This is a genomic window from Pseudomonas sp. SWRI22, assembly GCF_014268395.2.
GTDB lineage: Bacteria > Pseudomonadota > Gammaproteobacteria > Pseudomonadales > Pseudomonadaceae > Aquipseudomonas > Aquipseudomonas paracarnis.
The window spans coordinates 922,745-980,142 of the sequence record NZ_JABWQK020000001.1 but is presented as its reverse complement, the minus strand read 5'-3'; the positions used below and the strand labels follow the sequence as shown (position 1 = coordinate 980,142).

Here is a 57,398-nt window from a genome sequence, read left to right as displayed (position 1 = left end):
ACCCTCGAAGGCCGAATCGGCGACAACAGCCCGGCAGATGCCTTCTGGGCGGCAACCACCGCGCAGGCAGGGCCTGCATTGTTGGAACTTGGGTTACTCACCCAGGCAGAGCTGGATGCCATGGCCATGCTGCGTGCCGATCCAACGTTCACCGACGCCGCCTTGACGTTAGTCAGTGCCTGGGGACGCGTCCTCTAGCTTGATACTGTGCGGGGGCGCACATCATTGCACTTAGGAACATACACAATGACCCATGATGTAGTGTTAGTTGATGCGCAAGATAGACCGATCGGAGTGTGTGGCAAACGCGATGCACACCTGGGGAACGGACGGCTTCATCGCGCTTTTTCAGTGCATTTGATCGACAGCAGTGGCCGTCATCTGGTTCAGCGTCGTGCGGCAGGTAAAATGCTTTGGCCTGGTTTTTGGTCGAATGCTTGCTGCAGTCATCCTGCACCTGGCGAGACTATTCTGGAGGCGGCGTCCCGTCGTCTACACGAAGAGTTAGGCGTCTGGGCTTCCTGCCGCTCTCTGTACAGCTTTGAGTACCACGCGCGCTTCGGATCTGTCGGTGCGGAGCACGAACTCTGCCATGTGCTGGTTGCTCAAACGGACGCTGAAGTTTCTCCCGCTGCCGACGAAGTCAGCGAGGTCAAGTGGCAGACCCGAGCCGACATATCCGCCCAACTTGCACAGAGTCAGGCGTTATTTACGCCCTGGTTTGCAATGCAATGGCCGCGTCTTCTAGCAGAACATCCCGAGTTCGACATACCGTCCAAGCACGTATAGACCTGTTGTTTATGACAGTAGACGACGCGCATCCCACAGCCGTTAATAGGTGGGCCAAGCCTGCGTGTTGCAGCCTTGGCCCACTTGGATGACGAGGGTTGCCAAATGTCAAATGCATACGAGTTTCTTAGCTTCGATGATTTGCCAGCTGCTGAAATTACCGAGAACGAAAACACGATCACCCTTACCGCGCCAGCGATTCCTGACGTTGATGCAGGACAAGAAGTCGTGTTCTTCGTGCGTACGCCTCTGGGCAAGGGCATTGCCGTCTACCTGACCTTGCAACAAGACCGCCTGAATGAACCCATGGAGGTGAAGTTGGATAAGAGCCAACTACCCAAGTCGAAGGAGTGGCACGTCGATTACGGCGCCTACGTTAACAAGCGCGCGGTTCATCGTTCAGCCGTGTCATATTTTCCAGCGACGACGGCGGCCAATCAGAGCTAGAACAGACGACAATAACCTGCGGCGAGGGAGGCGACCTCCTTCGCCATCTCTGGCGTTAATAAGGTGCTATACCTACCACTCACTCTTACGATAGTGGTCGCCAGGGAGTTTAATTGATGAAACTAAGGCTAATGGTCAGCACACTGTGTGTTGCCTCGCTAGGCATGGCCGGTTGCGCCAGCAAGGTGGTGCAGCCGGATGAGTATTCAGGGTTTCTTTCCAACTACAGTCAGCTCAAGGAAGCCAAGTCACCGTCGGGGGCTGAGGTGATGCGCTGGGTTGATCCACAGCTGGACCTGAGCCGCTACACCGCGGTCTACATCGAGCCTACCCAGTTTTACCCCAAGCCCCAGGCCACTTCCCGAATTCCCGAGAGCACGTTGCGGGGCATCAATGACTATTACAACCAGGCGCTCAAGCGCGAGCTGGGTCAGTCACTGCCCGTGGCCAATGCCCCAGGCCCAGGGGTAATTGTTGTGAGAGCGGCGATTACCGCCGTGAGCAGCAAGACCGAGAGTCTCAAGCCATATGAGTTTATTCCCGTCGCCCTGGTGGCTGCGGCAGTGAGCACGGGCACCGGCATTCGCGACCAGGAAACCACCCTGGGCACCGAGGCGCAGCTCCTCGATGGCGCCACTCATAAAGTGCTGGCCCAAGTGGTGCGCAAAGGCACCGGCAAGCCGCTGGCTAATGACTCCCGAGTGATGAAGGCCGACGATGTAAAAAGCGTCATCGACGGTTGGGCGTCAGACCTGCACCAGTCCTACGTGAAACTGAAAAAACACTGAGTCAAAAAAAAGCGCGGCGGGTCATCGCCCGTCGCGCTTTTTTTATTCGCCGAGCTTATTTAAGCGGCGTCAACGCTGGTAGCTTCCACTGGCCGCTAGCGACTTCAGGCTTGGGCAGGTAAATGCGCAAGACCGCATAGAACGGGCCGGGAGGGGCTGGCAACCAGTTGCTCTGCTCAGCCTTGGGTGGCTCGTGGTGTTGCAATGCCAGGGTCAAGCCACCCTCTGCGTCGAGCTTGAGGCTCGGCAACATCTGCGAGTTGATCAGGTAGCGCTTCTTGTGGTTTGGCACCAGCAGTTTGGTCTTGGCGTCGTACATCGTCAGCGACCAGAACGCATCAGCCGGCGGCAACTGGTCCTTGGCAAAATGCACGGTGTAGCTGTGGCGTGCACCATTGGCCGGTTTGCCCTCGCTGTCGATGACGTAGCTCAAGTGCGCGGCTTCATCACTGGAGTTGCCGAACATCCCCAGCTCGGCACCGGCGTAGCGGTACAGGTAGTTGTTTTGCAGGTGATCGCGGCTGCCGTACAGGTCTGCGCCGGTTACTTGGTGGGTGTCGACCTTGGCCTTCTTGAACGCGGCGAATTCAGCGCGGCCATCGGCGATGCCGTCTTCCAGAGCCTTGCGCTGCTCGGCGGTCAACTGGTTGATTTTGAACGGCGCGCCCGGGGCAATACCGATCCTGGCAAAGCGCGCCAGCAGATCTTTTTCATTGTCCTGGGGCGCGGCGAAGGCCAGCATGAAGTTCAGGTAGCGAAACAGCTGCGGGCCTTCGGTCATCGTCGACATCGGCTTGGGCCATTGGATCTTCGGCACGTTGGCGGGGGCGGGTTGCTTCACATAGCTGCTCAGCGCCTGCACCTTGTAGCCGCTCTGGATCTGCTTGACCTTGCTCAGGTCTTTGTCGTCAAACAGTTGAGTGCGGTAAAGGGCGTAGGCGATGTTGCTTTCGCTGTAGACCACACGGTCGATGTCCACCGGCTGCTGACCTTTCCAGTCTGGCCCGGCGATCATGTAGTGCCCGCCGTTATTGCCGGTACTGCGGGTGCCCAGGTAGGCGAAATTCTGCGTATAGAGATCGATCAATTGCACCGAGTAATAGCGGTTGTCTTCAATCTTGGGCAGGGTCAGCACCAGCGGCTCTTTGCGCAAGTCCATCCACACGAACGAGTAGGGTGTGTCGACGTTCGGGGTGGTAACTGCGTTGTCCTTGGGGGTGAGCACCTGGGCGCTGTTTTCGATACGGTTGAACGGCGCCTTGAAGTGGGCACCGCCTTTATCAACGGCCTGGGTGTAGAGCGTCTTGTACATCTGCACCACCGGGAAGCCGTACAAGTAGGCTTCCTTGGCAATGGCCCTGGCTTCGCTGGGGCTTGCGGTGAAGTCAGCCCAGGCGCCGGAGCTCATGAGTATCGAGAGGCTCGCCAACAGCAGGCGCGTCGGTTTTCCAATCATGTTGTTGCGTCCTTCCTGAGTGCTATCTGAGAGCGTGGCGTGAAGGCGCTGAGTTTCCTGTTTTATTGGCCGGTCGTCACGTTAATCTCTGCAAAGGACCATGAGGAAGGGGCGTTAGAGCATGGATTTGACTTTGTCACGCAACTGATCGATCGAAAACGGCTTGCCAATCACCTGCATGCCGTCGGGCACATCAATGTTTTCGGCATAGCCGCTGGCAAACAGGATAGGCAGGGTAGCGCGCAGTTCGCGGACCTTGGTTGCCAGTTGTTTGCCGTCCATGTCGGGCAGGCCAACGTCGGTCATCATCAGGTCGATGATCTGGTCGGTATTTTGCACCTGCGCCAGTGCTTCCCCAGCATCCGCGGCTTCGAGCACCTTGAACTCCAACTCTTCGAGGACATCGACGATCAGCATGCGCACGATGGCGTCGTCTTCGACTACAAGGATGGTGGAGGTGTGGGACATAGTGAACTTTCCTGAACAGTGAGAGCGCTGGGCTTAAAGGCAACTAGATTGTGAGTAATAACAATGCCAGCAAGTTCCGAAGCAATTGCTGGCATTGTGACCTTAGCGGCGCAAAAAGTCCCGTCCGCTTGCGTGCTGACTCACCAAGGTGCAGGCGCCATGAGCTAGACCGCATTCGCTGCCAATCAACGCACAAACATAGCGTTGAGCGATGTTATTCGGGCAAACTTGCGGTTTTCCCGCATTTGGCCAAGGCATGCCCATGACACCCGCGTCGTCCGTCGATGAAAAAAGCTTTCGTACCTTGCTGAGCCGAAACGTGGCCCTGCCCTTGGGCGTGGGCGTGCTCAGCGCGGTGTTTTTCGTCTGCCTGATTACCTATTTGCTCTCGGTGATCCAGTGGGTGGAGCACACCGACCGCGTCATTAACAACCTCAATGAGACGTCCAAACTGACGGTTGACCTGGAAACGGGTATGCGCGGGTTCCTGATCACCGGTGACGAGCACTTCCTTGATCCGTACGAAGTGGCCAAGCCGCGGATCATTGCCGACCTGCGCAATTTGCAGGATCTTGTGGCCGACAACCCGCAGCAGGTCGACCGACTCAAGCGCTTGGAAACCTTGCAAACCGAATGGAACAACTACGCACAGTCGATGATTGAGCTGCAGCGCAACAGCGGTGATTACCGGGGCGCGGTCAAGGCGGGCCGGGGCAAGCGGCTCACCGATGAAATTCGCAAGGAATATGAGGACGCGGTGGCGATGGAACAACAGTTCCGTATCACCCGTAACGCAGAGGTTACCCGCACGACGGTGATCAGTGTCACGTTGTACCTGGCGTTTGTACTGGGGCTGAGTGGTTTTCTGGCCTACATCGGCAGGAAGAATTTAATTTCACTTTCAAAGAGTTACAGCGCAAACCTCGCGTCACAACAGAAGATTGCACGGCGCCTGGAGCAAACCGCCTGGCTGCGCAATGGCCAGACCGAGCTGGCCGAGCAAGTGCTGGGCCAACTGACCCTGAACATGCTGGGACGCAATATCCTGCAGTTCTTCGCCCAGTACATGGGCTCGGCCGTCGCGGCGCTGTACGTGCGCGAAGAACACGGCGGCCTCAAGCGTGTGGCCACGTATGGCTTCTCCCGCGAGCAGGAACAACAGGAACAGTCGATCTACAACGACGAAGGCATCGTCGGGCAGGCCGCCCAGCGCGATCGCCTGATTCGCCTGGACGATGTGCCGGTGGATTACTTCAAGGTCAGCTCGGGACTGGGCGAGGGCGCGACCCGTAGTGTGTTGGTGGTGCCCACCAGCGATGACGACCGCGTCAACGGTGTGGTCGAGCTGGGTTTCCTGCGCCCGCTGGATGAGCGTGATATCGAACTGCTGGAACTGATCGCCGGCAATATCGGCACCTCCATCGAAGCCGCGCGCTATCGCCAGCGCTTGCAGGAAGTGCTGGCCGAGACCCAGCAGCTCAACGAAGAACTGCAAGTGCAACAGGAAGAGCTCAAGACCGCCAACGAAGAGCTGGAAGAACAGTCGCGCATTCTCAAGGAATCCCAGGCCCACCTGGAAACCCAGCAGGCTGAGCTGGAGCAGACCAACGAGCAACTCGCCGAACAGACCCAGACCCTGGCCGAACAGCGCGACGCCATGGACCGCAAGAACATCGAGCTGAACCAGGCCCAACTGGAGCTGGAAGACCGCGCCGATGAGCTGCAGCGCTCCAGCAAGTACAAGTCCGAATTCCTGGCCAACATGTCTCACGAGCTGCGCACACCGCTGAACAGCTCGCTGATCCTGGCCAAACTGCTGGCAGATAACCCCCAGGAAAACCTCAGCGCCGAGCAGGTCAAGTTTGCCGAATCGATCTATTCAGCCGGCAACGACTTGCTCAACCTGATCAACGACATCCTGGATATTTCCAAGGTCGAAGCCGGCAAGCTGGAAGTGCGCCCGGAAAACGCTAGCGTCGAACGCCTGGTGGATGGCCTGCGCGGCATGTTCGAGCCGCTGGCAATGGACCGCAAACTGGGCTTCCAGGTGGACGTGCAGCAAGGCTCGCCAACCCTGCTGTTTACTGATCGCCAACGCCTGGAGCAGATCCTCAAGAACCTGTTGTCCAACGCCATCAAGTTCACCGAACAGGGCGAGGTCAGCCTGTCGGTGTCCCGCGCGCCGGGGGAAGGCATTGCCTTTACCGTGCGCGATTCCGGCATAGGTATCGCCCCGGATCAACAGGAAAGCATCTTCGAAGCCTTCCGCCAGGCCGACGGCACCACCAATCGCCGTTACGGCGGTACTGGCCTGGGCTTGTCGATTTCCCGTGACCTGGCCACCTTGCTGGGCGGCTATATCAGTGTGACCAGCGAACCGGGAAAAGGCAGTATTTTCACGCTAGTACTGCCTGAACAGTATGTCGAACGCGACGAGGACGCAGCGCCGATCGAGCCACCGCGCCAAGTGGTGGTCGCGCCGGCACCGGCGCCCGTCAAGGTGTCGCCATTGCCGGTGGCCGACGCCAAGCTGATCCCACGCTTTGCCGACGACCGAGAAAAAGCACCGTTCAGCACCCGCTGCATCCTGGTGGTGGAAGACGAGCCGAATTTTGCGCGAATCCTGTTCGACCTCGCTCACGAACTGGGTTACCACTGCCTGGTAGCCCACGGTGCCGACGAGGGCTATAGCCTTGCCGAGCAGTACATCCCCGACGCGATCCTGCTGGACATGCGCCTGCCAGACCATTCCGGGCTGACCGTGCTGCAACGCCTCAAGGAACACGCCAACACGCGCCATATCCCCGTGCATGTGATTTCCGTGGAAGACCGCGTCGAAGCCGCCATGCACATGGGCGCCATCGGTTATGCCGTCAAGCCCACTACCCGCGAAGAGCTCAAGGACGTGTTTGCGCGCCTGGAAGCCAAGTTGACCCAGAAGGTCAAGCGCATCCTGCTGGTGGAAGACGATGACCTGCAGCGCGACAGCATTGCCCGCCTGATCGGCGACGATGACATCGAGATCACCGCCGTAGGCTTTGCCCAGGAAGCCCTCGACCTGCTGCGCACCACTATCTACGACTGCATGATCATCGACCTCAAGCTGCCGGACATGCTCGGCAACGAGCTGCTCAAGCGCATGGCCACCGAGGACATCTGCTCGTTCCCGCCAGTAATCGTCTACACCGGGCGTAACCTGACCCGGGATGAAGAGGCCGAGCTGCGCAAGTATTCACGCTCGATCATCATCAAGGGCGCGCGCTCGCCCGAGCGTCTACTGGATGAAGTCACGCTTTTTCTGCACAAAGTCGAATCCCAGTTGTCCCATGACCGTCAGAAGATGCTCAAGACTGCCCGCAGCCGCGATAAGGTCTTCGAGGGGCGCAAGATCCTGCTGGTGGACGACGACGTACGCAATATCTTCGCCCTGACCAGCGCCCTGGAGCACAAAGGCGCTGTGGTGGTGATCGGGCGTAACGGCCAGGAAGCCATCGACAAGCTCAATGAAGTGGACGATGTCGACCTGGTGCTGATGGACGTGATGATGCCGGAGATGGACGGTTACGAGGCCACCGCCTTGATCCGCCAGGACCCACGCTGGAAAAAACTGCCAATCATTGCCGTGACGGCCAAGGCCATGAAGGACGATCAGGAACGTTGCCTGGCAGCAGGCTCAAACGATTACCTGGCCAAGCCGATTGACCTGGACCGCCTGTTCTCACTGATTCGCGTATGGCTACCGAAGATGGAACGCATTTAAGTGGAGCAGTGTTTCTTGGATAAGAGCAGCGATATTGAGCTGCGCCTGTTGATCGAGGCGATTTACCTCAAGTACAGCTATGACTTTCGCGACTACTCGGGCGCGTCGGTCAAACGCCGTGTGGCCCATGCCTTGCGTCAGTTCGACTGCGCGACCATTTCCGCACTGCAAGAGCGCGTGTTGCACGACCCGGCCGCGTTCATGCAGTTGCTGCAATTCTTGACCATTCCGGTGAGCGAGATGTTTCGCGACCCGTCGCACTTCCTCGCGATTCGCCAGGAAGTCGTGCCGCTGCTCAAGACCTACCCGTCGATCAAGATCTGGATTGCCGGCTGCAGCACGGGCGAGGAGGTGTACTCCATGGCCATCCTGCTGCGTGAAGAAGGCTTGCTGGAACGCACCATCATCTACGCCACGGACATCAACCCCGCGTCGCTGGATAAAGCCAAGCAGGGCATCTTTTCCCTGGAGAACGTGCGCGCCTACACCGCCAATTATCAGCAGGCCGGCGGGCAACGTTCATTTGCCGACTACTACACAGCGGCTTACGATTACGCGATCTTCGACAAGACATTGCGCGAGAACGTGACCTTTGCCGACCACAGCCTGGCAACCGACAGCGTATTCTCAGAAACTCAATTAATTTCATGTCGTAACGTATTGATTTATTTCAATAAAAAATTGCAAGATCGAGCGTTTGGCTTGTTTCATGAGTCGCTGTGTCATCGCGGCTTTTTGGTGCTGGGCAGCAAGGAAACCCTGGATTTTTCCGCCTACAGCAAGCAATTCGAGCCCTTGGTCAAGCAGGAACGGATTTACCGGAAATCATGAGCGACGCGCCAGACACCCCGATTTCGGGGATCGAAGCCATCGTCGTCGGCGCGTCCGCCGGCGGCGTTGAGGCGTTGCTGAGTATTTTCGGCCAGTTGCCGAGCACCTTCGCGCTGCCGATCATTGCCGTGCTGCACCTGCCGGACGAGCGCCGCAGCCAACTGGCAGAAGTCTTTGCCCGGCGCCTGAACATCCCGGTCAAGGAGGCGAGGGACAAAGAAGCGCTGGAGGCGGGCACCTTGTACTTTGCCGGGCCAGGTTATCACCTGTCGGTAGAGCAGGACCGTAGCCTGTCCCTGAGCCAGGAAGACCGGGTGCACCATTCCAGACCCGCCATCGACTACCTGTTTTCCTCGGCGGCCGATGTGTATGGGCCGCGCCTGCTCGCCATTTTGTTGACTGGCGCCAACCAGGACGGCGCAAGCGGGCTGGCCCACGTCAAGCAATCGGGTGGCATTACCATCGTGCAGGACCCACAAGAGGCACGCATTGCCGTCATGCCCCTGGCGGCTCTGGCCTTGCATACACCTGACCATATTCTTTCCTTGAGCCGAATCGGCTCATTGCTGGCTTCCCTGGAACCCTTCCCATGTTAAGTACTGTCCAGGCCAAACTGCTGATCGTCGACGATCTGCCGGAAAACCTGCTGGCCCTCGAGGCGCTGATCAAGCGTGAGGATCGCCAGGTCTTCAAGGCATTGAGTGCCGACGAGGCGTTGTCCCTGTTGCTGGAACATGAATTCGCCATGGCGATCCTCGACGTGCAGATGCCTGGCATGAACGGTTTCGAACTGGCCGAACTGATGCGCGGCACCGAAAAGACCAAGAACATCCCCATCGTGTTCGTCAGCGCCGCTGGCCGCGAACTCAACTACGCCTTCAAGGGCTATGAAAGCGGCGCGGTGGACTTCCTGCACAAGCCGCTGGATATCCATGCGGTCAAGAGCAAGGTCAATGTGTTCGTCGACCTGTATCGCCAAAGCAAGGCGATGAAGCTGCAAGTTGAAGAGCTGGAGCGCAGCCGCCGTGAGCAGGAGCTGTTGCTCACGCGCCTGCAGGCCACCCAGGCCGAGCTGGAACAGGCGGTGCGCATGCGTGACGACTTCATGTCGATTGTTGCCCACGAAGTGCGTACGCCCCTCAACGGGCTGATCCTGGAGACCCAACTGCGCAAGATGCACCTGGCCCGGGACAACGCCGCGGCGTTTACCCTGGACAAGATGCGCGCCATGGTTGACCGCGATGAGCGCCAGATCCAGAGCTTGATCCGCCTGATCGAGGACATGCTCGACGTGTCGCGTATCCGTACCGGCAAGCTGTCGATTCGCCCGGCACGCATCGACCTTGCGCAACTGGTACGCAACCTGGTGGATAACTTCGCGCCGCAAGTGGCAGCCGCCGAGTCGTCCATGCAATTGCAGGCCGAAAGCCCGGTGCAAGGCTGCTGGGATGAGTTCCGTATCGAGCAGGTTATCACCAACCTGCTGACCAACGCCCTGCGCTACGGAGCCAAGAGCCCGGTGCAGGTGCGGGTGTATACCGAGCATGGCGAAGCGCGGGTAGAGGTACGCGACCATGGCATTGGTATCAGCGAGGAGAACCAGAAGCGTATTTTCCAACAGTTCGAACGGGTTTCGGCCAACCATTCCGCAGCCGGCCTGGGCCTGGGCTTGTTTATTTCCGAGCAGATCGTGGCGGCCCATGGCGGCACGATTGAGGTCGAGAGTCAGATAGGTGAGGGCGCCCTGTTCCGGGTATGCCTGCCTTTGGAAGTGGCCGAGTGAAATCAATCGTCACCCCGACGCAACCTCTGCGTGACCCCATGGTCGTAACTGCAGCAATTGACCGGACAAAGGCTTCCCATGAGTGAAGATGCACAAGATGTCGTACTGATCGTCGAGGACGACGAATCCATTATGTTTGTGCTGGGCGAGTACCTGGCAGGCTTGGGCTACCGGGTCTTGAAGGCGATCGACGGGGAGCAGGCCTTCGAAATCCTTGCGACCAAACCGCACCTGGACTTGATGGTCACCGATTACCGCCTGCCGGGTGGGATCTCGGGCGTGCAGATTGCCGAGCCGGCAATCAAATTGCGTCCGGAGCTGAAGGTGATCTTTATCAGCGGGTACCCGCAGGAAATCCTGGACTGCCACAGCCCCATCACGCGCAATGCGCCGATCCTGGCCAAGCCGTTCGATCTGGATACGCTGCAGGAGCATATCCAGCGGTTATTGGCGTAATACCGCACAACTTGAGACTCTGCGCATCTCGACGCTCTTCTTTTTAGGTGGCGTGACCGCCTCAGGCCCTGATCATTTCTCGGACCTTGGCGGTCAATAAATCGAAGGTAAACGGCTTGGTGATCAACTGCATGCCAGGATCCAGGAATCCCCCTCGCACGGCGGCATGCTCGGCATAGCCGGTGATGAACAATACCTTGAGTTGAGGACGAATCTGCCGGCCGATTTCCGCCAGTTGCCGGCCGTTCATACCGGGTAGGCCGACATCGCTGATCATCAGGTCGATGCGCTGTTCGGATTCAATGATCGGTACCGCCGTATTCGCGTCCCCAGCCTCGATAAACCCATACCCCAGTTCTTTGAGCACAGCGCTGACCAGCACCCGAACCGCGGGGTCATCCTCGACAATCAATACCGTTTCCCCAGCATTGGCAAACGGCAGCAGCGTCGGGTTGAGCGGCGCTTGTGCCTGGGGCTCACCAATGAAACGCGGCAGAAACAGGCTGACCGTCGTGCCTTGGTTGACTTCGCTGTGGATGGTCACATGCCCACGAGACTGACGAGCGAAGCCGTAGATCATCGACAACCCAAGACCGGTGCCTTGGCCGATGGGTTTGGTGGTAAAAAACGGATCGAACACCCGGCCCATCAGATGTTGCGGTATGCCGCAACCGTTGTCGCTGACACTCAGCTCTACGTAGTCGCCCGGGGTCAAGGTGCCGTAGGCGGCGGTAAAGACACTGTCGAGGTGGCGATTGGTGGTCTCCACGGTTAGCGTGCCACCCGTGGGCATGGCGTCGCGCGCGTTGATCACCAGGTTGAGCAAGGCGCTTTCGAGCTGGTTCGGGTCGGCTTCGGCGGTCCACAGGGCATCGCTCAGACGCATGTCCAGGCTGATGCTTTCGTTGATGCTGCGTTGCAGCAACTCGCCCATGGCTGCCACCAGTTGATTGATCTGCACGGGCTTGGAGTCAAGCGACTGTCGGCGCGAAAACGCCAGCAACCGGTGTGTGAGGCTGGCCGCGCGATTGGCGGAGGTCACACCCAGGTCGATCAGGCTGTCCAGGTCATCCAGCTTGCCTCGGGATACCCGCCTGCGCAGCAGTTCCAGGCTGCCGATAATGCCCGTGAGCATATTGTTGAAGTCATGGGCAATGCCGCCGGTCAACTGGCCGACGGCTTCCATTTTCTGCGACTGGCGCAAGGCCTCTTCGTTGTGGCGCAGTTGAGCCGTGCGTTCTTCCACTTGCTGCTCAAGCGTTTCCAGGGTGCGCTGCAGCCGCAGTTCACTCTCGCTCAAGTCAATCAACCGGTCCCGTGCTTCGTATTGGCGACGCCGACCGCGCAGCGCGGCGCTCACCAGGCTGATCAGGGTAATGGGGTGGAAAGGCCGCTCCAGAAACGTCACGTTGCCCAGCAAGCCACTGAGCCGGGTGGAGCCGTTCTGCTCTTTGCCGCCATGATGGGTCATCAGTACGATCGGCAGGTCGGACCACGCCGGCTGCTGGTGCAATTGCTCGAGCAGTGGTTCAAGATCTACGCCACGCAGCGCCTCGGCGGCAATGATGAGCAGGCCGGCGCCTTGCGCCAGTTCTTCGCACACTTGCCCTAGGTTGCTGGCGACGATCCCGCTGTAGCCGGCTTCGTTAAGCATCATCAGCGCCAATGAACCATCGCGGCCCATGGGCGCCAGCACGATGGCGCGCTCGGAGATGGGGGAGAGGGCCGGCACTAGCCCTCATCCTTGAGCAGAGGGGAGCCGGCGCCCATATAGGTTGGAATGCCGCGCAGCACACCCTGGAAGTTATCCAGGGGAACACCCACGGTCATGCCACGGCTGCCGATGCGATATTCGCGGATAGTCGACTCATGGGAGCCAGTCCTTTTCTTGATGATCGAAATGGCCCGGCGAACTTTGCCCAGAGCCTCGAAGTAACGCAGCAGGATCACGGTGTCAGCCAGGTAGGTGATGTCGACCGGGGTCTGCATGTCGCCCACCAGGCCGTGCTGGGCCACCGTCATGAAGGTCGCGGCACCGCGGCGGTTGAGGTACAGCAACAGTTCATGCATATGCAGGATCAACGCGTTTTCTTCAGGCATGGCGGCCTGGTAGCCGTTGATACTGTCGATGACCACAGTCTTGATGCCGCGCTCATCCACGCAGCGACGAACCCGGTGCGAAAATTCGCCGGGTGAGAGTTCAGCGGCGTCTACCTGTTCGATCAGCAGGTTGCCGGTGTCCCGTAGCGCGGCGAGATCAATGCCCATGTTTTTCATGCGCTCGAACAGCAGGCCCAGTTCTTCATCGAAGATAAACAGCGCAGCCTTTTCGCCTCGCGCCACGGCGGCGGCGGCGAAGATCATCGAGATCAGCGACTTGCCGGTGCCCGCCGGGCCGAGAATCAGGCTGCTGGAGCCGGTCTCGATACCACCGCCGAGCAAAGAGTCCAACTCCTCGATGCCACTGCTCAACGTTTGACGGTTATAACCACCGCGATGCTCGGCCGCTACGAGGCGCGGGAACACGTGAATGCCGTCGCCCATGATGGTGAAATCATGAAAGCCGCCACGGTATTTCTGGCCACGGTATTTCACTACGCGGATACGCCGACGCTCGGCACCGTAGGTGGGGGTCAGTTCTTCCAGGCGAATCACGCCGTGGGCCACGCTGTGCACGGTTTTATCCAGTGACTCGGTGGTCAGGTCGTCCAGCAGCAGTACGGTGGCGTCATAGCGTACGAAGTAGTGCTTGATCGCCAGGATCTGCCGGCGATAGCGCAAGGAGCTTTGCGCCAGAAGGCGGATCTCAGACAGGCTGTCGACCACCACGCGGGTCGGCTTGACCCGTTCTACCACTTCAAAGATCTGGCGGGTGGCTTCACCCAGTTCCAGGTCGGAGGAATACAGCAGACTTTGCTGGTGATCGGCGTTGAGCAGGCTTTCCGGAGGGGTCAGCTCGAAGATATGAATATGCTCATCCAAGTCCCAGCCGTGGGATTTGGCACCCTGGCGCAGTTCGTGCTCGGTTTCGGACAGGGTGATATATAAGCAACGTTCGCCGTTCTGAGCACCGGCCCGCAGAAAATGCAAGGCCACGGTGGTTTTACCGGTGCCGGGTTCGCCTTCGAGCAAAAACACGTGGCTTCGCGATAGCCCCCCGGCAAGAATGTCATCAAGACCTTCGACGCCGGTGGCCGCCTTTTCACTCAACAGCTGTTTGGATGTACTCAAGAAGTGCCCTCAGGTCACGTACAAGTAGAGGGGCACGCCGAATGGGACGCGCCATATTCACTTGACCGTAGTGGCCACTGGCGGTTCAACGTTTTGAATGATTTGGACGAAGAGAGGCTGCTTTTACAAGTTTTTGCAGTGCTGAACTGATCGCAGATCAGAGGCCCTGCTGTAGCGCCGGATCATCCGGGTTCTGTTGCTCCAGTTGAGCGAGCAGCACTTGGACGTTCTGCAACTGGCCGGTCTCTTTCCAGTAGTTGACCAGCAGCACGCGGGCTTTGCGGTTGGCGGGGTGACGCTGGACGATTTCTTCCAACTGGCGCTGGGCCGCCTCTACTTCGTCCTGGGCGTGCAGGGTCGTGGCCAGGTCGTAGCGATAATCCGGGTTGTCCGGCGCAAGCTCCACCGCCTTGGACAAGCCGAGCAGGGCGTAGGGCCGCTCGCCATGGTGCAGCAGCCACATGCCCAGAGCATGTTGCAGGTAGGCCGATTCGGGGTGCGCAGCCAATTGTCGGGCCAGCAGTTGACGCGACTCGTCAGTCTTTCCTTGCTTGTCCAGCAGTTCGATTTGCGATACCACCGCTTGCAGGTTGTCCGGCTGCAAGCGCATTGCCTGCTCCAGGGCGTTTTGCGCCTCCGGCAGCAGGGCGCTGTGGATGTACAGGCGCGCCAATTGAATCCAGCCTTCAGCCGTTTCGGGCTGGGCCTTCAGCGTTGTCACGAATTCGTCGAGTACCTGCTGCAGTGGGCCAAAGTACAAACCCAGGGTATCGGGCGACAGGCCGAGCAAGGCGTTGGCGGCGGCAAAGCGCACCGATTGTTCCGGATCGTCCAGCACCGGGCCGAGCAGTAAGGTACGTTGGCCGGTTGGCACCAGGCCGACGATGCTGTGAATCGCGGCTTCGCGCACCAGCGCCGACTTATCGGCGAGGTCTTTATCGGCCAGCTTCAGCGCCTGGGGGCTGGGGTAATTGGGCAGCTCAGCATGCAAGGCGGCGCGGCGCTCGGGCGACAGGTCCGGCCGGCCCAACTGTTGGTACAACACACGTGCGGCGCCGGGCTCGCCGTTATGCGCCTGCTTCAAGGCCTTGGAATAGCCATGGGCGATGGCCGGTGGGACGGCCACGGCCGGGGTACGGGAGAAAAACCAGGTGATCAGTACGATCAACAACAGGGCGCACAGGCCGATGATGGAGTAACGGCGTGACTTTGACATGCAGGCGTCCGAAAGCTTGGGCAGCTAAAAGTGGACAGCTTCGGCCAGCGCAAGGCGAGTGTCAAACCGGTGGTTCAGTGACTGAGGTGGTAACTGACACACCGCCTTCGCGGGCAAGCCCGCTCCCGCAGAGATTTGCGCTTGGTGCTGATTCCGTGGGCGATAGATAACCCTGTGGGAGCTGGCTTGCCTGCGAAAGCGGCGGTGCAGTGACAGATGGGGTGACTGATCCACCGTCTTCGCGGGCAAGCCCGCTCCCACAGAAAAGCGAAAAAGCCCCCCGTGTTCACTACGGACTGGCCAAACCAGTCAGCCAAGTTGAAGGCTTTGACCATTGCCGCTGCGCCGCTCTGGAGCGACTATTTCAGCGGTTTATCGAGTTGTAAACGTCCTGAAAATAAAAACACAGAAGGATAGGAAGCGATGCGTGAGTATTTGGCTGCCACTACCGAGTTTGATTACCAGCATACCGCCGACGCCGCACTGGCCGGCAATCTGCAGGCGCTCAATGCCTGTGTTGAATGCTGTGACCGTCACGCGCTGCCGGGGCGCATCGCGTTGTTCTGGGAAGGCAAGGACGGGCGCAGCGCCACCTCTACCTTTACCGAACTGCAGGAGCAGGCCGCACGTTTCGCCAACTTCCTGCTGGCCCAGGGCGTCAAGCGCGGTGACAAAGTGGCGGGCCTGTTGCCTCGCACTGCCGAATTGCTGGTGGTCGTGCTGGCAACGTGGCGCATCGGCGCGGTCTATCAGCCGCTGTTTACCGCGTTCGGACCCAAGGCGATTGAACATCGCTTGAACAGCTCTGGCGCAGCGCTGGTAGTCACCGATGCAGTGAACCGTCCCAAGCTGGCGGAGGTCGCCGACTGCCCGACCATCGTCACAGTCGCCGGGGCCAAAGGCGAAGGTATCGTGCGGGGCGACTACAGCTTCTGGGCCGAACTGCCCAATTACTCTTCTCACTGCGAGCCGGTGCTGCTGGGCGCAGAGGAGCCGTTTCTGCTGATGTTCACCTCCGGCACCACCGGCCCGTCCAAGGCGCTGTCGGTACCGCTCAAGGCCATCGTCGCGTTCCAGGGCTATATGCGCGACGCCGTGGACTTGCGCCCCGAGGACGCGTTCTGGAACGTTGCCGACCCTGGGTGGGCCTATGGCATCTATTTCGGCGTGACCGGGCCGTTGTCCATGGGGCACCCGATTACCTTCTACGATGGCCCGTTCACTCTGGAAAGCACCTGCCGGGTCATCAATAAATACGCGATCACCAACCTGACCGGTTCGCCCACGGCGTATCGGCTGTTGATTGCCGGTGGCGAACAGTTCGCCCGTTCGATCAAGGGCAAGCTGCGCATCGTCAGCAGCGCCGGCGAGCCATTGAACCCGGAGGTGATCCGCTGGTTCGCCGACAACCTTGGCGTGACCATCCACGACCATTACGGCCAGACCGAGCTGGGCATGGTGCTGTGCAATCACCATGGTTTGGCGCATCCGGTGCATGTCGGCTCGGCGGGTTTTGCCTCGCCAGGGCATCGCATCGTGGTGCTGGATGACAACCATCAGGAGCTGCCAGCCGGCCAACCCGGCATCCTTGCCATCGACCGCGAGCAATCGCCTATGTGCTGGTTTGCCGGGTACGACGGCGTGAAAACCAAGGCGTTCGTCGGCAAGTACTACCTCAGCGGCGACACCGTGGAGCTGAACCCGGACGGCAGCATCAGCTTTGTCGGGCGCAGCGACGACGTGATCACTACATCCGGCTACCGCGTGGGCCCTTTCGATGTGGAAAGCGCGTTGGTGGAACACCCTGCGGTGGTCGAGGCTGCCGTGGTCGGCAAGCCTTGCCCGGAGCGCACCGAGCTGGTCAAAGCCTTTGTGGTGATCAGTGAGCAATACCGTGCCACCCCGGAGCTGGCTGAAGAGTTGCGCCTGCATGTGCGTCAGCGCCTGGCCGCCCATGCGTACCCGCGGGAAATCGAATTTGTCAGCGACTTGCCCAAGACCCCGAGCGGCAAGCTGCAACGCTTTATTTTGCGCAATCAGGAAATAGCCAAGGCCCAGGCGGCCGTGGCTTGATCCCTTTAAAAGGAAACAACGATGCAGATTGAAAACAAGGTATTCCTGGTCAGCGGTGGCGCGTCGGGCCTCGGCGCGGCCACGGCTGAAATGCTGGTCGCCGCAGGTGCCAAGGTGATGCTGGTGGACTTGAACGCTGACGCCGTGGCCGCCAAGGCCGAGCAACTGGGCGACAACGCCCGCAGTGCCGTAGCAGACATCAGCCAGGAAGCCGCTGCAGAAGCGGCGGTGAAGGCGGCGGTCGAGGCCTTTGGTGGCTTGCATGGCCTGGTCAACTGCGCGGGTGTGGTGCGCGGCGAGAAGATCCTCGGCAAGAATGGCCCGCACGGCCTGGCAAGCTTTGCCCAGGTGATCAACGTCAACCTGGTCGGCAGCTTCAACCTGTTGCGCCTGGCCGCTGCGGCTATCGCTGAAACCGAGGCGAATGCCGACGGCGAGCGCGGCGTTATCATCAATACCGCCTCGGTGGCGGCATTCGATGGGCAGATCGGCCAGGCTGCGTACGCCGCCTCCAAGGGCGCGATCGCCAGCCTCACCTTGCCTGCCGCACGGGAACTGGCGCGCTTTGGTATCCGCGTGATGACCATTGCACCGGGCATTTTCGAAACCCCGATGATGGCCGGCATGACCGACGAAGTCCGCAACTCCCTGGCTGCCGGCGTGCCGTTCCCGCCACGCCTGGGCAAGCCCGCCGAATATGCCGCGCTGGTACGCCACATCATTGAAAACAGCATGCTCAATGGCGAGGTGATCCGTCTCGACGGTGCCTTGCGCATGGCCGCCAAATAAGGAGCAATTGCCATGAACGACCCTATTGTTATTGTCAGCGCCGTGCGCACGCCCATGGGCGGTTTCCAGGGCGACCTCAAAAGCCTGACCGCACCGCAGCTGGGCGCAGCCGCCATTCGTGCGGCGGTCGAGCGTGCCGGTATCGCCACCGATGCCGTCGACGAAGTGCTGTTTGGCTGTGTGCTGCCCGCCGGGCTTGGACAGGCGCCTGCCCGCCAGGCTGCCCTGGGCGCCGGGTTGGACAAGGGCACGCGCTGCACCACCCTCAATAAAATGTGCGGTTCCGGTATGGAAGCGACGATTCTGGCCCACGACTCGCTGCGCGCTGGCAGCGTGGATGTGGTGATCGCAGGCGGCATGGAAAGCATGTCCAACGCCCCGTACCTGCTGGATCGTGCGCGCAGTGGCTACCGCATGGGCCACGGCAAGGTGCTGGACCATATGTTCCTCGACGGCCTCGAAGATGCTTACGACAAGGGGCGCCTGATGGGCACCTTTGCCGAGGACTGCGCCGAGCACAATGGTTTTACCCGGGAAGCCCAGGACGCGTTTGCCATCGCTTCCCTGACCCGCGCACAAGAGGCCATCACCCACGGCAGCTTTGCCAGTGAAATCGTCCCGGTGCAGGTCACCGTGGGTAAAGAACAAAAAACCATTCTGCACGATGAGCAACCGCCGAAAGCCAGGCTGGACAAGATTGCCAGCCTTAAACCGGCGTTCCGTGACGGCGGTACAGTGACGGCAGCCAACTCCAGCTCGATCTCCGATGGCGCCGCGGCGTTGTTGCTGATGCGTGAGTCCGAGGCACTCAAGCGCGGCCTCAAGCCGTTGGCAGTGATCCACGGGCACGCCGCGTTTGCCGATGAGCCTGGGCTGTTTCCGGTGGCGCCGGTGGGGGCGATTCGCAAACTGATGAGCAAGACCGGCTGGAGCCTCGACGAGGTGGACCTGTTCGAAATCAACGAGGCCTTCGCCGTGGTCAGCCTGGTGACCATGAGCAAGCTGGAGATTCCCCACGACAAGGTCAACGTGCATGGTGGTGCCTGTGCATTGGGCCACCCCATTGGTGCCTCCGGCGCACGCATCCTGGTGACGTTGCTCGCGGCCCTGCGCCAGAAGGGCCTCAAGCGTGGCGTCGCCGCTATCTGCATTGGCGGCGGTGAAGCCACGGCCATGGCCGTTGAATGCCTGTATTGAGGATGACCTATGTTGCCCAATGACGAACAACTGCAAATCAGCGACGCCGCCCGGCAATTTGCCCAGGAGCGTTTGAAACCCTTCGCCGCCGAATGGGACCGCGAGCATCGTTTTCCCAAGGAGGCCATTGGGGAAATGGCCGAACTGGGATTTTTCGGCATGCTGGTCCCGGAGCAGTGGGGCGGTTGCGACACCGGCTACCTTGCCTACGCCATGGCCCTGGAAGAAATCGCCGCGGGCGACGGTGCCTGCTCCACGATCATGAGCGTGCACAACTCGGTGGGTTGCGTACCGATCCTCAAGTTTGGCAATGACCAGCAGAAAGAGCAGTTCCTCACGCCCCTGGCCAGCGGCGCCATGCTCGGTGCCTTCGCGCTGACCGAACCCCAGGCCGGCTCCGACGCCAGCAGCCTGAAAACCCGTGCGCGCCTTGAAGGCGACCACTATGTACTCAACGGCTGCAAACAGTTCATCACCTCCGGGCAAAACGCCGGGATCGTGATTGTGTTTGCGGTCACTGACCCCGCCGCAGGCAAGCGTGGAATCAGCGCGTTTATCGTGCCCACCGATTCGCCCGGTTATACCGTGGCACGGGTGGAAGACAAGCTGGGGCAGCATGCCTCGGACACTTGTCAGATCCTGTTTGAAGACGTGAAAGTACCGGTGGCCAGCCGTCTGGGCGAGGAGGGCGAGGGCTACAAAATCGCCTTGGCCAACCTGGAAGGTGGCCGCGTGGGCATCGCCTCCCAGTCGGTGGGCATGGCCCGCGCCGCCTTCGAAGCGGCCCGCGACTATGCCCGTGAGCGTGAAAGCTTTGGCAAGCCGTTGATCGAACACCAGGCCGTGGCCTTTCGTTTGGCCGACATGGCCACCCAGATCGCCGTCGCCCGGCAGATGGTGCATTACGCCGCCGCCCTGCGTGACAGTGGCAAGCCGGCGCTGGTGGAAGCGTCCATGGCCAAGCTGTTTGCGTCCGAAATGGCCGAGAAAGTCTGCTCGGCCGCCTTGCAAACCTTGGGCGGTTACGGTTACCTGAACGACTTCCCCCTTGAGCGGATCTACCGCGATGTGCGGGTCTGCCAGATTTACGAAGGCACCAGCGATATTCAACGCATGGTCATCTCACGCAATCTTTAAGGAGCCGATACATGAGTTACGAAACCATCCTGCTTGACGTCCAGGGCCGTGTCGGGCTGATCACGCTCAACCGTCCCAGCGCACTGAACGCCTTGAATGCACAACTGGTCAGTGAGCTGAACCAGGCGCTGGACAGCCTGGAAGCCAACCCTGAAATTGGCTGCATCGTGCTGACTGGCTCGAAAAAAGCCTTCGCGGCCGGTGCCGACATCAAGGAAATGGCCGAGCTGACCTACCCGCAGATCTACATGGACGACTTGTTCAGCGACAGCGATCGCGTGGCCAATCGCCGCAAGCCGATCATCGCCGCCGTGAATGGCTTCGCTCTGGGCGGTGGCTGCGAACTGGCCCTGATGTGTGACTTTATCCTTGCCGGCGACACCGCCAAATTCGGTCAGCCGGAAATCAATCTGGGCGTGCTGCCGGGCATGGGCGGCACCCAGCGCCTGACCCGTGCAGTGGGCAAGGCCAAGGCCATGGAAATGTGCCTGACCGGGCGTTTTATTGACGCGGTAGAGGCCGAGCGCTGCGGGATTGTCGCGCGTATTGTGCCCGCCGATGAGTTGCTGGAAGAAGCGCTGAAAGTGGCCACCCTGATCGCGGGTAAATCCGTACCGATCAGCATGATGGTCAAGGAAAGCGTGAATCGTGCGTTTGAAGTCAGCCTGTCCGAAGGCGTGCGCTTTGAGCGCCGGGTGTTTCATGCGGCGTTCGCGACCCAGGATCAGAAGGAAGGCATGGCCGCATTCGTGGCCAAGCGGGCGCCGGAATTCAAGGATAAATAACCCTGCCAAACCCCGCATAGCCAAGGTGGGAGCTGGCTTGCCTGCGATGGCATCGCCTCGGTTAGCTGATGGACCGAGGTTTCTGCATCGCAGGCAAGCCATAATGCCAGACGGTCAAGGCATTTTTGTAGGAGCGAGCTTGCTCGCGAGAAGCTCACAGACGCCGCGGTCAGTCAGCAAGCACGCGTTATCGTTGACGTTTTTCGCGAGCAAGCTCGCTCCTACAGAAGGCGATGGTGTCATGTCCGTTAGAGCTGGTAGTTTTTCAACTCCCTGGCAATCACCATCCGCTGAATCTCGCTGGTGCCTTCGTAAATCTGCGTGATCCGTGCATCCCGGTAGTAGCGCTCCACCGGGTAATCCTCCAGATACCCATACCCTCCATGAATCTGCATTGCCTTGGAGCAGACCCGCTCGGCCATTTCCGAGGCGAACAGCTTGGCCTGGGAGGCTTCGGACAAGCATGGTTTGCCTGCAGTGCGCAGGCGTGCGGCGTGGAGGATCAGCAGGCGCGCAGCGTTGAGCTGGGTTTGCATGTCGGCCAGCAGGTTGGCCACGCTCTGGTGTTCGATGATTGCCTTGTCGAACTGCACCCGATCACGGGCGTAGGCCAGCGCGGCTTCAAACGCGGCGCGGGCGATGCCCAGGGCCTGGGCGGCGATACCAATGCGGCCGCCTTCCAGGTTGGAGAGGGCGATGGCCAGCCCCTTCCCGCGCTCACCCAACAGATTGGCTTCGGGAACCTTGCATTGGCTGAGGGTGACGGCGCAGGTGTCTGACGCACGAATGCCCATCTTGTGCTCGGTGCGGTCGACCACGAAACCTGGGGTATCGGTGGGCACCAGGAACGCCGAAATGCCTTTCTTGCCCAGGTCCGGATCGGTCACGGCGAACACGATGGCCAACTTGGCCCGCTTGCCGTTGCTGACAAACTGCTTGGCGCCATTGATGACCCATTGGCCATCACGCAGCTCGGCACGGGTGCGCAGGTTATGGGCTTCGGAACCGGCCTGGGGTTCGGTCAGGCAGAAGCAACCGATGGCCTGGCCACTGGCGAGTTCGGCCAGCCAGGTGTGTTTCTGTTCGGTTGTGCCGTAGTTGAGGATCGGCCCGCAACCCACTGAATTATGGATGCTCATCAACGCGCCCGTCGCAGCGTCACCGGCGGATATTTCCTCCACGGCCAGGGCATAGGCGACGTAATCGACATAGGTGCCACCCCATTCTTCCGGGACGACCATGCCTAGCAGGCCCAGCTCGCCCATCTTCGCCACCAGGGCGTCGTCGATCCAGCCGGCTTTTTCCCAGGCTTGGGCATGGGGGGCGATTTCGCCTCGGGCAAAATCCCGCGCCATGTCGCGGATCATCACTTGTTCTTCAGTGTATTCAAGATCTTGCATGGCTTATTTCCCAATCTGCACGAAGTCGCGGAAGAAGCTGTCCACATGGCTGGCATCCAGCGCATGGAGGGTGGGCGGGTTCCACTTCGGAGTCTTGTCCTTGTCGATGATCAGTGCGCGAACCCCTTCGATCAGGTCGCCGCGCTCGAACCATTGGCGATCCAGATGCAGTTCGAGGGCAAAGCACTGTTCCAGTGGCAAGTGGCGGCCACGGCGCAGCATCTCCAGGGTCACGGCCATGGCCAGGGGCGAGCGGGTCTGCATGAGGTTGGCGGTGGTCAGCGCCCAGTCATGGCTATCGGCCACGGTGACTTGTTGCAGCTGCTCGACGATGCTGGGCACGTCCGGCAACCCGAAAAAGTGGTCAATGGCCGGGCGCAAGGCCGCCAAGGGGGCGTCGGGCAATTGCTGCACGGCGAGCTTGGCGAGTGCGCCTTGCAGGTCCTTGAGCGGCGAGTCATGCCATTGCAGGCCGTCGAGTTTCTGATCCAGCTCAACCCACTTGGCGCTGTCGATGTACCAGTCTGCCAACCCGCAGTACAAGGCATCGGCCGCACGGATCTGCACGCCAGTCACCCCAAGGTAAGTACCCAACTCACCCGGAATGCGTGAGAGGAAATAGCTGCCGCCGACATCCGGGAAGTAGCCGATGGCCACTTCCGGCATCGCCAGGCGGCTGCGTTCGGTGACTACCCGCAGGTCCGCGCCTTGCACCAGGCCCATGCCACCGCCGAGGACGAAGCCGTCCATCAACGCCAGTACGGGTTTGCGGTAGTGGTGAATGGCCAGGTCGAGGGCATATTCCTCGACGAAGAAGTCCTGGTGCAGAGTGTCGCCTTGCTTGAAGCTGTCGTACAGCGAGCGGATGTCGCCGCCGGCGCAAAAGGCTTTCTCACCGGCGCCGCGCAGTACCACGGCGTAGACCTCGGTGTCGTCGGCCCAGGCCTGCAAATGCGCGGTTAACTGGCGGACCATGTCCAGGGTGATGGCGTTCAAGCCAGCGGGACGATTGAGGGTGAGGTGGCCGATATGGTTGCGCACGCTTGCCAGGACAGCGTCCTGCTGGACCTCGGCGCGGCTTGCTTGGGATGAAACCTGAGCAGTCATCTCTAACTCCCTGCTTTTATTGTCTTTATCAAGATGTTCGCGGGTGAACTCTCTCGTGATCGTACCAGTGCAAATTTGCCCAGTACAACCCGGAATCCTGCAGGTCGTTGTTGCATTTATGCAGTGCCGGTCAAACCACCCGGCTGGCCAGTACCTCACCGATACTGCGACGTCGGGCATGGCCCTCGGCGGCGTGGATCAGTTGCTCCAACTCTGTCGGTTCGACATCGTAGAACTGCTCCATCTCGGCCAACGCGAGCTTGAGGTCGGCTGCCGTGATGCTCGGCTCGCTCACGGCAGAGCCCAGGATAACCGGGGCTGGCTCGGCAAGGCCCTTGGGATAACGCGTGCGCGTGGCATTGTTATAGGCCAGCGCGCAGGCGAGCAGGGCGCCGGCGCCGAGCATCACCGGCGCAAGCTCGTACCAGCCGAGGCCGACCGATGCCGGATCGGCCAGCACCAGGGTCATGGCCAGGCCGCCAGCCGGTGGGTGCAGACAGCGCAGCCAGCAGATGAGAATCACGGTCATGCCCGCCGCCAGGCAGGCGCTGCCCAAGGTCCGGCCCAAGACTCTGGCGACCAGCAACGCGACGACGCCTGCACACAGGTAACTGCCCATGATTGACCAGGGTTGGGCCAGCGCCCCCGACGACACGGCAAACAGCAGTACGGCCGATGCGCCAAGAGGGCCGAGCAGGTGCAGGGCCACCTCCATGCCGAACACCTGGGCGCAGGCCCAGACACTGAACATCGTGCCCAGGGCCATGCCGATGGCTGCACGGCTCCATTCGGCGGGACGGGTGTTGATTGCAGCGGGTAACCAGCGAGCGAGCATTGAGAGACGGTCCATAAACAGCGGGCGAAAAAAAAGGCCTGCCTGGTTTCCCGGAACAGCCCTTTGAAGGTTCCAACATTTGGGGGAAGGAACCTGTGCAGTGTGCAGTGCTTGATAACGCGGCGCCAATGCATATTAATGAGGGTTAAATGCAAAATAAATGCAGCTAAAAGGCTTCGCCGTAGGTAATCGGCCCGGAGTCTGCGGGTGTAGACGGATTGATCTTGCCCAGCACGCGACTATGGTTTTCTTCATTGAACAGGCGCGCTTGCAGGTCTTCGCGCAGCCTTGGATCGTCGGCCAGCGGCCCTTTCAACGCCACCAGTGCGTCACGCAACGCCATCAAACGATCCAGCCTGGGTAAAGGGAGGGTTAACAGGTTTTCTCGCACGGCATTGTCCTCTCGATGAAGTAAGCCATCGCGCGCGGGCAGCCTACAACGTCCTTGTTGTCATGAAGTGCCCTGGCCCAAGCGTTTCAGGGCAGTCCTGGCGGTCGGGTGGTAGATAGTAAGTGCACGTGGCAGCGAGTCTACAGTTGGGCTCCGAGCACCGGAAGGGAAAGTGCACCAGCCATTACGCAAACAAATGTAGGTGTTTTCTTGGTACCTATGATGAAAGTCGCCCATTCGTGGAGGAGTGGGCGTTCTTTCTTACAGTGCAGCGGGCAAAGCACTCAAGGCGTCGTGGCTTTTGCCAAGTGCAGCAACACATACGGATTTTTGTCGAACGCTGCGGTGAGCGTCGGCGTGATTGAGCGCAGGCGCGGATCGTCCAGTGCCTGGAAGTCAGCCTGGCTCATGACCAACCATGCCGGCGCCTGGACCGGTTTCAATTCGGCAGGCAGTTGGGTAAACAGCGGCACCTTGTCGCAATCGAAGTTGACCATGAACTTGATAGCTTTCGCGTCTTTGCCCAGTGCATGCAACACCAGCGGCGCCGGTTGCTGCTGAACGTGCGCCTTGACGGCAAGGCTGAAGGTGCGGGTGTCGTACACCTGACGTTCCAGGGGTTCAACCACCATGATGTAGGTGGTCCAGAGGGCGAGCACGGCGGCCAAGGCGGGGCCGTAGGTGCGCAGCCGCGAGCGGAGCAATGCCAGCAGGGCCAGCACCTGTAGCGTGCCGAGCACGACGAAGATCAGCTCAAGGTCGGCCAGCGGTTCCGGGTAGCGCCGCCGCGCCACCATCAAGCCAATGGCCAACAGCGTTGGCAACAGCGTCCAGATGCCCAGCATCAAGGCGCGTAGCCACGCAAACTGTCGCCCTTGCGTGACCGCGAAGGGGTACGCGGCGATGATCGCGGCCATCGGCAGCATCGGCAGGATGTAGCGCGCTTTCTTGGCTTGAGGTACCGACAGGCCCAGCATCACCAGCACAGCCGCTGCCGCACAGTAGAGCACCAGCTTCAAGGCCGGGGCCGGTGCGCGTCGACCGTCCGTCAGCACCGCCAGCAGCACTAACAATGCCAGTGGATAGGCCAGGGCGTAGTTGCCCAGGGAGCTGGTGAAGTAATACAGGACGCCGCCGGAGCCTTCGCTGCCATCCATTCGCCCCAGGAACTGCATGCGAATCACGTCATGCATGAAGTCTTCGCCGCCGCTGAGCTTGGCCAGCAGCAGCAACAGACCGACGCACGCCGCCAGCAGCGCCAGTGCCAGCAGGCCGAAGCTGAACAGCTGGCGCCACTGGCGGTTGATCAGGTAGTAGCTGCACAACACGCCCGTAGGGATCACCAGGCCGATCGGGCCACGGATGGCAAACCCCAGCAGCAACAGCAAAAACACCCAATGCAGGCGCTTGGCGGCAGCGAAATGATCATGGGCATAGCCTAGGTAGAACACCGCCAACGCCACGGCGGCGAGCATCTGGTCGAGGGAGACTGCACGGGTTTCGCTGATGAACGTACTGCTGAGCAGCAGCATCGCAATACTCAGCAGGCCCCAACGTGGCGAGTAGGGTGCCGTGAGGCGATAGACCAGCACCACGATCAGCGCCGAAGCGACCGCCGTGGGCAGCCACGCCGTCAGGCTGGTGACCTGGCCCAGGGGCAACGACAGCAGCCACGTCAGCAGGGTCGAGGTCGCCAGGTAATCGGCATACGGCTGACCATAGGTGGTGGGAAAGAAACTCGGGCCATGGCGCAGCATTTCCTGGGCAAACAGCACAAAGCGCGAATCAAAGCCGATGATCGCCTGGTGCCAGTTGCCGACGATAAACAGCAGCAGCGCCAAGAGACCAAGCCCCAGGGACTGGCGGCGTATCGTTGCACGCTGCCCGGACGGTAAGGCGATGTTCACTTAGCAAGCGTCCTTGACCTGTTCCACCCAGTTTTGCTGGGGGATCGGTAACTCGCAGGAGTCGCCGCGGCCGATTGGGAAGTACTTGAAGCCTTTGCGCGTCAGGCGCTCGCCGTCGTACAGGTTACGGCCGTCGAAGATCACCGGGGTTTTCAGGCGTTGGTGAATCAGGTCAAAGTCCGGTGCCTTGAATTGCTGCCATTCGGTGCACACGATCAACGCATCGGCGCCGCCCAAGGTGGATTCCGGAGTGCCCATCAGCATCAGGCGCGGGTCATCGCCGTAGATCCGCTGGGTTTCCTGCATGGCTTCAGGGTCGAAGGCGCGCACATTGGCCCCGGCAGCCCACAGGGCTTCCATTAGCACGCGGCTGGGGGCGTCACGCATGTCATCGGTGTTGGGCTTGAAGGCCAGGCCCCACAAAGCAAACGTCTTGCCCTTGAGGTTGCCCTGGAAGAACGCGTTGATGCGCTCGAACAGCTTGCTCTTCTGGCGCTGGTTGATGGCTTCCACGGCTTCGAGCAGGTCGCTGGAGCAGTTGGCCTGCTTGGCGCTGTGGATCAGGGCGCGCATGTCTTTGGGGAAGCACGAGCCGCCATAACCGCAGCCAGGGTAGATAAAGTGGTAGCCGATGCGTGAGTCGGCACCGATGCCCAGGCGCACCGACTCAATGTCGGCACCCAGGTGTTCAGCCAACTCGGCGATCTGGTTGATGAAGCTGATCTTGGTGGCCAGCATGCAGTTGGCGGCGTACTTGGTCAGTTCGGCGCTGCGTAGGTCCATGAAGATGATGCGATCGTGGTTGCGGTTGAAGGGCGCGTACAGGTCGCGCATCACGTCGCGCACCTCTTCACGCTCGCAGCCGATGATGATCCGGTCCGGGCGGCGGCAGTCGGCAACGGCTGAGCCTTCCTTGAGGAATTCCGGGTTGGAGACGATATCGAACTGCAGCTCACGGCCGGCGGCGCGCAGGTTATTGAGGATGTGGTCGCGCAATGTGTCGCCAGTGCCGACCGGTACAGTGGATTTTTCCACCAGGATCACCGGCGCCACGCGATGGCGGGCTACCGCATCACCTACCGACAGCACGTATTTCAGGTCGGCCGAGCCGTCTTCATCCGACGGCGTGCCCACGGCAATAAACAACACTTCACCGTGCTCGACGGCGAGTTTTTCGTCGTGGGTAAAGCGCAGGCGCCCGCTTTCCAGGTTGTCCTTGACCATGGCTGCCAGGCCCGGCTCGAAGATGGTCACATGCCCCTTCTGCAGCGATTCGACCTTGTGCTTGTCAACGTCCATGCAAATGACATCGTGACCGACTTCGGCTAATACAGTGGCCTGGACCAGACCAACGTAACCACTACCAAATACACTGATTTTCATGGGGTATTCCTGGGACTTGAGGTGCTAGCACGACGAGAGTTGATAACCAGTACGCCGAGGATGACCAAGGCCACCCCCAGGGTTTTTGAACGCGAAAAATCTTCGTTGAACACCGGCAGGCAGGCGGCCAGCAAATACACCAGCGCGTAGCTGATACTGAGCAGCGAATAGGCGCGGCCCAGGGGTAAGTGCTTCAGTGCGCCGAGCCAGCACAGCATCGACAGCGCATAGGCGATGATCGCCAGGATCACCACGCCCAGGGCGCCCAGGTCGATGCTGTTATCCGTGAAGGCAGCCAGCCATTGGGTGGGAAGCGGCAGGCGCGTCATGCTCCAGCGCATGCCCAGTTGGGCACCACTCACCAGGCCGACACTGCCCAAAGCCAGGGCGAAACCCCACACGCGACTCATACCTGGCGCCCCAGCAAGACCACGCCGGCAATCACCAGCCCCACGCCCAGCCAGTGACGGCCATCAATGGGTTCGTGAAACACAAAGCGCGCCATCAGCGTGACCAGCACAAAATTCAGGCTGAGCATGGGGTAGGCAATGCCGACTTCCAGGCGCTGCAACACCAGCAGCCACACCAGCAAGCCCAGGCCCAGGCACACCAGCGCCGACCACAACCACGGTGAGCGCAGTTTCGGTGCCCAGCCGTCCGGCACGTCGCGCCAGCTTTCCACGGCGAATTTTTGCGAGACTTGGCCCATGCAGGTCAGCAGGCAGGCCGTGAGCAGTAGCAGCAGGGTGATCATGGCGCGACCTGCGGGAAAATCAGGATCACGATCTTGCCTTGCGCATAACGCTTGCCGTCAGTGGGCAGCAGTGCGAGTTCTTCTTTTTCGCCGGTGCTATTGACGCGCATCACCACGCCCACCGCGCCGGTACGCCGGGTTTCGGCCATCCACGCCTGGATGCGGTTACGGTCGACCAGACGCGGGGCCGTATCCTCGTAAGCCAGGCCGTACTTGACCTCACCCGAGGTGTTGTACAGCGTGATATCGGGACGCTTGAGGCGCCAGGACAGCGCCGAGGCGGCGCCCAGGTCGTTGCTCAGCAGGGCAACGCTGGGTTGCAATTCGTCGATGTGATCAATGATGAACTGGTCCGGGGTCTTGTTGTAAACCACCGAATGGGGCAACGCCGCAGGCACCAGCAGCACCAGTAATCCACTGCCGATCAGCGGCGCGGCCCACAATGCCAAAGGGCGCGCCGCTTGCAGCAGATTGACCACGATCCAACCGAACAAAAAGATGAACACCAGCACCAGGCTGAGGGTTTCTTCACCCGGTTCGTATACCGGCTTCTTCAACTGGAACCAGCTGAGGGCCAGCAATGCCAGCACACCGATCACCAGGTTCAACCAACCATTGATGCGCAACACACGCCCGCGCCCTTGAGCCAGTTTGTCGCTCAGGGCCGAGCCCATCAGCAAGGCCAGTGGGAGCATGCACGGCATGATGTAGGAGGGCAGCTTGCCTTTGGCCAGGCTGAAAAAGGCCAGGGGCATCAACAGCCACAGTAGCAGGAACGCGGTTTTCGGCACACGCCGTTGCAGCCAGGCCTGCTTGAACGCGGACGGCAATAGCGCAACCCACGGCAGCGCGAACCCTACCAGCAGCGGCAAGTAATACCAGAAAGGTTCGGCGTGCTGGGCGTCTTCACCGGCAAAGCGTTGGATGTGCTCGTGCCAGAAAAAGAAATGCCAGTAGTCCGGCTCTTGCAAGTGCACGGCCAACGCCCACGGCACGCTGACAGCAATCGCCACCACCACGGCAACAGGGCCAAATTTGCACAACTCGCCAAAACGTTTTTGCCAGACGGCGTAGGGCAGGGCGACCAGCACCGGCAGCAACCAGGCCAGGAAGCCCTTGGTCATGAAGCCCATGCCGCACGCCAGGCCCAGCAAGGCCCAGGACCACAAGCGCGCACGCCGCGTGGTGCTGTCGAAACAGAACCACAAGGCCACGCCTGTCAGGTTGACCCAGAAGGTGAACTGCGGGTCCAGGTTGGCATAGCCGCCCAGCGCGGCCACGCTGACGAAGCTCATGTAGAGCAGCGTGCTGACCAGGCTTTTTTGCGGGTCGTTCCACAACCGGCGAGAGACCAGATACACCAGCAGAATGCTCAAACCGGTGCTCAATGCCGAGGCAAACCGCACGCCGAACAGGTTCTGCCCGAAGATCGCCTGGCCCAGCGCGATCATCCAATAGCCTGCGGCGGGCTTTTCGAAGTAGCGAATGCCCATGAAGTGCGGCGCGGCCCACTTGCCGGTCAGCAGCATTTCCTGGCTGATTTGCGCATAGCGGGTTTCATCTGGAATCCACAGGCCATGGGTGGCCAATGGCAGCAGGTAGAACACGGCAAACGCCAGCAGGAGCAGGGGCAAAGCCCAGCGGCGGATCATGCCTGCTGCACTCCCAGCCAACCCTCGCGGCCGCTCAATGCGCCGCGCACCAACTGTTGCTGGGGCAGGGTGGTCACATCCGTGGGCAACAGCTCGCCCAAGGGTTTGAAATCAATGCCGCGCTGCCCGGCCTGGGCGAGCAACTGGCGAAAATCATTGGCCATCAGAATCCCTTCTACTTCTGCGTGGATCGTGTAGACGTTCAGCTTTGACGCGTTGAAGCGATCAAGAATGAAGCGGTTGAAATCGTTGGCAGCCACCACCGGCCCGACGACTTCGTCGAAGGTCGGCAGGTCTACCGGAATTTGTGGGGTGCCTGCGCTGCCATCGGCCAGGGTTGGTCGAAACAGGCTGGAGCCCCGGCAATCGCTGTTGTAGCGAAAGTTGAAGCCTTGCTTGGCTTGCACCACACGCTCATCGGCACGCCAGCCAGCGGCCGCTGAACAGTCGATGCGCTCGCCGAGAATGTCGCTCAAGGTGTCTACGCCGCGTCGAATTTGCTCGACCAGTTGTGCCTCGCTCCAACGCCCGGTGTTGGCCTGCCAACCATGGTGGTCCCAGGCGTGCAGGCCGACTTCATGCCCGGCCGCCTTGGCCTGGCGCATCAAATGCCCCAGGTCTCGGCCAATCGGCTTGCCTGGCCAGGCAGTGCCGGCCAACAAGATGTCCCAGCCATACAGGCCGGCCGCGTTGGAGCGCAGCATCTTCCACAGGAACTGCGGGCGGATCAGGCGCCACAAGTGACGCCCCATGTTGTCCGGCCCGACACTGAAGAAGAACGTCGCTTTGACCCCGGCTTCGGCCAGGGAGTCGAGCAACCGTGGCACACCTTCACGGGTGCCGCGGTAGGTGTCGACGTCGATGCGAAGACCTGCCTGCATTACTTTTTATCCGCAATTTCAAGCATGGCTTCACGCAAGAAGAAATCGAGCGTGTTGCCGATGGTTTCGCTCATCTGCACGCTCGGCTCCCAGTTCAGCAGGCGCTTGGCGTTTTCGATGCTCGGCTTGCGGTGCGCCACGTCCTGGTAGCCTGTGCCGTAGAACGCCTTGCTCTCGACGTCGCGGAAACCGGCGAACGGCGGGAAATTGTGGCGCAGTGGGTGAGCCTCGAACTGACGCAGCAGTTCTTCGCCCAACTGGCGAATGCTGGCTTCGTTTTCGGGGTTGCCGATGTTGATGATCTGGCCGTCGCAGACGCCATTGTCGTTATCAATGATGCGTGCCAGGGCTTCGATACCGTCGGCAATGTCGGTGAAGCAACGCTTCTGCTCACCACCGTCGAACAGACGGATCGGCGTGCCTTCCACCAGGTTCAGGATCAGCTGGGTAATGGCGCGGGAGCTGCCGATACGCGCCGAGTCCAGACGGTCCAGGCGCGGGCCCATCCAGTTGAATGGACGGAACAGGGTGAACTTCAAGCCCTTGTCGCCGTAAGCCCAGATCACGCGGTCCAGCAGTTGCTTGGAGACGGAGTAGATCCAGCGTTGCTTGTTGACCGGGCCCACTACCAAATTGGAGGTGTCTTCGTCGAAATATTGGTCTTGGCACATGCCATAGACTTCGGAGGTCGACGGGAAAATCACGCGCTTGTTGTACTTGACGCAATAGCGCACCAGCTTGAGGTTTTCTTCGAAGTCCAGTTCGAATACGCGCAGCGGGTTACGGGTGTATTCGATCGGCGTGGCGATGGCCACCAGCGGCAGCACCACGTCGCATTTCTTGATGTGGTACTCGATCCACTCGGTGTGGATGCTGATGTCGCCTTCCACGTAATGGAAGTTCGGGTGGCTGCGCAGGCGCTCGATGGCGTCGGAGCCGATGTCCAGGCCATAGACTTCGTAGCGGTCGTCACGCAGCAGGCGCTCGGACAGGTGGTTACCGATAAAACCGTTCACGCCCAGGATCAGCACACGGGTACGGCGCGGCTTGCGACCCGACTCGGCGCCGCGCAGTACGGAGCCATCCACAAGGCCCAGTTCATCAGCCAGGGACGGGCCTGCCAGGTACAGGCCGTTTTCGTTGCGCTGGCCGAACTTGACCACCAGGGAATCTTCACCGCAGGCAATGCGCAGCGGGTTGACGCTGATTACACGGCCAGGCGCCAGACCTTCGTTGCCTTTGACCACGTCGGCTTGCCACACGATCAGCTTGTGCTCGCCCACGGCGCAGAAGGCGCCCGGATAGGGCTGGGTCACTGCGCGTACCAGGTTGAACAGTTGCTCGGCAGGTTTTTTCCAGTCCAGCTTGCCATCGGCGGCGGTGCGACGACCGAAGTAGGTGGCTTTGCTCTCATCCTGGGCGGTTTCGCTCAGCTTGCCCTGGGCCAGCTGTGGCAGGGCATCACGCAGCAGCGCCGTGGCCGCATCACGCAGCTTGGCGTGCAGGCTCAGGCCGGTATCGCTGCGCTCGATGGTGACTTTTTGCTGGGCCAGGATGGCGCCGGCATCGGCACGCTTGACCATGCGATGCAGGGTCACGCCGGTTTCGGTTTCGCCGTTGACCAGCACCCAGTTGGCCGGGGCGCGGCCACGGTATTTAGGCAGCAAGGAGCCGTGCAGGTTGAACGCGCCTTTGCGGGCGGTGGCCAACAGCGGCTCGCTCAGCAGGTTGCGGTAGTAGAACGAGAAGATGTACTCCGGGTTCAGCTTGGCGATGCGTTCGACCCACAGCGGGTGGTTGGCGTCTTCCGGTGCATGCACCGGGATGCCATTGCGGGCGCAAAGTTGGGCTACGGAGCCGTAGAAGTTGTTTTCCTTGGGGTCATCGGCATGGGTGAACACGGCGGCGATGTCGTAACCGGCGCTGAGCAGCGCTTCAATGCCTGCGCAGCCAATATCGTGGTAGGCGAATACAACAGCTTTTGAACTCATGACTGGACCTGATCCGAAGAAGAAGTAGAAGTATGGGAAGACACCAGACCGTCGACCACGACGACTGGAGCCGGTGCTGCCGGTTGGTTGCGCAGCACTTTTTCAATAAAGAAGCGTGGGCGGGCGCGGACATCGCTGTACATGCGGCCCAGGTATTCGCCCAGCAGGCCCATGCCGATGAACTGGCCACCGGTGAACACAAACAACACCGCAAACAGCACGAACAGGCCATCACCGGCCCAGTCGGCGCCGAAGGCCAGGCGCATGACGATCAGGGCAAAGGCAAACAGCACGCCCAGCGCCGCCAGGCTGAAACCGACGATGGACAGCAGGCGCAAGGGCGTGGTGGTCATGCAGGTCAGCAGGTCGAACATCAGGCTGATCAGGCGCATGGCGCTGTATTTGGATTCGCCGTGCTCACGTTCGGCGTGGTGCACCAGGATTTCCGTGGTGTGGCGGGCGAAGCCGTTGGCCAGGATAGGAATGAACGTGCTGCGCTCACGGCAGGCGAGCATGGCGTCGACAATGGTGCGGCGGTAGGCGCGCAACATGCAGCCGTAGTCGGTCATGGCTACGCCGGTAGAGCGCTGCACGGCGAGGTTGATCAAACGCGACGGCCAGCGGCGGAAGGCCGAGTCCTGGCGGTTATTACGCACGGTGGCGACCACGTCGTAGCCCAGGGCAGCTTGCTCGACCAGGCGCGGGATCTCTTCCGGCGGGTTCTGCAGGTCGGCGTCAAGGGTGATCACGACTTCGCCACGGCACTGTTCAAAGCCGGCCATGATCGCCGCGTGCTGGCCGTAGTTGCGGTTAAGGATCACCGCTACCACATTGCTGCCGTCTTCGGCGGCAGCGTCTTCGAGCAGTTGAGCGGAGTTGTCGCGGCTACCGTCATCCACCAGGATGATTTCGTATTCGTAAGCCAATTGCTTGCAGGCTGCCGTGGTGCGACGCAGCAACTCGGGCAGGCTTTCTTGTTCGTTGTAGACCGGGATAACGATCGACACGCAATGAATAGGGTAGGGTTTCAAAGATTCATGACCTCGGGCTGGAGCAACTTGGAGCGCGAAAACGGCAGTGATTATTGGGCAAAACTACAGCCCGCAGACTACAACGCGGAGCTAAAGATAATGTGTAATCAACAGGTTAGTCGATAAACCCCGGATTGCTCTGAAGTGTTGGATACAAGGTTAAGCGCAAAAATGTTCAACGAATATGAAAGGCGGATGAAAAACCCGTTTATTTGACAGGTAGACAGCTAGGGTTCAGCTAGGTAATCAAGGCGTTACATCTAGACGTCAGATGGCAGTATCGGAACGTTATACAGGGCGCTTGGTTCAATCTCAGCCTTGTGATCAGGCCAATGCTTGCCCTTCAACAATCTTCTCTGCATTAGCGCTCAAGTGCCGGTAAAGTAAGCCCTCTCTTGCCAGGGTACTCGGATGAATAGCGTGCAGCTTTTACGCGGCCAGTTGCGGCCAGCGCTGATGGGATTGTTGATGACGGTGGCCTGTGTCACCAGCGTGCGGGCCGATCAAGGCGTCGCGCTGACCGCACTGGACCAGGTGCCGGACGGGGTGGAAGTGCGCGGCAAGCAGGTCGCGGCTTACACCTGGGATGACCGCCAAGGCAAAAACCTGCTGGTACTCGCCGAGCAAGTCGGTGAGCGCGATGACGATGGTACCCAATCGGCCTTTGTCTACGCGGCGCAATACGTGCTGAGTGGCGAGCGCCCCAAGCGCGTGTGGATGCTGTACGACGATGTGCAGCACTGCGAATTCGACGCAGGGCTGCGCTTTGACCGGGCTGCCACCAAGGTCACCGACCTGCTGGGCGACGGCAATACCCAGGCTACGGTCGGTTATTCGCGGGCCTGCACCAGTGATGTCAGCCCCAACGAATTCAAGCTGATCATGCATGCCGGCAAGTCCGAGAAGTATCGTCTGCGTGGCCTTGACCGCGTGGGCGCCAGTTGGTGGGACGAGGACGCTGGTGCCTTGCGCGGCATGCCCCTGCCCACCGACTGCAGCGTCGCGGCGCAGCAAGCGCTGGTCAGCCAATACAAGGAGCAGGGCACCGAACTGCCACTGCCAGGTTGCTATGGTGACGAGAAGGACTTTGCCAAGGCGCCGGACAATTACCTCGCCTTTATGCGCCAGCATTGGTTCGCGCTGATGCAGCAACAGGACGCTGACTGGAGCCAATCCCAGGCCCAACCCCAGGCAGCCAGCGAAGACGACGAATCGGCCCCGTGATTTTGTGCCAGGGCCGGTCCTGAGTTAGACTCGGCCTTCGCCAATCCACTAAATACATCGACTAATCAAATAGTTGGTCGGTGTATTTAATCCAAAGGCTGATCTACCTTGACCGAGTCCATTTGCAACCCACTGACCCTATATCTCACCCGCCTGGCGCCTTCCAGCCAACTGACCATGCGCTACGTGCTGCAGGATGCCGCCGACCGCTTGGGTTTCGAAGACCTCAACCTCGAAGAGATTGACTGGCACCTGCTGCAGCCTGAACACGTCATCGCACTGGTGGCTGCCTTGCGCGAGGACGGCTTAGCGCCGAACACTTCGTCGCTGTATGTGAATGCGGTGCGCGGGGTGATGAATGAAGCGTGGCGCATGAGCTTGATCAGCCAGGACCACCTGTTGAAGATGCGCTCGGTCAAGGCTACACCCGGTACGCGCCTGAGCCAGGGCCGCAATCTGCGCCGCACCTTGATCCGCGAGATGCTCGACGTCTGCGCCGCCGACCCTCGGCCCCAGGGCCTGCGGGATGCCGCAGTGATCGGCCTGCTATATGGCTCGGGCATGCGCAAGTCGGAGTCGGTGAACCTCGACCTGGCACAGATCAACTTTGACGAGCGCAGCCTGCGCGTGATCGGCAAGGGCAACAAAGAGTTGGTCAAGTACGCGCCGGACTGGGCGTTTGCCAAGCTGCAAGCCTGGCTGGCGTTTCGTCGCGAGCACCTCAAGGAAGGCGAGCAGGACGACAGCTTCCTGTTCAACCGCATCCGGCGAGGCAGCCATATCACCCGAGAGCGGATCACCAAGCATGCGATTTACTACATCGCGCGCCAGCGCGGCGATCAAGTGGGGGTCAAGATCATGCCCCATGATTTCCGTCGTTCGTTTATCACCCGGGTGATCGAGGAGCATGATTTGTCGATTGCGCAGAAACTGGCGCATCACACCAACATCCAGACCACTGCCAGCTATGACGTGCGCGACGACAATGAGCGGCGGCGGGCGGTGGACAGGTTTGATCTATAGGTTCGCGCCCGCCCTTGTAGGAGCGAGCTTGCTCGCGAAAAACGTCAACGATAATGCGTGCTTCCTGAATGAACGCGGCGCCTGTGAGTCTTTCGCGAGCAAGCTCGCTCCTACAGGGGGGATACGTCCGATGGCGATCTCAGGATGAGGCCAGGTGGGCCGGCAAGCGACGTATGGTCCATAGCGTGGTGAGCATCGCGGCAAGCGCACACAGCGCAATGCCGATCAACATCGGCGCCGGTGTATGGTCGGCAAAGATACCCACCAAGGTCATCGCCACAGCCGCTGTGACCATCTGGATCGCACCCAGCAGTGCAGACGCAGAACCTGCCACCGCACCATGATCCTCCAGCGACAGTACCCCGGCCGCCGGCAATAGCAGGCCAAGAAAGCCGAAACCGATAAACAACAGCCCCATCATCAAGCCCAGGCTGTCACCCCACAGCGTAGTTGCCGCCAGCAAGCTCATGACCGCCGCCACGCCCACCACCGACCAGCGAATTAACGGCGCCAGCCCAAAGCGGGCGCTGAGGCGGGCGGTCAGTTGGCTCATGGCGAAAAACGAGGCCGCGTTGAGCGCAAAGCACAGGCTGAACTGGGTCGGTGTCAGGCCAAAAAACTCGATGTACACGAAGGGCGCGCTGCCGATGAACACGAAGAAGGTGGCCAGGCCAAACCCGCACACCACCGACAAACCCGTAAAGACCGGGTCGCGGAGGAGGGCGCCATAACTGCCGAACGCCTGGCCCAGTGTCTTGCCCAGGCGGCGCTCGGCTGGGTGGGTTTCTGGCAGTTGTACTGCGGTCATCACCAGGCACAGCACGGCCACCACCGCCAACACGGCAAACACTTCGCGCCAACTCCAGATCGAAATCACCAGGCTACCGGCCAGTGGCGCGAGGATCGGCGAAACACTCATCACCAGCATCAACAAAGCCATCAGACGCGCCGCTTCATGGCCGGTGTACAGGTCACGGACAATCGCCCGGGGGATCACCATACCCGCACAGGCACCGAACGCTTGTATGGCTCGAAAGCCGATCAGCACTTCGATCGTCGGGGCCAGTGCGCAGCCGACGCTGCCAATGGCAAAGATCACCAAACCTGCATAAATCGGTGGTTTACGCCCGAACACATCGCTGAGTGGGCCGTAGAACAACTGGCACACGCCGATAATCATGAAGAACACCGTCAAACTCATCTGTACGGCCGCCGGCGAGGCCTGGAGGCTGGCGCCCAGGGTCGGCAGCGCCGGCAGGTAGATGTCGATGGCAAACGGGCCGACGGCGGTGATCAAGCCCAGCAACAGGGCGAGACGGGCGATACGTTGAGGCATTTGGCAGATCCAGGTAGAGCAACGGACGGTCAGCTTAAGGGAACCGCGCAGATCCGCAAACTTAGGCTTCACTAACAAGCAACAGCTGCCGATACAGCTAGCAGCGACATTGAAACGGTTGGGTTCCCAACCGGCGTTCCTGGCACGGGGTACCACTATGACGATCAAATTACGCTTGGTGCTGTTGATTGCGACCGGGTTGCTCACGGCTTTGATCATGAGCCTGGCTGGCTACCTGGGCAATACGCGGATGGCCGATGCGGTACAGGACAACGACGTCAGCATGACGGTACTGCGCAACCACATGGAAGCCGACATGATGCACGACGCCCTGCGTGCGGATGTACTGTCGGCGATGTTGGTCGGGCTGGGCAAAAGCACCAGTACGCCGGCTGAGGTCAACAGCTCGATCAAGGAGCATGCCGAGCATTTTCGCGAGGTGCTGGCGGACAATCTCAAGCTGCCGTTGGACGCCTCGATCAAGGCCAGCCTGGAAAAAATCAAACCCAGCCTGGACACCTACATCAGTGCCGGCGAGCGCATCGTGGCGCTGGCCCTGGAGAATCCAGAGGCCGCACGAGGGGAACTGCAGACCTTCAATGCCGCGTTCAGCCAGTTGGAAGAACAAATGGCGGCGTTGAGCGAACTGATCGAAAACAATACCCAACTCACCAGCACCGGTACCCGGCAAACCATCAGTAACGCTAACTGGACCTTGATTATCGTATTGGGGGCGAGCCTGCTGTTGCTGCTGGCACAAGGACGTTGGGTGACCCTGAGCATCATGGGGCCGTTGCGCACCGCCAGCCGTATTGCCCAGAGCATTGCCCATGGCAACCTGAGCGAGCCGATTGCCGAACCCAAGAACCAGGACGAAGCCAGTGCACTGATTCGCAGCCTGGCGACGATGCAGCGGGATTTGCGCGGCATGATCGAAGTGGTTCGCAGCAATGCCCATGGCGTCAATGGCATGAGCGAGCGCCTCAGCCAGGGTTGCCATGAAGTGGCAGGCAGCAGCCAGCAACAAAGCGTCGCCGCCAGCACCATGGCCGCCGCCGCGAGCGAAATGACCGCCAGTATCGAAGAGATCACCCGTCACGCCCAACGTGCCCTGGACATGGCCAGTCAGGCTGAAACCCTGGCCAAGGACGGCGGCCGGGTTATCCACCAGGTGGTCAGCGACATGGATGGCATCGCCCGTTCTGCCCAACAGTCAGCCCAAGTGATCCGCACGCTGGACAAGGAGTCCGAGGCGATCTACAGCATTATCCAGGTGATCAAGGGGATTGCCGACCAGACCAACCTGCTGGCCCTGAACGCCGCCATCGAAGCCGCCCGCGCCGGTGAACAAGGGCGCGGTTTTGCGGTGGTCGCCGATGAAGTGCGCAGCCTGGCCGGACGCACCAGCGCCTCCACCCAGGAAATCGCCAGCATGGTCGGGAGTATCCAGCAAAACACCCGTGAAGCGGTGATCAGCATGGAGGAGGGCGTTGCCCAAGTGGACAAGGGCATGGCGGTGACTGCCGAAGTGGAACGTGCCATTCGCGAGATCCTCCAGGCCACGCTGAGCACCACTGAATTGGTCAACGATATTTCCCGCACTATTAGTGAGCAGAGCCTGGCCAGTAATGAGATTGCTCATCAGGTGGAGAGGATTGCGGGAATGTCGGAAAGTAACAGTCGGGTGATTGGCGAGACGGCGTCGACGACGGATGAATTGTCGAGTTTGGCGGGGAAGCTTTCGCAGTCGGTGGATAGGTTTAGGCTCTGAGGCATGACAATCAGATATAACTATACTAAATAGTCATTTAGCATAGTTATTCTTTATGGCTATATTATGAGGGCAGGGTAGCCCACCTGATGAGCTATGTTCCGATGGCATGCATCTTTAAGGATCTCTGTTAAATGAATCACTTTCCAGGCTGGATGCTCGAAAGCGCCCATAATTATCTCAAAGCTTCTGAGCTTCTAGACGCCCAAAACCTCCCACATGTTTCCATGGTTAACGCAGCGATTGGCATGGAAATACTGCTGAAAAGCTTCATTTCTGTACCAGACCAGCATCAAGATACGTCCGGTGAAACCTACACGATTGACGTTGATGCACTCAAAGCGGCTCACAAGCATCTTCAGTCAACCGGCAAGACGCCAGCCGATCAGCGTCGTGACGGTCACGATCTGTTGACCTTGTTTCATGCCGTGCCTGCAGACATTCGTAAAGCGTTGGCCTTGGACAGCCAAGAAGATTCGTTCGAGCGGTACCGAGATGTTTTCACCAACAGCCGGTATCAGTACGAGTCGAGCAGCTGGAAGTTTTCCGATCCGGTGCTGATGAGGTTGCTGCGGTGGACGCTGGCCAACGTGGTTGGTTATCACAAGGAGCGCGGATCGGAGGACGCATTCATTGTGAGTTACATCGCCAGTCTGCAAGCTGGACCAGGTGATGCGTAAGAGCCCGTGCCAGGCTTCAAATCTGACCACCAGAGCCCTCCAACCCCGCATACGACGATTCGCATAATGTATATTATGTTAAACGAAGTGTTATGCCTTATAGGTTCATGAGCTACGTAAGTCACTGATTCGACGAATTCGTTTTTACGCCTACTCTCTCAACGGGTCATGCCCATCTAGCGACGCTTCGCTCCTCCTACGATAAGCGCGTCGGTAATCTCAGTTCAGCGCACAGTCCGCCGCCTTCGCGGTTTCTCAAGGTCAGGGTGCCGCCGAGGGCTTGTGTCAGTTGCTGGGCGATAGCCAGGCCCAGGCCCGTGCCGCCGGTGCTGCGGTTGCGCGAATTTTCCACGCGGTAAAATGGCTCAATCACACGGGCCAGCTCCTCTTCGGCAATGCCGGGACCACGATCCATCACGGTCACCGAGAGGCTGTCGCCCTCCTTCGGCTCCACCCGCAGTTGCGCTGCACCGGCGAATTTGAGCGCGTTATCCGTGAGGTTTACTAGCACTCGGCGCAGCGCGTGGGGCCGCGTGTGAATCACTGCGTTGCTTTTGCCGCTGAGCTGCACGTCCTTGCCCATGTCCTGGTAGTCGAACACGAGGCTGTCGAGGAATGAATCAAGATCGGTACGGCGGCTTTCCTCGGTGGCGCCATGCACGCTGCGGGCATAGGCAACGCCTTCACGCACCAGATGCTCCATCTCGCCGAGGTCATTCCACAATTTGTCTTTGTCACCGCAGTCGTCCATCAATTCGGCACGCAGCTTCATGCGCGTGATCGGGGTTTGCAGGTCGTGGGAAATCGCCGCCAGCAGTTGCATGCGTTCTTTCAGATAGGTCGCAATGCGCGCCTGCATGGCATTGAAGGCGATGGCAGCGTGTGCGACTTCGGTCGGGCCTTGTTCATCCAGATGCACCGGGTGAGTGTTGGGATCAAGGTTTTCCACGGCCTGGGCCAGGCGGGTCAGCGGGCGTATGGCAATACGCACAGCCAGCCACGCGCATAGAATCATCAAGGCCAACTGGCCCAGCAAAACCACCGGCAGCCACGGCGACAACGGCACCATCGAGGGGCGCACGTCGATGGTCACCGGGCTGCCGTCGGCCAGTTTCAGATGGACCTGGAAATGTTTGATAGGCCCGGGAATGTCTGTCACGGTCATCGGGTAATCCTTGCCGATGGCCTCCTTGATCGAGGTCACTGCAATCGGCGTGTCACGCAGAGCGACGCCTGGCGAGCCTTCGCCGAGCAAATAGCGGTAATTGCGTCGATCCAGTTGTTTCAACCAACTCATGCGTTCCTCGGCGGGCAAGCGGTCAAGGATGGCAATGGACGTCGATACATCGGTTTCCAGGTTACCGAGCATGGTGTTTTTCGCGGTTTCGTAACGCTCGTAATACTGCACGCCGAAGGACAAGGCCTGCGCCAGGGTCAGCCCTACCAGAAAGATCAGCGACAGCCGCGAGACGAGGGTACGAGGCCAATGCAGCGAAGGCTTCATGCCGGTGCTCCAAGCACTTCCACGGGCAGCGAGAAGACATACCCTTCGCTGCGCACGGTTTTGATGTAAGCCGGCTCGCGGGCATCGTCAAGCAGGCGTTGGCGCAGGCGGCTGACCAGCAGATCAATGGAACGGTCGAACAGGTCGGCATCACGGCCCTGGGTCAGGTTGAGCAACTGGTCACGATTGAGTACCCGTTGCGGATGGTCGAGGAACACCCGCAGCAGGCGATATTCAGCGCCGCTGAGGGCGACCATGGTGCCGTCTTCATCAAGCAGATGGCGGGCGGAGGTGTCCAGGCGCCAGCGCCCGAACCCCAGCAACCTTCCGGTTTCGGTAACGACCAGGTTGGGCGGCAGCATGCGCGTGCGGCGCAGCACAGCGTTGATGCGCGCCAGCAATTCACGGGCGGCGAACGGCTTGACCAGGTAATCGTCGGCGCCCATTTCCAAGCCGATGATGCGATCGGTTTCGTCGTTGCGGGCGGTCAGCATCAGCACCGGCGTGGCCTTGTGTTTGCCGGCGCGAATGTCGCGGCAGAGCACCAAGCCATCGTCGCCGGGCATCATGATGTCCAGCACGATCAGGTCTACCGGCGTGGCCTCGAGAAACGAGCGCATCTGGCGGCCATCGGCAACCACGGTGGTCCGCAGGCCGTTCTTCTTCAGGTAGTTGCCTACCATCTCTCGAATCTCACGGTCATCGTCCACGATGAGGATGTGATCAACGTGTTCCATGGGCCAAGCCTCTGTCATTGGAAATTGCGGCTCAGTCTATAGAGGCTGAGCCCGTTCGCCCGCGGCGGTTTGTATTGCAGTGTATCTGCTGTGGCGAAGGATACATGCAGAGGCAAAAACAACAATTTCCTAGGTTTTGTATGGCTGTGTATCGGGACGGGATCCTGATACGAACCGATTTATCCGCGCCTGTTTTTGACACAGACGAGATACCTCGCGGGCTTCTAATGAGCCACATCGAGGCCAACCCAAGCGCCTCGACTCAACTGAACGACCCAACCCTTGAAGCCTTGAGGAAACGACCATGAACACCAATACCCTCTATGCCACTTGCCTGTTTGCCGCCCTGAATATCTGCACCTTCTCGGCCCGCGCCGAAGCCGACGTCACGCCGCAGACCTACACCTACGGCACGCACCTGGACATCCAGAAAGTGGTGGCATTGACACAGGATGCCGGGGCTGCCTGCGGCATTGTCGATGCCCAGCTGACCTACCTGAATTCGCAGGGCAAGACCGAGATCCTGAACTACCGCAAATTTGCCGAATGCCACAGCGATAACTGAGCCCTGCCCACATTTCATCAGGAGACCCTTATGTTCCTCATCGCATTCCTGGGCGGCTTATTGACCGTCCTCAGCCCTTGTATCCTGCCGGTCGTGCCATTTCTGTTCGCCGGTATCGACCGCACACGCTCCTCGATCCTGCTTACCCTTGGTGGCATGGTTCTGACCTTCGCGCTGATTTCCAGCCTGGCCGTGGTCAGCAGTGAATGGGTGATTCAGGCCAACAACGCCGGGCGTCATGTGGCACTGGTGGTGATGGCGCTGTTTGCCTCGTCGCTGATCTCGGCACGAATCAGTGGCTGGCTGGCCAGCCCGTTCGTGTTACTGGGCAATCGTCTCGACCCCCAGACGCGCAAAATGTCCGGGCCGCTGGGTTCACTGATGATCGGCGTCGCCACCGGCCTGCTCTGGGCGCCGTGCGCCGGGCCTATCCTCGGGGTGATCCTTACCGGCGCCATGCTGCAAGGCGCCAATGCGCGAACCAGCCTGCTGCTGGTGGCCTACGGCCTGGGCAGTGCACTGTCGTTGGGTACGCTGATTTTCGCCGGACGCGGTTTAGTCAATCGCCTGAAGGCCTCGATTCCGGTCACTGGTTGGCTGCGGCGCGTCACCGGTTTTGCGGTCCTGGCCGCAGCGCTGATGATTTCTACCGGTGCCGACAAGACGCTGTTGGCCGGGGCGTCGTCCGAAGGCGTCAGCGTGCTGGAAAAAGGCGTGCTGCAAAGCGTCCCCAAAGTCGTCGAATACCTGGTAAGCAAGGCCAAGGCCGAACCCACCCTCGACAACTCCCAAGGCCCGATGCCGTCGCTGTCCGGCGCGGTGGAATGGCTCAATTCGCCCGCGCTGACCAGTGAATCGCTCAGAGGCAAAGTGGTGCTCGTCAATTTCTGGACTTACGACTGCATCAATTGCCAGCACACCCTGCCGTACGTGAAGGACTGGGCGCAGAAGTACGAGAAGGATGGCTTGGTGGTAATCGGCGTCCACACCCCGGAATACGGTTTTGAACGCATCATCAGCAATGTCAGGGATGAGGTGAAAAAGCTCGGCATCACTTACCCGGTAGCCATCGATAACAACTACGCGATCTGGCGCAACTTCGATAACCAGTACTGGCCCGCGCACTACCTGATCGACGCCAAAGGGCAAGTGCGTTTCACCCACTTCGGAGAAGGTCGCTACGAGACGCAGGAAAAGATGATTCAGCAACTGCTGCAGGAGGCGAAAGCTCCAGCCGCGTAACCCTTGAAAACCCATGGCCCACAGGCAACGTGCTGTGGGCCATTAGCTTTTTCTCCTGCGGCCTGGGTTGCGCGACCACCCTCTCCCGCCAACCCCAGGCTAATCCGACACGATGCTTTTGGCCTCAAGAAATGCTTCCAGCCCAAAGACTCCAAACTCCCGGCCGACACCGGACTGCTTTACCCCGCCGAACGGCGCCAGCAGCTCTGGCGAAATTCTGTTGATCAACACCGAGCCGGCCTGCAGCTGGGTCGCCAGGCGTTGGGCACGCTCCGGTTGCCGGGTAAACACATAAGCCTGCAAACCGTAGAGACTGGCATTGGCAATAGCGATCGCCTGTTCTTGCGAGTCATACGCAATGATCGATAGCACCGGGCCGAAAATCTCCTCTTGCGCGATGTCCATGTCATTGCTGACGTCGGCAAAGACCGTAGGCCTGACGAAATAGCCCTTGTCCAAGCCGGTCGGCCTGCCCTCCCCGCCGATAATCAACGTCGCGCCTTGCGCCTGCCCGCGGCGGATGAAAGCTTGTACGCGGTCGAATTGGGCGCGATTGACCAGCGGCCCGAGAGCAGTGGCCGGATCCTGCGGATCGCCGACGACCATCGCTTCAACCAGGCTTTTCACGCGCTTGATAATGTCCTCGGCGTGCGTGCGTGGCACCAGCAGGCGTGTGCCAGCGACACATGCCTGACCGTTGTTCATGAACGCAGCATTCAGAGCCAGGGGAATGGCGATGTCGAGATCGGCGTCATCCAGGATGATAGAGGCCGACTTCCCCGTGAGCGACAGGCTCACTCGCTTCATGGTCTCGATTCCGGCACGTGCAATGAGCTTTCCGGTGGCGGTGGACCCGGTGAATGAAATTTTCGCGATGAGTGGGCTGGCGCTGATTTCGTCACCCACATCACTGCCGCGTCCCAACAGAATATTGAAAACCCCGTTGGGCAACTCTGCGCGATGCAGCGCTTGGGCGAGCACGGTGGTTTGCAAGGGGCTCAACTCGCTCGGTTTGATGACCGAGGCACAACCCGCCGCGATGGCTGATGCCAGTTTGCTGCATATCGTCCCGGCGGTGCTGTTCCAGGGGGCAAACAGCGCCGCGACTCCGACCGGCTCCATCACCACGGTAGCGTCACCGACCGAACGGCTCAGGTCGAAGTGTTTCAACACCTGCGCCGCATTGGTAAATGACTGTGAAGCGTAGCGACTGACCCATTGCGCACGGGCAAACGGCGCACCGTACTCTTCGATGGCGGTATCGCGAATTTCATTCGTGCTCGCCAGCACGGCAGCCTGCAACTGCTCGAGCATGTCGATACGCTCGGCCTTGGAGGTGCGGCCCATCGCGACTTGAGCATGCGAAGCCGCCGCGATAGCGCGCCTGGCATCTTCACGATCAGCCAGAGTGAGCGTACCGATGACCGCCTCGGTAGCCGGATTGATGCATTGCACCGTTTCATTGCCATGAACGGAAACGAATGCTCCGTCAATGTAACTGTGATTGATCTTCCACATCGTGGCGTACTTGATTGATTGCGGTTGCCCGCGATAAGCACAACGCCCGGTGTGCCCAGGCGTTGGCCGCGTCGAATACCCCCTCTCTTGCGTTTCAGCGTTGCACAACTTCAAAACGAAACCCGCCGGGCGACGTGCAAAACTCGCCTCGGCGTAGAGCGCTGAAAACGCCGCTTCGCCCTTGGCATGTCATTTCGCCGTGGCGGCTTTTTCGATGAGGCGGGCAACCGGTTCCGGGTTCGAAACCATCACGACATGGGAAGCGCCCTTGACCACTTCCACGGCTTTGGCAGCGGCGCGCTTGGCCATGAATGCCATGGCTTGCGGGGGAATGTTCTTGTCCTTGTCGCCGTAGATGTACCAGGACGGAATATGCTTCCAGGCAGGGCTGCCGGACGCTTCGTTGAGCGCCGCTTCCGTTACCGGGCGTTGGGTGGCGGCCATCAATGCCGCCTCTTTCGCGGGGACGTCAGCGGCGAACTGGTTGTGAAATTTGTCCTGCTGGATGTACAAGTCCTTGCCCCCATCAGCCAGCGGTACAGGCGCAGCCAGCGTTGGACCCAGCGTGCTGCCCGGGAATTTGCCGGCCAGCCCGGCGACGGTTTCCCCGGCCTCAGGTGCAAACGCACTGACGTAAACCAGGGCTTTGACGTTTGCATGATCGTTGGCCGCATCACTGATAACGTTGCCGCCATAGGAATGGCCGACCAACACCACCGGCGAATGAATGCTCGTCAGCAATGCCGAGATTGCCGACCCATCGCTCTTTACACCGCGCAATGGGTTGGCAGCGGCAACCACCGGGTAACCGTCCTTCTCGAGAATCTTCACGACGCCATTCCAGCTCGACGCATCGGCAAAGGCACCATGTACAAGCACAATCGTGGGTTTTTCAGTTTGCGACCAGGCGTGTGTCGCCATGCTCAGGCTGACGGCGACGGCCAGTGCGGTTAATACTTTTTTCATTGTTGACTCCGGGTTTGACGGGAAATCAGGGAGCGAAGCGCGTGAAGACAAAATCGTGATTACGCACTCGCGCCTGGTGACAGGCGAAGCAGGTTTCGTGTTGGGCTTCATCGGCCGGTTTACCGTTGATAAACCGCCCGAATCCCCAGCCACCGGTTGTTGCATATCTTTTCGAGTCCTTGACCATCACCTGCACGGTCGTGGCCGGCCCCGGGATGGACGCCGGCTCGAATTCCGGAGACTGCACATGTTTCCAGGCCAGCTTTACCAGCACCGTGCCATCAGGGAACGGCAGCGTTGAATCCTGATAAGCCTTGATGGCCAAGTCATTGCCCACCACGGCTCGCAGCTCGTTCAAGGGGGCCGCTTCCTGCGCCGGGGCAATCAGCGGCCATAGGCGGTAGTTTTCCGGCAATTTCACGCCATAGATTGGTGAGGCGTCGCCAGTACTGGCGTCGCCCGAGGCCACACCGGTAGCGCTCAACGCTGCGATTGCAATGGCAGCCGACATCGCGGCCAGAAATTTCAGCTTCATTCTCGCCATCCTCTCAGCCGGTTTTCAAAGATGATCGGCGTCGATCACCGCCTGGGCGAAGGCTTTCGGCGCTTCCTGCGGCAAGTTGTGGCCTACTCCACCGGTGATCAATCGGTACTCATACTTGCCAGTGAAGCGCTTGGCGTACGCTTCTGCAGGTGGATGCGGTGCGCCGTTCGCATCACCTTCCAGGGTGATGGTGGGCACACTGATGGATGGAAATGCCGCGAGTTTCTTCTCCAGCGCGTCGTATCTGGCCTCGCCCTTGACCAACCCCAGGCGCCAGCGATAGTTGAAAATCGACACGGCCACGTGATCAGGGTTTTGCAAGGACGCCGCGCTGCGCTCATAAGTGGCGTCGTCGAAATTCCACTGTGGCGACGCCAGCTTCCAGATGAGCTTGGCGAAGTCATGGGTGTTTTTCTCGTAGCCCAGGCGCCCACGCTCGGTCGCGAAGTAGAACTGGTACCACCACTGCAGTTCGGCGGCTGGCGGCAATGGCGCCTTGCCCGCCTCTTGGCTGCCTATCAAATAACCGCTCACAGCGACCAGGGCTTTCACTCTTTCCGGCCACAGTGCGGCAACGACATCTGCAGTGCGGGCGCCCCAGTCAAACCCACCCAGCACCGCCGTCTTGATTTTCAGCGCGTCCATGAAGTCGATCAGGTCGGTCGCCAGCGCACCAGGTTGACCATTGCGAGCAGTCTTGGCCGAGAGAAAATGCGTATCGCCATAACCACGCGCAGAAGGGATCAACACTCGATATCCCTTGCCCGCCAAAGCAGGAGCGACATCAGCGTATGCGTTGATATCGTAGGGCCAGCCGTGCAACAAAATGACCACAGGACCATCGGCTGGGCCGAGTTCCGCGTAAGAAACGTTCAGCAGCCCCGCTTTCACATGCTTAAGTGCACCGAGAGAGGTGTGAGCTCCCGGGGTGATAGCCCCAATGGTGGACGCGGGTACATCAGCCGCGCTGGCTTGGGAAAAACCGACAGCCACCGCCGCGAATTGCAGCACCGCTGCTGCCAACAGCGATGGGGCAAGACCCCGCAGGCGGCTGGATTTATTTTGATTGTTCAGCAAGGTCATCTCCATGGTGTTTCTCCGTAGCGAGCCGCCGAATAGCGGCCAGGTGTGTTGGCTGGGTTGCGTGTGAGCTACTGGGCTGTCTTCGTTGCGCTCAGCTTGGCGCGCAGCGGCCGGAAGGCCTCCCGCAACTCTTCGCTGAACAATTGAGGTTGCTCCCAGGAAGCGAAGTGGCCGCCCTTGTTAACCTCGCTGTAATAGGAAAGTGATGGGTAAGCGCGTTGCGCCCAGCTTTTTGGCGCCTGATAGATCTCGTGCGGGAAGACCGTGATCGCCACCGGCACCTTGATGCTTGCGGTGTTCTGCGCGGCAGCGCTGAAATTGTTGTTGTTGTTTTCCCAGTAGAAACGCGATGACGATGCGCCTGCGTTCGTCAGCCAGTACAGGCTGATATCGTCCAGCATCTCGTCACGGCTCAATACCCGTTCAGGCTTGCCATCACTGTCCGTCCACGCGGCGATTTTTTCGTACATCCACGCGGCAGTTCCGGTAGGCGAATCGGCCAGCAGGTAACCGATAGTCTGCGGGCGCGTAACCATCATCGCGCCGTATGCTGCATTGCGGCCGAAGAAGGTGCTCAAGGAATCAAACGCCTTGCGTTCAGGCTTAGTGAGCCCTTCAGGGGCCGGGTCACCACTATTGATCGGCTTGACCAATTCGGGCGGGATGGTGGCCGGCATGTTCAAGTGAATGCCCAACAGCCCCGGCGGACTCAGGCGGCCCAATGCATCCGATATGACCGAACCGTGATCTCCGCCCTGGGAAACATAGTGGGTATAACCCAGACGCTTGATGAGCACATCCCAAGCCTTCGCGACTCGATCCGGCCCCCAGCCCAATTCAGTTGGCTTACCGGAAAAACCGTGTCCCGGAATCGATGGAATGATCACGTCGAACGAATCTTCAACCTTACCGCCGTAAGCAACGGGATCCGTCAGAGGGCCGATCGTCTTCAGGAACTCAAACTGTGAGCCAGGCCATCCGTGTGTCAGAAGCAGCGGCATCGCGTTGGGGTTTGGCGAGCGAACATGGATGAATTGAATATCCACGCCGTCGATAGTCGTGATGAATTCAGGCAGCGCATTAAGCTTCGCTTCGGCCTTGCGCCAGTCATAGCCGCTGCCCCAATACTTCACCAGCGCCTGGACCTGGGCCAACTGCACGCCTTGGGAAACGTCATTGACGGTCTCTTTGTCCGGCCAGCGGGTCGCCGCAATGCGCTTTTTCAGATCGGTCAATTGCGCTTCATCGACGTGAATTCGATAAGGTCTAATCGATTCGGGACTGGTCGAGGCCGAGCTGGCAACTGACGCATCGGCGGCCGGGCCAACAGCCCAGGCACCACCGCTGCCGGCTATCAGGGCCAATCCCAAAGCGCCCATTCTCACGGAAGAAGCCAGACAATGGCGCCAGGTGAAACCGAACGTAGCTGCAGGCATTTTGAATTTCCTATAAGTCATTGGTCGACAACGTCGCGAAACGCGCAGAGATAGCCGCGAGTTAAATGAGTCATCCATTGGAGAAGGTTTGCGCCTTCTCGATGGGTTCATTTAAAGCCCCGTAGGTATCCCGTATGTGTCATCAACCGACTTAAAGGAATCGCTGTGTATCTATCCAAAGCGCAGATACAAAACGATACAAACCGACCACTCGCTCATAAAAAAGCCAATGCCCCGACTTGTCGGGGCATTGGCTTTTCTGGGACCTGGAAAACATAAGGGCTTTTCAGCCCATCAAGCTCGGCAAAGGGCATAGAGACCGCGTCGATTGCCAGGCAGCATGACTTGGCTACCCAAGGAACAGGCAGATACCCCGCTCCACTTCACGCCCTACCACGCCTGCAAGAAACTGCAGAAATTTGCCCCTGATTCTGGTTAGCGTTCACCATCGTTTCTACCGCGTTAGCAATCTTATTGAAGCTACTGCTGTTCAGCGACCAAGCAATCTCTTCAGCACCAGTAGAGCAACAGCCCCGATTGCCAGTGCAGCAACCGGTTTTTCTTTGACGAATGTAGAAACGCTGTGCAGTGCGTCACCATAGGTTTGCGTCAGTTGACCCGCAGCCTGGCGTCCAGCGCCCTCAGCTTCCAACTTCGAATCGCCAAAAAGCTTCCCGACTGCGCTCTGCGCTTTGCCAGCAACCTTTTCTACAACGCCTTCTACCTGTTCGCTCTTCATGATTAACCAAACCTTCGTGTGTGATTGGGTAACCCAGGAAAACCCCGGGCTTGAGGCAACGTGCAAAGCGTTAGGTGGACAGGCTTAGTGATTAGTTCAAAGTTGATGAAGCTCACTTGGTCCAGATCAACCGATAAGTCTTCTTCTCTGTAGCGGCATCGTGATAGGGATTTTCGCCCGGGACCTCTCGCGTGCGCACGCACGGGCGTCCCTCGCAGTCAATAATGGCAGCGTCACCACCCTGGCGTTTCAACGCGTCTATGTTTTGCTCAAGCACCGCTAACTCTCGTTGCCTTTGCGCAATCTCATCGGTGCTGGGGACCGCAAAGAAAAACAGCAACGCCAGAGGCAATACCACACCTAGATGAATGGCGAAGATGCTGAGCCAGAATCGACGCTTAAGGCTGTCACTGGCGGCCTGGTACTTTTGCGCCGCATCAAGCGCCGCGGCATCGGCCTGTCTGAACCTGCCAACCAACTGCTCGGCCGCCTTTGAAGCCACTGAATCTGCGATCTGCGCCGCTGAAGCGCCCAGTATCGTCGGAATCTGTTGCAGGCTCTGCTCAACACGTTTTTCCAGATAGCCAAGGCGCGCAATCGCCTGCTCAGCGGCTTTTCTGTCATTTTCCGCTGCGCTCATGATGCCCTTGGCAGCAACGGCCATGGCCCGCAGGCTGAGGTCATTCTCGTTCACGTGTTCGTCCATGGGTCATTACCTTCCATATTCGGGGCCGTCGCGGTGTTTGGGACGCTTCATGCTTCGCTCCAACGCAGGCACAGATCGCTCCAGCTGCGGACCGCTCATTTCCAGCTCCAGCCATTGCCTGTGCGGCATACTCAAATCACAGACGTCTCGCAGCTGAACAAAATGCATTGCTCCACCTGCGCCCATGACCAGAAGCACACCACCTGCGCCCACCAGGTCGTCAGCTTGAATATTGCGTAAAAATCGCAGGTATATCTGTGAACGCTCGCGCATCATCGGGTCCAGGCCGCGAACAGCTTCGCGCGCGGTTTGCTCCACGAGTCGTTCAAGGCTTCCCGCGGACAACGCCAAGTGTTCTTCGTCGAAGGCGTCCAGATAAGGCACGGCTCGCGAAACCAAAGGCGTGTCGGTGTCATTGGCGCCCACCTCCACATACCAGTGCAGGCTTCTGGACGTTTCGACCAATACCTGATTCTCACCTGTAAGGGCGGCCATGAGTAAACGATGTCGCAGCCGTTCTTTTTTCAGGCTGGCGCCCTTCATCTTGAATTCGATCAAGCGCACGACACCTGGAAAGCTCAGCAGTACGTCAGCCAGCTCTTTGTCTGCAGGCGTCTGCTGTAGCAGGTTGACCACGCTTGGGATCGAGGTGTTTGCGTCTAGACATGACCGCACGGCGAATCCGAGACCGTACAGGAAGTTTCCTATCACGACGTTTTCATAGAGTTTCTTCGTTCGGTGACGTTTGTTCTGATGACCAACATCATCCTGATCTTGCTGGTTCAACGGCACTCCGTTACTCCTGATGCTTGGGATGAAGGACCTTATATATCTGCAAAACCACCCGCCTCACCGCCTCTTCAATCGTCCCTTCATTGCGACACACTACCCACCCCTGCTCCACAGCCGCTCGCTCAAACGCCTCGGTACACGCAACTTGCTCCTCCAGCTTAGACATCACCGTACTGCTCAACCCCCGCCGTCGTGCTGCCGCCCGCGCCCAGGATATTTGCGCCGCGGTGACAACCCCCACGTGCAGGTCCGGCACTTGCACCTGCCGATTAATGTTCAGCTCAAGAATGTCTGCAAAGGGTATCAACCGACGAAACGCGGCATCAGACGGGTACCAGCGATCCATCAGGATGATGCTGTCAGGTGGCTGCGCGGCCAGTACGTTCCGAGTAATCCAGCTGCGGCTGTCGGCAAAGCGCTCACACACCTCAAGTTCCAGATCCCGGCTGGGATCTCGGGCGAACGTGTTAACCAGAGCCATCGTTTGCGCTCGACAGGGATCGCTCTTGCGCTCGCACAGTCGCACGACCTTTAGGTTGTCGGCCCTCAACGCTGTCGTAACGGCCTCCAACAGCGTGGTTTTACCGGTGCCTTTGGGGCCATCCATCGAAATAAACAGCGCACGAGTCATACGGGCGCTGCATCATCGTTCAGGTTGTGCAGTTCCATGGGGCCTCGGGGTCTGAGCGTTTGGGCGAGTTGGCCTCCATTATGGGCAACCCTATTGCCCAATGCGAGGCCGGACTGGCCGCCGCGCCCTCCCCGCGTCGACGGTCAGTCATTCAGCATCCGGCTTTGCGGCACGCCAGCCTCGTACCTCAACGCCCACGGCGCAATCAACCGCTGCGGGGTCTGGCAGGTTTTGCGTTTAAACACGAAGTTGCGGCATTTCTCGGCAAACTGCTGGCGATTTTCCACCATGTCGCATCGCATCTGTGCCAGTTCCTGGTCGCGACAGCGTTCAACTTGCTGAGTATCCAGCGTGGCTTTACGTGTGCGTGTATGAAGGTACTTATCATCGGTCAACGCACGGTCAGCCTCTTGCAAAAGCCACAGGCCGAATGCCTGCAGACAGCGGGGCCCGATGCCCTGGACCATGCTGTACTGCTGGGCCTGGATGGCGCTGATGGGCAGGCATTCTTCGGTGAGCTTATGCGCGATTTCGCTGCCCACCGCCCGTGGCAGGCTGTAGGTCCAGTATTCGGAGCCGTAGAGGCCCATGGTCTTGTAGTGCGGGTTGAGCACCACACCGTCGCGAGCCAATACAATGTCGGCGGCCAGCGCCAGCATCACGCCGCCTGCACCTGCACTGCCGGTCAGGCCGCTGATCACCAGTTGCCTGGCGGTGAGCAGCTCCAGGCACACATCGTCGATGGCTTGAATGTTGGCCCAGGCTTCCAGCCCTGGCACGTCGGCGGCCTGGATGACATTGAGGTGAACGCCATTGGAAAAGCTGCCGCGTCCGCCCTTGATCAGCAACACCTGGGTATCTCGCGCCTTGGCCCAGCGCAACGCTGCGACCAGCCGCTGGCATTGTTCGGTGCTCATGGCGCCGTTGTAGAACTCGAACGTCAGTTCGCCGATGTGGCCGAACTCTTGGTAGCGAATGGGTTGATAGACCCGCTCGTTGAAAGGCTGGCGGGCGATTGAGCTGTCCAGCACCGGAACGCCGGCCAGCCTTTGCGCCAGTACGTGCCGTGCCGGCAGCTTGAAGGTCTCTGGGCCTTTGGGTTTGAGCGAGCCGATCCACAGGCTGTGATCTCCGGCCGCCACCAGCACAGCGTCGTCCTGTACCGCGAGGATTTCTCCGGGCGTGCCCTGGCGGGCGTCCAAGTGCGCGTCGTAGAGGTAATATTGCCCGCCCAACAGGCTGGCCAACACGCCGGGCTGGCCATCGGCAGCATCGATGCTGCGTTTGATAAAGCCTGCGCAATCGAACCAACTGAAGGTGCGGTCGGCCTGGGTCATGTTCGGCTGCAAGTGCCCGATGACGCTGGGTTGGGTGTAATCGAGCGGTGTGGGGACGAAGCCCTTGGCGAATTTCGCCACTACGTCACGAATGCAAACCATCGCGGCGTCGCTCACCAGGCCGTTGTACAGCTCGGATTTGCGCACCTGGTCGGGCATGTCGAACTCACAGGTGGACCATATCGGTCCTGCATCCATTTCTTCCACCGCTTGCAAAGCCGTGACGCCCCAACGGCGGGCCTGCTGGGTGATAGCCCAATCCAGCGCACTGGCACCGCGGTCACCAACGATGCCCGGATGGATGATCACCACCGGACGCTGCGGATGGCTCCATAGTTGGTGCGGCACACGGTCCTTGAGAAATGGGCAGATCACCAGGTCGGCACCTGACGCCTCGACCTGCTGGCACACCGTGGCTTGATCGGTGAACACCACAACGCTGGGGTCGTGACCCGCCTGGCGCAGATCCAGCCAGGCTCGTTGGGTCAAACCGTTGAATGCCGATGATAACAACAAGATCTTGAGTGATCGCATGGCTGACTCTTCCTTGAGAATGTGCGACCAGAGCTGCTCGTTGAGCCGTCCCTGGCCATCGATAAGCGCCCAAGGTTATAGAGCGGGCCAGCACGGCCACCTGATCGAGATCAATAGTCGGGTTCTGTTGTTCTCAAGGTTCGGCCGGTGAAAGCGGCTTATATTTTCTGAATCACTGCGCAGCCCACTCATCAAACGAACATGCCCTGCTCGGGTTTGCCTTGTTAACCGTAACGGAGCCACGTTCATGTTCGAGAAAGCGCATTACCTCATCAGTTTCATCCTCGACAACCAGCCACAAAGCCGCACGCTTGAGCACGATGCAGACACGCTGGACCCGCAATGGGCCGAGTCCCTGCTCAGGCAGCGCTTCGCAGAGCTCAAGGACGCGAAATTGAGCGACGTCCAGGTGCAAAAGCGCAACAAGCCGGCCGATGAAGGCCATGACATCCCAGGGCATTACCAGCAGCCCTGATTTACGTATCAGAACACCGCTGCCCGTTTATCAATCACTGAATATTCGGAGGACCTATGAACCCGACAACTCAAGGTTGGACCTGCGCCTGCCCAGGCTGCACCTGCCAGGTGACCCATGACACGCGTCACCAGCGCAACGGCAAAGCCTACTGCAGCCAGGCATGCGCCGACTTGCACCCCCAGGGTCAAGCGTGCCCCAGTGCCGATTGCCATTGCGAGTCGAATGTGAAGGTGCAAGACCGCGCTGTCAGCGATAGCCAGCTCGACGAGGCGATCGAAGAAACCTTTCCTGCAAGCGATCCCATATCGCCTTGATCATTCAGACCCATTAGGAAAACGGGGGCTGCATCGTGGCTCTAGGGTCTAGCAGTTGACAGCCCCCGGCAAAACTCAACAACCTGCACGTCTCACCGCCCTGCCCTGAGGCTGCCCTTGGACTATTTCACCGCGCTCACCGCCTTCATCGAAGCCGCCGAAGGCAACAATTTCTCGCGTGCGGCCGAACGCTTGGGGATCAAGGCCTCAACGGTTTCACGCTATGTGAAGGACCTTGAGCAAGACCTGGGCATCGCGCTGTTCAACCGCTCCACACGCACGCTGCATCTGACCGAAGGCGGTCAGACCTTCCTGATACACGCACGCAGGGTATTGGATGAACTGGAACACGCCAAAGCCGCCACGTCTGCGCTGAACCAGCATCCCCGGGGCGTGTTGAAACTCAACCTGCCGCCGGCGTTTGCTCGGCATCACATCCTGCCGGCGTTGAATGACTTTCTGGTGCGCTACCCGCAGATCAGCGTGGAACTGGTGCTGGATAACACCCAGGTCAATTTGATTCATGCCGGCGTCGACTTAGCCATACGCATTGGCGAGCTGGCCGATTCGACCCTCAAGGCACGCAAGCTCAGCGACGGCCACTATCGCTTGGTGGTCAGCCCGGCGTTTGGCATGCAGCACCCTCCTCCTTCCACGCCCACCGACCTGGCCGGTTTGCCTGCGGTGCTGGGCACGGCGACCACCGGCGATATCAGTTTTGTATCCGCCGGCCGCGCGTTCCCGTTGCTGCATGACGGCGTTATTCGAATCAATGACCTGGACGCGCAACTCATCGCCGTGCGCCAGGGCCTGGGCTTTGCGCTGTTGCCGGACTGGCTGGTGGCGCGAAGTATCGAGGCCGGCGACTTGGCAGTGTGGCTGCCCGAATGGCATATCCAGGGCGTGGAGCGGGCGTTTGCGGTGTGGTTTGTGTACCCGCCCAAGCGCATCGTATCGTCCAAGGTCCGGTGTTTTATCGACTTTATCGTTGAACGACTGGGCGAAACACCGGACTGGAAGTGACTCAACTGAAGCGGATATCCAGCGCACGCAGGTAGGTTTGCAGCCCCGCATCCTGAATCGGGATCAGGAACGCCTCGCTATCCGATTCATTAAAATGCGCATGCCAGTAACCCGGTGGCGTGACAAACGCCAGGCCGGGAGACCAGTCGACCCGCTGCGGGTTACGAATTTGCCCATCCGCGTCCAGCTCGGTGCCCACCAATGAATAACAGCCCGTGGGGCAATCAATAATGAAGTCCAGTGCAATCGACTGATGCCGATGGGGTTTCTGCACCGATCCCGCCGGCAGAATCCCGTACATGGCCCACAGCACGTGGGTCACCGTGCGCGTCTGCGGGAAATGACGGTTGCCCAGCAGGATGCTGATGCGGCTGCGGTCCTGTGCCCTGGGATCATCGGCCGCTTCACGCAACTTCGCGTTGGCCAGTGCTGCTGGGTACAGGGTCGGCGCAAAGCGATCGGCGCGGGGTGTCACCCCCAGGTAACGCAGCAACGGCTCATCGTGCACATAGTAAAGACGTGCATCCTCGCGGGCACTGAAGTGCGCTTGCTGTAATCCCGGCAGGGCGATAAAGCAGCCCTTGGACCATTGAATCTCATACTCCCCCTGAACCACGCTGCCCTCTCCGGCAATCACGTAGAACACCTGGGAAGTGGCGTTGGGTTGCAGGGTCAGC

The 57,398-nt window shown here is 59.8% G+C and carries 54 protein-coding genes (2 of these 54 running past the window's edge); 23 read left to right on the top strand and 31 right to left on the bottom strand.

The features are described 5' to 3' along the window. The 4 genes from HU730_RS04085 to HU730_RS04070 form a co-directional block, all read left to right on the top strand. Nucleotides 1–198 carry the end of a class I SAM-dependent methyltransferase gene (locus HU730_RS04085; RefSeq protein WP_186527342.1) on the top strand. The gene continues 600 nt to the left of window position 1, outside the view, so only the last 198 of its 798 coding nucleotides appear in the window; its start codon lies beyond the left edge, outside the window; it ends in the stop codon at nt 196–198. 48 nt (nt 199–246) lie between these two features. Next, nucleotides 247–789, top strand: a complete 543-nt coding sequence (gene idi / locus HU730_RS04080; RefSeq protein WP_080757692.1) for an isopentenyl-diphosphate Delta-isomerase — start codon at nt 247–249, stop codon at nt 787–789. Between the two features lie 105 nt (nt 790–894). Next, the gene (locus tag HU730_RS04075; RefSeq protein ID WP_060764745.1) at nt 895–1,236 is read left to right on the top strand and encodes a hypothetical protein; all 342 of its coding nucleotides are present in this window, start codon (nt 895–897) and stop codon (nt 1,234–1,236) included. 116 nt (nt 1,237–1,352) lie between these two features. Beyond that, entirely contained in the window at nt 1,353–2,024 is a 672-nt protein-coding gene (locus tag HU730_RS04070; RefSeq protein ID WP_186527341.1) for a DUF3313 domain-containing protein, read from the top strand. 55 nt (nt 2,025–2,079) lie between these two features. On the opposite strand, the gene HU730_RS04065 is transcribed toward HU730_RS04070, so the two are convergent. Next, complete coding sequence (locus tag HU730_RS04065) at nt 2,080–3,480, bottom strand: DUF1254 domain-containing protein (RefSeq protein ID WP_186527340.1); 1,401 nt, start codon at nt 3,478–3,480, stop codon at nt 2,080–2,082. A 114-nt stretch (nt 3,481–3,594) separates the two neighbouring features. Next, complete coding sequence (locus HU730_RS04060; RefSeq protein ID WP_034127462.1) at nt 3,595–3,948, bottom strand: response regulator; 354 nt, start codon at nt 3,946–3,948, stop codon at nt 3,595–3,597. A gap of 262 nt (nt 3,949–4,210) precedes the next feature. On the opposite strand from HU730_RS04060, the gene HU730_RS04055 reads away from it, so the two are divergent. The 5 genes from HU730_RS04055 (at nt 4,211) to HU730_RS04035 (ending at nt 10,778) form a co-directional block, all read left to right on the top strand. Then, nucleotides 4,211–7,708, top strand: coding sequence for a response regulator (locus HU730_RS04055; protein WP_186527339.1), 3,498 nt, complete (start codon nt 4,211–4,213; stop codon nt 7,706–7,708). A 15-nt stretch (nt 7,709–7,723) separates the two neighbouring features. Further along, entirely contained in the window at nt 7,724–8,539 is an 816-nt protein-coding gene (locus HU730_RS04050; protein ID WP_014718485.1) for a protein-glutamate O-methyltransferase CheR, read from the top strand. Beyond that, complete coding sequence (locus tag HU730_RS04045; protein WP_054896518.1) at nt 8,536–9,135, top strand: chemotaxis protein CheB; 600 nt, start codon at nt 8,536–8,538, stop codon at nt 9,133–9,135. The genes HU730_RS04050 and HU730_RS04045 overlap by 4 nt, the downstream gene beginning before the upstream one ends. Then, nucleotides 9,129–10,322 carry a hybrid sensor histidine kinase/response regulator gene (locus tag HU730_RS04040; RefSeq protein WP_034127459.1) on the top strand — a complete coding sequence of 398 codons (1,194 nt, stop codon included), beginning with the start codon at nt 9,129–9,131 and terminating at the stop codon, nt 10,320–10,322. The genes HU730_RS04045 and HU730_RS04040 overlap by 7 nt, the downstream gene beginning before the upstream one ends. A 78-nt stretch (nt 10,323–10,400) precedes the next feature. Then, entirely contained in the window at nt 10,401–10,778 is a 378-nt protein-coding gene (locus tag HU730_RS04035) for a response regulator (RefSeq protein ID WP_032897270.1), read from the top strand. 61 nt (nt 10,779–10,839) lie between these two features. Here HU730_RS04035 and HU730_RS04030 read toward each other — a convergent pair whose 3' ends face one another. From HU730_RS04030 to HU730_RS04020, 3 genes are all read right to left on the bottom strand, one after another. After that, nucleotides 10,840–12,510 (bottom strand): ATP-binding protein, encoded by a 1,671-nt coding sequence (locus HU730_RS04030; RefSeq protein ID WP_034127458.1) that lies wholly within the window; start codon nt 12,508–12,510, stop codon nt 10,840–10,842. After that, complete coding sequence (locus tag HU730_RS04025; RefSeq protein WP_034127457.1) at nt 12,510–14,009, bottom strand: ATPase domain-containing protein; 1,500 nt, start codon at nt 14,007–14,009, stop codon at nt 12,510–12,512. Before HU730_RS04025 ends, HU730_RS04030 begins: the two co-directional genes overlap by 1 nt. A gap of 157 nt (nt 14,010–14,166) precedes the next feature. After that, the gene (locus HU730_RS04020; protein ID WP_054919022.1) at nt 14,167–15,225 is read right to left on the bottom strand and encodes a tetratricopeptide repeat protein; all 1,059 of its coding nucleotides are present in this window, start codon (nt 15,223–15,225) and stop codon (nt 14,167–14,169) included. Between the two features lie 423 nt (nt 15,226–15,648). Between HU730_RS04020 and HU730_RS04015 the strand changes: the two genes are divergently transcribed. The 5 genes from HU730_RS04015 to HU730_RS03995 are packed head-to-tail and all read left to right on the top strand — an operon-like array spanning nt 15,649 to nt 21,206. Then, nucleotides 15,649–17,298, top strand: a complete 1,650-nt coding sequence (locus tag HU730_RS04015) for an AMP-binding protein (protein WP_054919007.1) — start codon at nt 15,649–15,651, stop codon at nt 17,296–17,298. Between the two features lie 21 nt (nt 17,299–17,319). Beyond that, complete coding sequence (locus HU730_RS04010) at nt 17,320–18,087, top strand: SDR family NAD(P)-dependent oxidoreductase (protein WP_054896513.1); 768 nt, start codon at nt 17,320–17,322, stop codon at nt 18,085–18,087. Between the two features lie 6 nt (nt 18,088–18,093). Next, nucleotides 18,094–19,284, top strand: a complete 1,191-nt coding sequence (locus HU730_RS04005) for an acetyl-CoA C-acyltransferase (protein ID WP_168220193.1) — start codon at nt 18,094–18,096, stop codon at nt 19,282–19,284. Nucleotides 19,285–19,293: 9 nt separating this feature from the next. Beyond that, on the top strand, nt 19,294–20,421 hold the full coding sequence (locus HU730_RS04000) for an acyl-CoA dehydrogenase (protein WP_186527338.1): 1,128 nt from the start codon (nt 19,294–19,296) through the stop codon (nt 20,419–20,421). 11 nt (nt 20,422–20,432) lie between these two features. Beyond that, a complete protein-coding gene (locus HU730_RS03995) occupies nt 20,433–21,206 on the top strand; it encodes an enoyl-CoA hydratase (RefSeq protein ID WP_034127452.1) in 774 nt (257 codons plus the stop codon). 248 nt (nt 21,207–21,454) lie between these two features. Here the strand turns inward: HU730_RS03995 and HU730_RS03990 are convergent, their stop codons facing one another. The 12 genes from HU730_RS03990 to arnC form a co-directional block, all read right to left on the bottom strand. Beyond that, nucleotides 21,455–22,606 (bottom strand): acyl-CoA dehydrogenase family protein, encoded by a 1,152-nt coding sequence (locus HU730_RS03990; RefSeq protein WP_089041737.1) that lies wholly within the window; start codon nt 22,604–22,606, stop codon nt 21,455–21,457. A gap of 3 nt (nt 22,607–22,609) precedes the next feature. Beyond that, nucleotides 22,610–23,713, bottom strand: coding sequence for an enoyl-CoA hydratase/isomerase family protein (locus HU730_RS03985; protein ID WP_186527337.1), 1,104 nt, complete (start codon nt 23,711–23,713; stop codon nt 22,610–22,612). A 130-nt stretch (nt 23,714–23,843) separates the two neighbouring features. Further along, nucleotides 23,844–24,548, bottom strand: coding sequence for an HPP family protein (locus HU730_RS03980; RefSeq protein WP_186527336.1), 705 nt, complete (start codon nt 24,546–24,548; stop codon nt 23,844–23,846). Between the two features lie 166 nt (nt 24,549–24,714). Continuing rightward, nucleotides 24,715–24,903 carry a type VI secretion system contractile sheath small subunit gene (locus HU730_RS03975; protein WP_254914097.1) on the bottom strand — a complete coding sequence of 63 codons (189 nt, stop codon included), beginning with the start codon at nt 24,901–24,903 and terminating at the stop codon, nt 24,715–24,717. A 320-nt stretch (nt 24,904–25,223) separates the two neighbouring features. Continuing rightward, a complete protein-coding gene (locus HU730_RS03970) occupies nt 25,224–26,846 on the bottom strand; it encodes a glycosyltransferase family 39 protein (RefSeq protein ID WP_186527334.1) in 1,623 nt (540 codons plus the stop codon). Further along, nucleotides 26,847–28,229: a UDP-glucose/GDP-mannose dehydrogenase family protein gene (locus HU730_RS03965; protein ID WP_034127447.1), complete on the bottom strand. Its 1,383-nt coding sequence runs from the start codon at nt 28,227–28,229 to the stop codon at nt 26,847–26,849. It lies immediately after the preceding gene. After that, the gene (arnF, locus tag HU730_RS03960) at nt 28,226–28,639 is read right to left on the bottom strand and encodes a 4-amino-4-deoxy-L-arabinose-phosphoundecaprenol flippase subunit ArnF (protein WP_096144642.1); all 414 of its coding nucleotides are present in this window, start codon (nt 28,637–28,639) and stop codon (nt 28,226–28,228) included. Before arnF ends, HU730_RS03965 begins: the two co-directional genes overlap by 4 nt. Continuing rightward, nucleotides 28,636–28,983 (bottom strand): 4-amino-4-deoxy-L-arabinose-phosphoundecaprenol flippase subunit ArnE, encoded by a 348-nt coding sequence (gene arnE, locus HU730_RS03955; RefSeq protein WP_060764738.1) that lies wholly within the window; start codon nt 28,981–28,983, stop codon nt 28,636–28,638. The genes arnF and arnE overlap by 4 nt, the downstream gene beginning before the upstream one ends. Next, on the bottom strand, nt 28,980–30,635 hold the full coding sequence (gene arnT / locus HU730_RS03950) for a lipid IV(A) 4-amino-4-deoxy-L-arabinosyltransferase (RefSeq protein WP_186527333.1): 1,656 nt from the start codon (nt 30,633–30,635) through the stop codon (nt 28,980–28,982). The genes arnE and arnT overlap by 4 nt, the downstream gene beginning before the upstream one ends. Beyond that, nucleotides 30,632–31,516, bottom strand: a complete 885-nt coding sequence (arnD, locus tag HU730_RS03945) for a 4-deoxy-4-formamido-L-arabinose-phosphoundecaprenol deformylase (RefSeq protein ID WP_127881523.1) — start codon at nt 31,514–31,516, stop codon at nt 30,632–30,634. Before arnD ends, arnT begins: the two co-directional genes overlap by 4 nt. Next, nucleotides 31,516–33,507: a bifunctional UDP-4-amino-4-deoxy-L-arabinose formyltransferase/UDP-glucuronic acid oxidase ArnA gene (gene arnA, locus HU730_RS03940; RefSeq protein WP_186527332.1), complete on the bottom strand. Its 1,992-nt coding sequence runs from the start codon at nt 33,505–33,507 to the stop codon at nt 31,516–31,518. Before arnA ends, arnD begins: the two co-directional genes overlap by 1 nt. Continuing rightward, nucleotides 33,504–34,538, bottom strand: a complete 1,035-nt coding sequence (arnC, locus tag HU730_RS03935) for an undecaprenyl-phosphate 4-deoxy-4-formamido-L-arabinose transferase (RefSeq protein WP_003191219.1) — start codon at nt 34,536–34,538, stop codon at nt 33,504–33,506. The genes arnA and arnC overlap by 4 nt, the downstream gene beginning before the upstream one ends. Before the next feature lie 411 nt (nt 34,539–34,949). Here arnC and HU730_RS03930 point away from each other — a divergent pair, with 411 nt between their 5' ends. Both HU730_RS03930 and HU730_RS03925 read left to right on the top strand, forming a co-directional pair. Then, on the top strand, nt 34,950–35,762 hold the full coding sequence (locus tag HU730_RS03930) for a hypothetical protein (RefSeq protein WP_186527331.1): 813 nt from the start codon (nt 34,950–34,952) through the stop codon (nt 35,760–35,762). A 108-nt stretch (nt 35,763–35,870) separates the two neighbouring features. Continuing rightward, entirely contained in the window at nt 35,871–36,785 is a 915-nt protein-coding gene (locus HU730_RS03925) for a tyrosine-type recombinase/integrase (protein WP_181124317.1), read from the top strand. Between the two features lie 139 nt (nt 36,786–36,924). On the opposite strand, the gene HU730_RS03920 is transcribed toward HU730_RS03925, so the two are convergent. Beyond that, nucleotides 36,925–38,121 carry a multidrug effflux MFS transporter gene (locus tag HU730_RS03920; protein WP_186527330.1) on the bottom strand — a complete coding sequence of 399 codons (1,197 nt, stop codon included), beginning with the start codon at nt 38,119–38,121 and terminating at the stop codon, nt 36,925–36,927. A gap of 157 nt (nt 38,122–38,278) precedes the next feature. On the opposite strand from HU730_RS03920, the gene HU730_RS03915 reads away from it, so the two are divergent. After that, nucleotides 38,279–39,892 carry a methyl-accepting chemotaxis protein gene (locus tag HU730_RS03915; RefSeq protein WP_014718459.1) on the top strand — a complete coding sequence of 538 codons (1,614 nt, stop codon included), beginning with the start codon at nt 38,279–38,281 and terminating at the stop codon, nt 39,890–39,892. Nucleotides 39,893–40,026: 134 nt separating this feature from the next. Beyond that, complete coding sequence (locus tag HU730_RS03910; RefSeq protein WP_186527329.1) at nt 40,027–40,572, top strand: hypothetical protein; 546 nt, start codon at nt 40,027–40,029, stop codon at nt 40,570–40,572. Between the two features lie 196 nt (nt 40,573–40,768). On the opposite strand, the gene HU730_RS03905 is transcribed toward HU730_RS03910, so the two are convergent. Both HU730_RS03905 and HU730_RS03900 read right to left on the bottom strand, forming a co-directional pair. Continuing rightward, nucleotides 40,769–42,076 (bottom strand): HAMP domain-containing sensor histidine kinase, encoded by a 1,308-nt coding sequence (locus HU730_RS03905; protein ID WP_186527328.1) that lies wholly within the window; start codon nt 42,074–42,076, stop codon nt 40,769–40,771. Further along, entirely contained in the window at nt 42,073–42,813 is a 741-nt protein-coding gene (locus tag HU730_RS03900) for a response regulator (RefSeq protein ID WP_054918946.1), read from the bottom strand. Before HU730_RS03900 ends, HU730_RS03905 begins: the two co-directional genes overlap by 4 nt. Before the next feature lie 304 nt (nt 42,814–43,117). Between HU730_RS03900 and HU730_RS03895 the strand changes: the two genes are divergently transcribed. Both HU730_RS03895 and HU730_RS03890 read left to right on the top strand, forming a co-directional pair. Further along, the gene (locus HU730_RS03895; RefSeq protein ID WP_014718446.1) at nt 43,118–43,378 is read left to right on the top strand and encodes a DUF2790 domain-containing protein; all 261 of its coding nucleotides are present in this window, start codon (nt 43,118–43,120) and stop codon (nt 43,376–43,378) included. 30 nt (nt 43,379–43,408) lie between these two features. Further along, nucleotides 43,409–44,620, top strand: a complete 1,212-nt coding sequence (locus HU730_RS03890) for a cytochrome c biogenesis protein DipZ (RefSeq protein WP_186527327.1) — start codon at nt 43,409–43,411, stop codon at nt 44,618–44,620. A 99-nt stretch (nt 44,621–44,719) separates the two neighbouring features. On the opposite strand, the gene HU730_RS03885 is transcribed toward HU730_RS03890, so the two are convergent. The 10 genes from HU730_RS03885 to HU730_RS03840 form a co-directional block, all read right to left on the bottom strand. Then, complete coding sequence (locus HU730_RS03885) at nt 44,720–46,138, bottom strand: aldehyde dehydrogenase family protein (RefSeq protein ID WP_186527326.1); 1,419 nt, start codon at nt 46,136–46,138, stop codon at nt 44,720–44,722. Between the two features lie 189 nt (nt 46,139–46,327). Further along, entirely contained in the window at nt 46,328–47,104 is a 777-nt protein-coding gene (locus HU730_RS03880; protein ID WP_054918943.1) for an alpha/beta hydrolase, read from the bottom strand. A gap of 25 nt (nt 47,105–47,129) precedes the next feature. Further along, nucleotides 47,130–47,639, bottom strand: coding sequence for a cytochrome P460 family protein (locus HU730_RS03875; RefSeq protein ID WP_186527325.1), 510 nt, complete (start codon nt 47,637–47,639; stop codon nt 47,130–47,132). Between the two features lie 24 nt (nt 47,640–47,663). Then, nucleotides 47,664–48,737 carry an alpha/beta hydrolase gene (locus tag HU730_RS03870; protein WP_186527324.1) on the bottom strand — a complete coding sequence of 358 codons (1,074 nt, stop codon included), beginning with the start codon at nt 48,735–48,737 and terminating at the stop codon, nt 47,664–47,666. A 62-nt stretch (nt 48,738–48,799) separates the two neighbouring features. Next, complete coding sequence (locus HU730_RS03865; protein ID WP_186527323.1) at nt 48,800–50,167, bottom strand: epoxide hydrolase family protein; 1,368 nt, start codon at nt 50,165–50,167, stop codon at nt 48,800–48,802. 490 nt (nt 50,168–50,657) lie between these two features. Further along, nucleotides 50,658–50,906, bottom strand: coding sequence for a CsbD family protein (locus tag HU730_RS03860; protein ID WP_186527322.1), 249 nt, complete (start codon nt 50,904–50,906; stop codon nt 50,658–50,660). Nucleotides 50,907–51,018: 112 nt separating this feature from the next. Continuing rightward, nucleotides 51,019–51,612: a hypothetical protein gene (locus HU730_RS03855; protein ID WP_186527321.1), complete on the bottom strand. Its 594-nt coding sequence runs from the start codon at nt 51,610–51,612 to the stop codon at nt 51,019–51,021. A 6-nt stretch (nt 51,613–51,618) separates the two neighbouring features. After that, complete coding sequence (locus HU730_RS03850; protein ID WP_186527320.1) at nt 51,619–52,398, bottom strand: hypothetical protein; 780 nt, start codon at nt 52,396–52,398, stop codon at nt 51,619–51,621. Nucleotides 52,399–52,408: 10 nt separating this feature from the next. Next, nucleotides 52,409–53,035 (bottom strand): dTMP kinase, encoded by a 627-nt coding sequence (locus HU730_RS03845; protein WP_186527319.1) that lies wholly within the window; start codon nt 53,033–53,035, stop codon nt 52,409–52,411. A gap of 143 nt (nt 53,036–53,178) precedes the next feature. Next, nucleotides 53,179–54,906, bottom strand: a complete 1,728-nt coding sequence (locus tag HU730_RS03840) for a hydrogenase maturation protein (RefSeq protein ID WP_186527318.1) — start codon at nt 54,904–54,906, stop codon at nt 53,179–53,181. 247 nt (nt 54,907–55,153) lie between these two features. Between HU730_RS03840 and HU730_RS03835 the strand changes: the two genes are divergently transcribed. The 3 genes from HU730_RS03835 (at nt 55,154) to HU730_RS03825 (ending at nt 56,721) form a co-directional block, all read left to right on the top strand. After that, nucleotides 55,154–55,381: a hypothetical protein gene (locus HU730_RS03835; RefSeq protein WP_034127424.1), complete on the top strand. Its 228-nt coding sequence runs from the start codon at nt 55,154–55,156 to the stop codon at nt 55,379–55,381. A 56-nt stretch (nt 55,382–55,437) separates the two neighbouring features. Beyond that, nucleotides 55,438–55,698, top strand: a complete 261-nt coding sequence (locus HU730_RS03830) for a metallothionein (protein ID WP_034127423.1) — start codon at nt 55,438–55,440, stop codon at nt 55,696–55,698. 117 nt (nt 55,699–55,815) lie between these two features. Then, entirely contained in the window at nt 55,816–56,721 is a 906-nt protein-coding gene (locus HU730_RS03825) for a LysR family transcriptional regulator (RefSeq protein ID WP_054918931.1), read from the top strand. 1 nt (nt 56,722) lies between these two features. Here HU730_RS03825 and HU730_RS03820 read toward each other — a convergent pair whose 3' ends face one another. Further along, a protein-coding gene (locus HU730_RS03820; protein WP_186527317.1) for a cupin crosses the window boundary here: on the bottom strand, nt 56,723–57,398 show its 3' portion. Its footprint extends 257 nt past the window's final position; 676 of the gene's 933 nt are visible here — the last part of the coding sequence; the start codon falls outside the window, past its right edge — the gene reads right to left on this strand; the stop codon is at nt 56,723–56,725.

Excerpts from the sequence above, each read along its gene's own strand:
- idi (WP_080757692.1), top strand. The coding sequence starts at position 247 with ATGACCCATGATGTAGTGTTAGTTGATGCGCAAGATAGACCGATCGGA.
- HU730_RS04075 (WP_060764745.1), top strand. The coding sequence starts at position 895 with ATGTCAAATGCATACGAGTTTCTTAGCTTCGATGATTTGCCAGCTGCT.
- HU730_RS04070 (WP_186527341.1), top strand. The coding sequence starts at position 1,353 with ATGAAACTAAGGCTAATGGTCAGCACACTGTGTGTTGCCTCGCTAGGC.
- HU730_RS04065 (WP_186527340.1), bottom strand. The coding sequence starts at position 3,480 with ATGATTGGAAAACCGACGCGCCTGCTGTTGGCGAGCCTCTCGATACTC.
- HU730_RS04060 (WP_034127462.1), bottom strand. The coding sequence starts at position 3,948 with ATGTCCCACACCTCCACCATCCTTGTAGTCGAAGACGACGCCATCGTG.
- HU730_RS04055 (WP_186527339.1), top strand. The coding sequence starts at position 4,211 with ATGACACCCGCGTCGTCCGTCGATGAAAAAAGCTTTCGTACCTTGCTG.
- HU730_RS04045 (WP_054896518.1), top strand. The coding sequence starts at position 8,536 with ATGAGCGACGCGCCAGACACCCCGATTTCGGGGATCGAAGCCATCGTC.
- HU730_RS04040 (WP_034127459.1), top strand. The coding sequence starts at position 9,129 with ATGTTAAGTACTGTCCAGGCCAAACTGCTGATCGTCGACGATCTGCCG.
- HU730_RS04035 (WP_032897270.1), top strand. The coding sequence starts at position 10,401 with ATGAGTGAAGATGCACAAGATGTCGTACTGATCGTCGAGGACGACGAA.
- HU730_RS04020 (WP_054919022.1), bottom strand. The coding sequence starts at position 15,225 with ATGTCAAAGTCACGCCGTTACTCCATCATCGGCCTGTGCGCCCTGTTG.
- HU730_RS04015 (WP_054919007.1), top strand. The coding sequence starts at position 15,649 with ATGCGTGAGTATTTGGCTGCCACTACCGAGTTTGATTACCAGCATACC.
- HU730_RS04010 (WP_054896513.1), top strand. The coding sequence starts at position 17,320 with ATGCAGATTGAAAACAAGGTATTCCTGGTCAGCGGTGGCGCGTCGGGC.
- HU730_RS04000 (WP_186527338.1), top strand. The coding sequence starts at position 19,294 with ATGTTGCCCAATGACGAACAACTGCAAATCAGCGACGCCGCCCGGCAA.
- HU730_RS03995 (WP_034127452.1), top strand. The coding sequence starts at position 20,433 with ATGAGTTACGAAACCATCCTGCTTGACGTCCAGGGCCGTGTCGGGCTG.
- HU730_RS03990 (WP_089041737.1), bottom strand. The coding sequence starts at position 22,606 with ATGCAAGATCTTGAATACACTGAAGAACAAGTGATGATCCGCGACATG.
- HU730_RS03985 (WP_186527337.1), bottom strand. The coding sequence starts at position 23,713 with ATGACTGCTCAGGTTTCATCCCAAGCAAGCCGCGCCGAGGTCCAGCAG.
- HU730_RS03980 (WP_186527336.1), bottom strand. The coding sequence starts at position 24,548 with ATGCTCGCTCGCTGGTTACCCGCTGCAATCAACACCCGTCCCGCCGAA.
- HU730_RS03965 (WP_034127447.1), bottom strand. The coding sequence starts at position 28,229 with ATGAAAATCAGTGTATTTGGTAGTGGTTACGTTGGTCTGGTCCAGGCC.
- arnF (WP_096144642.1), bottom strand. The coding sequence starts at position 28,639 with ATGAGTCGCGTGTGGGGTTTCGCCCTGGCTTTGGGCAGTGTCGGCCTG.
- arnE (WP_060764738.1), bottom strand. The coding sequence starts at position 28,983 with ATGATCACCCTGCTGCTACTGCTCACGGCCTGCCTGCTGACCTGCATG.
- arnT (WP_186527333.1), bottom strand. The coding sequence starts at position 30,635 with ATGATCCGCCGCTGGGCTTTGCCCCTGCTCCTGCTGGCGTTTGCCGTG.
- arnD (WP_127881523.1), bottom strand. The coding sequence starts at position 31,516 with ATGCAGGCAGGTCTTCGCATCGACGTCGACACCTACCGCGGCACCCGT.
- arnA (WP_186527332.1), bottom strand. The coding sequence starts at position 33,507 with ATGAGTTCAAAAGCTGTTGTATTCGCCTACCACGATATTGGCTGCGCA.
- HU730_RS03930 (WP_186527331.1), top strand. The coding sequence starts at position 34,950 with ATGAATAGCGTGCAGCTTTTACGCGGCCAGTTGCGGCCAGCGCTGATG.
- HU730_RS03920 (WP_186527330.1), bottom strand. The coding sequence starts at position 38,121 with ATGCCTCAACGTATCGCCCGTCTCGCCCTGTTGCTGGGCTTGATCACC.
- HU730_RS03915 (WP_014718459.1), top strand. The coding sequence starts at position 38,279 with ATGACGATCAAATTACGCTTGGTGCTGTTGATTGCGACCGGGTTGCTC.
- HU730_RS03910 (WP_186527329.1), top strand. The coding sequence starts at position 40,027 with ATGAATCACTTTCCAGGCTGGATGCTCGAAAGCGCCCATAATTATCTC.
- HU730_RS03905 (WP_186527328.1), bottom strand. The coding sequence starts at position 42,076 with ATGAAGCCTTCGCTGCATTGGCCTCGTACCCTCGTCTCGCGGCTGTCG.
- HU730_RS03900 (WP_054918946.1), bottom strand. The coding sequence starts at position 42,813 with ATGGAACACGTTGATCACATCCTCATCGTGGACGATGACCGTGAGATT.
- HU730_RS03895 (WP_014718446.1), top strand. The coding sequence starts at position 43,118 with ATGAACACCAATACCCTCTATGCCACTTGCCTGTTTGCCGCCCTGAAT.
- HU730_RS03890 (WP_186527327.1), top strand. The coding sequence starts at position 43,409 with ATGTTCCTCATCGCATTCCTGGGCGGCTTATTGACCGTCCTCAGCCCT.
- HU730_RS03885 (WP_186527326.1), bottom strand. The coding sequence starts at position 46,138 with ATGTGGAAGATCAATCACAGTTACATTGACGGAGCATTCGTTTCCGTT.
- HU730_RS03880 (WP_054918943.1), bottom strand. The coding sequence starts at position 47,104 with ATGAAAAAAGTATTAACCGCACTGGCCGTCGCCGTCAGCCTGAGCATG.
- HU730_RS03875 (WP_186527325.1), bottom strand. The coding sequence starts at position 47,639 with ATGAAGCTGAAATTTCTGGCCGCGATGTCGGCTGCCATTGCAATCGCA.
- HU730_RS03870 (WP_186527324.1), bottom strand. The coding sequence starts at position 48,737 with ATGGAGATGACCTTGCTGAACAATCAAAATAAATCCAGCCGCCTGCGG.
- HU730_RS03865 (WP_186527323.1), bottom strand. The coding sequence starts at position 50,167 with ATGCCTGCAGCTACGTTCGGTTTCACCTGGCGCCATTGTCTGGCTTCT.
- HU730_RS03860 (WP_186527322.1), bottom strand. The coding sequence starts at position 50,906 with ATGAAGAGCGAACAGGTAGAAGGCGTTGTAGAAAAGGTTGCTGGCAAA.
- HU730_RS03855 (WP_186527321.1), bottom strand. The coding sequence starts at position 51,612 with ATGGACGAACACGTGAACGAGAATGACCTCAGCCTGCGGGCCATGGCC.
- HU730_RS03845 (WP_186527319.1), bottom strand. The coding sequence starts at position 53,035 with ATGACTCGTGCGCTGTTTATTTCGATGGATGGCCCCAAAGGCACCGGT.
- HU730_RS03840 (WP_186527318.1), bottom strand. The coding sequence starts at position 54,906 with ATGCGATCACTCAAGATCTTGTTGTTATCATCGGCATTCAACGGTTTG.
- HU730_RS03835 (WP_034127424.1), top strand. The coding sequence starts at position 55,154 with ATGTTCGAGAAAGCGCATTACCTCATCAGTTTCATCCTCGACAACCAG.
- HU730_RS03830 (WP_034127423.1), top strand. The coding sequence starts at position 55,438 with ATGAACCCGACAACTCAAGGTTGGACCTGCGCCTGCCCAGGCTGCACC.